This window comes from Pseudonocardia lutea (assembly GCF_042658055.1).
In the GTDB taxonomy this organism is placed as follows: Bacteria; Actinomycetota; Actinomycetes; order Mycobacteriales; family Pseudonocardiaceae; genus Pseudonocardia; species Pseudonocardia lutea.
Window position 1 is genome coordinate 171,077 of sequence record NZ_JBHSQK010000005.1, and the last position, 55,274, is coordinate 226,350.

Below are 55,274 nucleotides of genomic sequence, written 5' to 3' on the forward strand. Positions count from 1 at the left end.
CCAGCAGGCGGTGCCACGGAACGAGGTAGAGGTGCCATTCCATCCCACCCTTTTGGAACAGCTCGAAGTCCCTCAGCAGCAGGCCACCGGCGTTCGCCTCTACGACCGTGCCAGCGCCAGGCGTGTAGCCATGCCCATCGTGGTCCAGAACTTCGAGATGGACCCTCTTCCCCGCCAGCTCGCTCATCACGCACCAGCCTTCTGCGCGAAGGTGTCGGCAGCCGCCACCCACTCGGCGAGGTCGGCCTCCTCGAAGTACAGGTGGCCCTTGGGGCCGGACGGGCGGAAGGCTCGCAGCTCGCCTCGGTTGACGGCCAGCTTGATGACGCGGCGGGGGAGCCGGGTGTACTCCTCGGCCTGCGCGATAGTCAGGCGGAGCTTCTCGCTCACGGGTTCCTCCTGGGGAGCGGAGGGGAGGGGCCGCATACGACAAAGCGCCGAACACAGACCTCTCCCGGACTTCGGGTTTGGTGTGCTCGGCGCTCCCGGCGCTCCTGTGAGCTGTCAGGGCTTCTCCGGCCTGACACAAGTAACTCTACCGGTCTAAGTGACCCAAGTAAAACCTACGGCCCTAGCGCCGAAATCCGTCGCCTCTGATGTTGCATATGGAGCCCTATTGGCCGGGGTATCCCGCCGGGATTCGTGCTGACTGCTGCTGCGGCTGTTGGAGAAGGAGTCGCAGCTGAAGGCCGGGGTAGGGTAGGTTCGGTCGTTTCTATGGGTGAGAGGTAGGACCCAGGTAGGACCCAGGTAGGACGGCCAAATGGGTGGTCCTACCTCTCACAGACCCCTGTCTACCTGCGGATTTAGCTTAAAGAGGTAGGACCGGTAGGACCGGTAGGACTTCCCGGGACCCCTATACGTAAGACCCATGTATTTCCTGAGAAGTACCCCTCTCTGGAACGGCGACGTAGGGTCCCCCTCCTACCTGCTCCTACCTGTCCTACCCGTAGGGCCTGTTTCCGCAGGTAGATGTGCGGGTAGGACCGGGTAGGAGGTCCTACCTGTGAGCCGGTTCGGGGGTAGACGGGCCGATTGCAGTGCAGAGGAAGGCTTGGCCGTAGAGGAATCGGTAGATCGGAGTCGGCTAAGTTGGTTTGGTGACGCTCCCCGTTGCTGTCATCCCTGTCCCCGCACCTCCGGCGGAACAGCACTGGTACGATCTCTCGCAGGCTGTTGTGGACTGGGCGCAGGTGATCGGAGCCTTCCTGGGCCTGGTGGCGATCATGGTTGCGCTCTACGCGCTGTGGGCGCAGGGACGAGACGCCATCCGCGAGCGGCGGGCTCAACATGAGCTGGAGGTGCTGCGGGATCTCGTCCCTCTCGTGGTGGAGAAGCCGGACGGGTATCGCGAGGCTAATGCGCTCGTGCGCATGCTCCCTCCGGATGAGGTCCGCCTGGTCCGCATCACTGCAGATCGCTGCATGAAGCTCCTGGACTACCTCATCGAGACTCAGACACATAGGGACGAGACGTGGCTCGCGGCTAACACTTGGGTTGAGCAGCGAGAGCGAATGGAGCGAGAAGTCATCGCAGCCATTGAGTCTCGCGTGAGACGGAAGAAGCGTCGTCCATTCCAGAAGCCCGAGGCTCCGCAAAAGGCCGAAGATAGAGTTACTACCTCCGCTGCGGAAAACGGCGTACCCTTCCCGGACGAGATCAACTGGCAATCGGGGAGCGACAATGCCACGGCCCAAGAGCGCGGCAGCAATTCGGAAGACGGAGAACCCCGCGCTCGCAACTGAGCTGGCGGAAGAGTTCTTCAATCTGCACGCCCAGAACATCAGTCAGCGCGAGATCGCAAAGCAGTTTGGCGTCTCACAGGCGACGGTTCAGCGGCGGATCGCGGAATGGTGCGCGAAGGTCATCGTGCCGAAGGTCGAGGAGTACCGCGCCATCGAGAACGCGAAGCTGGACGAGATCTGCAACGTGGCGGGCGCGATCGCTCGCAACCCAGAGGCGGACCCCGAGCTTCGGCTCAAGGCACTGGACCGGCTGACCCGCGCCGCGGACCGGCGGGCGAAGCTCAACGGCCTCGACGCCCCGGTCAAGGCTGACGTCACCGTGCACGAGGTCACGCAGCAGGACCTTGAGCTGCAGGAGATGCTCCGCGAGGCAGAGGCCGCGAACGCCGCCCAGGAAGCCGCGCTCAAGGCGCAGTAGCGCCTGGCCCGTTCGCACGTAGCCGATGCCGAACCGGGTCGCCCAGCCCCGGGGAGGGTCAGCCCGGCAACGGGGCCGTAGAGGGGCCCGACTGTCCATTGTAGAGGAGGCGTGATGCGCACAGTGCAAGACCTCGTAAACGAGCGCTGGCTTGCGGCTGAGCGTGAGGTCGCGCGCCTCCGTGCCGCCACACCAGTGGAGAGGGGGCCCGAGCCCAAGCCGAAGGTGTGCAAGGAGCTGCCCCGCGCCCGGAAGGGCGGGCCGGCCAAGAGCAATGCAGGTCGGAAGGTCAAAGGAGCTACACGCGTGAAGGGCGGCTCGCTGTGAGCGGCTGCTTGTGCTTCGAGCTGCAGTTCGCCACGTACTACTGCACTGACGCCTGTCAGCCCACGGGCCAGCGGTACTACGTGCGCGGCGCGAACGGCCGCCCCGTCACCAGCCAGGGCCAGCTGATCATCGGCTCGTATGGCGCGCTCCGGGCTGTTGGCCCGCGCGGAGACCTGCTGCCTTACGTGCCCGAGGAGTGGGCAGATCGCCCCAAGGTCTCCGTCCACCACTGGACGGAACAGGAAGGCGTGGACTGAGTCCGCGCAGAACAGGGAGAACAGCAATGAGTGAGATGTCTGCCATGCCGCGCCCCGTACCCGTCGAGCAGGACATGAAGTACACCTACCGGCTGCACCTGAGCACGGGCGACGCCATCGTTGTCCGAGGCGACGAGTACCTGCGAGCTGACATCAGAACCGCCGCGAACCTTGGCGGTTGGCTGGAGACTGTCGACGGTGACGTGGTCAACCCGGCACACGTCGTCCGGATGGAGCTGCTGTCCAAGCCGGAGCCGGTGATGACTGTCGAGCTCACGCACGGCGCTGGCGCTTCTGTTGAGCAGCTCGCGGCCAAGGGCATCGTCGAGCACAAGCGCGGGTAGCCGTGACGCTCGCACCCGAGGCACCCTCTGCCCCTGCGCTGGACTGGCGGACGTACCTGGCTCGTGCTGAGGCGCGATGGCCGGGCCTGCTGCTGTCGCCGGAGGGGCGGAGGGTCCTCACCCGCCTGGACCCGCTGCTGTTCGCGCTGGTCTACATGCGGCACCACCTCAAGGACGCCGACGGCAACATCAGCCTGTCCGAGTTTCATATCGACATCTGCGAGATGGCGAAGGGCTGGGTGGTGCCGAGCGAGGTGCCCGAGGCCGACCGGGACGCCATCATCTCGCCGCGTGAGTCCGGCAAGAGCACCTGGTTCTTCCTGATCCTGCCGACGTGGGCCGCTGCTCACGGGCACCGCATGTTCGCAGCCGCCTTCGCTGACGCCTCGGAGCAGGCAGAACGGCACCTCAAGACCTTCAAGGCCGAGCTCGACCAGAACGAGCTCCTGCGCCGGGACTACCCGGACCTGTGCTCCCCACTGAAACGGCGGAGCGGCCAGACCGCCGCCGACACGCAGAACATGTACCAGTCCAAGAGCGGGTTCGTGTTCGGCGCGAAGGGGTGTGACGCCTCTGCGCTGGGCATGAAGGTCGGTCCGCGACGCCCGGACCTGATCATCCTGGATGACATTGAGCCGGGCGGGGGCAGCTACAGCGCCGGCCAGAAGGAGAAGCGGCTCAAGACCGTCGTTGACGACATCTTCCCGATGAACATCCGGGCGCAGGTGGTTATCGTCGGCACTGTCACCATGCCCGGCAGCATCATTCACGACCTCGTGAAGCACGGCGCTGGCGAGGACGACGCCCCGGAGTGGCCGCGCGATGAGAACATCCGCGTTCACCACTACAAGGCGCTGATCGAGGACCCCGAGCCACGATCGCTGTGGCCGGAGAAGTGGTCGCTGGAGTACCTGCTCAAGCGCCGTCACACCCGCAGCTTCCGCAAGAACCTGCAGAACGACCCGATGGCGGCTGACGGGCAGTACTGGACCGATGACGACTTCATCATTGGACAGGTGCCGGGCCTGACTGCGCAGATGATCAGCATTGACCCGGCTGTCACGAGTACTGCCAAGAGCGACTACACAGGAATTGCCGTTATCGGCTACAACAAGTCGCTCGGCCGCTGCGTTGTCCGAGGTGCCTGGCAGGTCAAGGTGCAACCTGGGCGGGAACTCCGGGACAAGGTTCAGGAGATTGCAGCTCGATTCCCGGGAACGGCTGGCATTCTCGTTGAGACTAACCAGGGTGGTGCAGCCTGGCGTAGTATTCTCGGGGGCCTCGGAATGCGCGTCCGCGAGGTGCATAACAGCCAGAATAAGACCACACGGGCAACAAACCTTCTGGAGCACTACCAGAACGGACGCGTGTTTCACGAGACTCGAATGGCCGTCCTGGAGGAGCAGATGATCGCTTTCCCGCGCGGGTCGAATGACGATGTCATTGACGCGGTCGGGAATGGGGTTCAGCACTTCCTTCGCCCCGGCATCAAGCGGCACAAGCCCAGCACGATCCAGAGGTACATGTGATGGATGACCTGACGGCAGGCCTCAGCGCGCTGGCGGAGTCGCAGGAGAGCTACGAGACCGCCCACCGCTACTACAAGGGCTCTGTGGCGGAGGTGTTCGCCTCGCCCCGCATGCGGCGCGCCATCCGCAACAGCGGCGTGGACGTGCGCTTCAACTTCGCCAAGAAGCCCGTTGACGCCGTGGCGGACCGGCTGGAGCTTGCCGCTATCACCGGTCCGGACGAGGCCAGCACACAGGCGCTCCAGGAGATCTGGGAGACCAACGCCCTCGGGCTGGAGGCGCCCAACATCATGCGGCGTGCCTGCGAGTACGGCGACGCCTACGTGCTGGTCTGGCCGGCAGACCCCGAGGTGAGTCGGGTCAACGTCTTCTACAACTCCCCTGAGACCTGCCGGGTCATCTACGACCAGGAGAACCCGCTGGAGAAGTCCTTCGCGATCAAGCGCTGGGCCGACCGCTGCGACCTGTACTACCCGGACCGCATCGAGAAGTACGTCCTGCGGAAGGGCGCGAAGCCCAACGAGGCGTCGAGCTGGGAGCAGTACACCGACGACGAGGGCGACGAGTGGCCGTACGAGAACCCGTACGGCGAGGTGCCGGTGTTCCACTTCCGCACGGACCGGCCGTACGGCGAGCCACTGCACTTCGGCTTCTACGGCCCGCAGGACGCCATCAACAAGCTGATCATCAGCCACCTGTCGTCGGTCGACTACCAGGCTGGCCCACAGCGGTACGCGATGCTGGAGGCCGACGCCGACACTGCCGAGGCAGAGGACGACGACTTCGAGTTCGGTGCGGATGACGACGAGGGTGCCGGGTCGCCAGAGGCCACCTCGAACCTCAGCTCAGCGCCCGGCTCTGTGTGGTGGCTGCGCGACGTCAAGGGCGTCGGGCAATTCGAGTCGGCGAAGCCCGAGGTCTTCACCGATCCGATGCTCACCTACCTGCGCATGGGCGCCGACATCACAAGCACGCCCCTCCACCGCATTGACCCCACGACCGTCGTCCCGTCCGGCGAAGCGTTCCGCGCCTGCGAGGGGCCGTTTGTCAAGAAGGTCAACGGCCTGCAGCGCAGCTTCGGCGCGACCTGGGAGGAGGCGTTCACCTTCGCCCTGCGCGTGTACCAGGGCGCCGAGGTCAAGACGCAGGTCGACGTCCGGTGGGCCCCGGCGCAGACCGTCGAGGACAAGGACTTCTGGGACACCGCCAAGCTCAAGATCGAGGCTGGCGTCCCGCCGTATCAGGTCCTGCTGGAGGCGGGATACACGGCCGAGCAGATGGCCGCCTGGGGCGTCGAGCCCAACGAGAGCGTCCCTGCGTCGCAGGGCGAGTAACACCAACAGGGAGAAGCAATGCAGAGCACGACCCTGCCCCTCGGCTACACGGTCATGGGGGAGCCGTTCTGGACGATCAAGGGCTCTGAGCCGGACTCCATGCTCCAGGGCGAGCACGAGGACGGCACCGAGGAGCTCGACGAGGACGACGACACCGACGAGAGCGACGAGGACGAGGGGGAGTGGACCCCGCCCACGCGTGAGGAGTGGGAGAAGGTCCAGCGACAGCTCCGGCGGGCCAACAACGAGGCCAAGAAGCGCCGTCTGCGCGACAAGGAGAAGCCCGCCGAGAGCGAGGACGCGGCAGCCCGGTACAAGCCGCTCGTCATCCGCGCCGAGGCCAAGGCTGCGCTGGTCGCCGCCGGGCTGAACGACACGTCCGAGGGCCGGGTCAAGAAGCTGCTGCGCATGATCGACGTCGAGGACATCGAGATCGGCGACGACGGCGAGCTCGACGGTCTGGAGGACCAGATCGAGAGCATCAAGGAGGACTGGCCCGAGCTGTTCAAGGCTCAGGAGGCGGAGAAGCCCCGTCGGCGCGCGCCCCGAGTGGACGCCAGCGACCGCAGGCCGGCCAGCTCCCCGAAGAAGTCCACGGCGGAGCTGATCGCTTCCCGGGTGCACGGCCGCTGAGCTGACCGATGCAGGGCAGGAGCGCAGCTAGCGCCAGCCTGGTTGGTCGTCCTAGTCTCCCGGACGTGGAGCAGTACGAGCCGGACCTACAGGACATCCTCACCGGCGAGGCCCTGGCCTTGGGCGGGACGGCATTCCTTGAGCAGGTTGCCCACGAGGCCACCGCCTACTGCGACGGCGAGTACCCATGGGACGGCATTGGCGACGAGCCGCCCGAGCGCGTCTCTGCCTGGCTGGCGTACATGTGGCAGGCCGTTGAGGTCCGGCGCTTCGAGAAGGCCGCTCCCTAGGACAACAGGTCCTTCGCGACATCCTTGGCGTGTTGCAGGAGCCGTTCCGTTGTTTGCAGGATGTCCTCTGCTTCCCCAGTCGTCGGATTGATGAAGCCGAGCGCGAATGTGAAGGTGTACTTGCTGCGGAAGGCATCGCCTCCCGATTCACGCGCCTCCTTCATCACCCGAAAGACGACATCGCCGTCCTTCAGGCCGTGCATCTTGTCTTCAGGGATGATTGCTAGCGGCGGGAATTCAACGATCTCGCCCTGGAAGAGCATTGCAGAGTGCATGTTCAACGAGCTGTAGGACATCCCGACAGCGATCAGTAGCTTGTGCTTGTCGTCGATGTCGAGCTGGTGCAGCAGCCACAGGTCGTCGTCCCCGCTGGGGTACACCTCTAGCGCCCGCACCCGCTCCTTCGTCGGCTCGGCGGTGCCTCGCAGCTTGTCCTTGACGGCCTTGCTGAACTCGCTCTTGGACTTCCCTGTGGGGAAGTAGGTGCCCTTGTCCGGCGTGCCGCCGTCCCGCTCCACCAGGTAGCAGGCCAGGTGGTCGAGGGCGCTGCGGGCGTTGTGGAAGACGTCGCCGAGGATCGCCGCCAGCTCGACCGGCGGGTCAGCCACGACGCGGACCCTGGTCACCAGCGCACCCGTCTCGGGCTCCTCCTCCTCGTACACCTGGTACGGGTCCGTCTCCAGGTACGCGCGCACTGCGTCCCGGAGCTCCTTGAAGTGCCGGTCGGCCCGGGCGAACTTGACCCAGACGCCCTGCGCCGCATCTGCCATTCACCCATTGTTGCAGACGGCGAATGCACCTCGAACGCGGCCCCTACTTCCACGGAACGCGATGGCAGAACGGTTACTAGCGCGTCCGTCAACGGGCAGGTTACTATTCCCGGCAAGCAGTACTAGCCAATGTGGCGGCCCCGCGATGGGGAGCACACCGGTCCCGCGATGGGAATCGAAAAGCCGCCACAGTCCGTAGGGCGGCATCAGTTCAACCGCTCACGGAAGGCAAAAAGAATGGCTCGCAAGAACTACGACGAGTGGGTGCCGGAGGAGTTCGACTCCGCGGTCATCCACAAGGTCAACGCCGTTTCTGCCGTCGAGGCGTACGGCAAGCCGCACCCGATGTCCACCCAGACCAAGTCGGTCCCGCGCTCGGCGGGTATGTCGGTCGGCATGATCGCCAAGGGTGGTGCCTACGGCGAGGACACCTCCGCCGCTGACGAGGTCGTCCTGCACGCGCAGAAGTTCGGCCAGGCCATCCGCATCGCGGAGGAGGACCTCGACGACTCGCTCGCCGACGTCATCGCGGCCGGCCAGATCGACTGGGCCACGGCCTACGCGAAGACCTTCGACAACGCCTGCCTGGCGGTCACCGCCGCCAAGGGCACCTCGGGCTGCGCCTTCGACTCGCTGTACTACCTGCTCACGCAGAACAACAGCGACACCGGCTACGTCGCCAACTCGAACCTGACCAAGACCGGCACCGGCGGAGTCACCTACGACGCCCTGTCCGAGGCGCTGGGCCTGGTGGAGACGGGCGACTACTTCGACGAGGCGCAGATGATCGTCATCGCGCACCCGTCGTTCCGCCAGATCCTCCGGGAGATCCGGAACGACAACGGCGACCCGATCTTCAACGAGTCGACCAACGGCACGGCCGGTGGCGGGCAGGGCGCGACCTCGGCGACGCTGTTCGGCCACCCGGTGCACTGGTCGCTGGGCGCCAAGACCTCGGCCGCGCCGACTGACAAGCCGACCGGCAACCCGCTGCTGGTGTTCGCGAACCGCGACTACCTGCTCCGGGGCGACCGCAGCGGCGTCGAGTCGGTGTTCATCGACGGGCGGAGCGGTCTCGCGGCGCTGACCGACGAGGCGATCCTGAAGATGCGCGCTCGGAAGGCGTTCGCGCCTGGTGTCGAGCAGGCCTTCGCGATCCTCGAGGACGACACCCCGGCGGCCTGACCCACCTGAGCCGGTCCCGCCCTGTGCGGCTCCCTGTCGCAGGGCGGGACCACCCCACCGGAGGAGGTGGAAATGAGCGAGCACGAGCAGCACCCGGCTCTCGACGGCGACCCCGAGGCTGAGGTCGAGCAGCGGTCTGTTGACGGCGCTGAGGACGGCTACTTCTACAAGACCTTCCTCATGCAGGGCACCGGCTACAACACGCCGGAGCACCCGGCGCACCCGGCCAACAAGGCGGTCGTGGTCGAGGAGGCCATTCAGCGCGGTCTGCACCCGGTCGGCGAGCCCGAGGGCGCCAGTGCCGAGGTTGTCCGGCGGGGTCGCCGGGCGCACCTCAACACGGAGCTGACGTACCGCGTCGCGGTCGTCCCGGCCGTGGTTCACGAGGAGCCCCAGGAGACCGTCACGCCGTCGGACGTCGTGGCCGAGGAGGCTGCCGACGAGGAGCCGCCTGCTAAGCCGAAGCGCAAGACCCGCAAGACGGCTGAGGGCTGATCACGATGCCGCTGCCGGACGGACAGACCACCTGGGCCACCACCGCTGAGGTGGCGACCTACACGGGCGCAGAGGTTGACGCGTCGGACCTGGCGCGAGCGCAGGCCACCATCGACCTCCACTCGGCTCGGACCGTCCTTTCGGCAGCGGCACTCGGCGACAAGGACCTCCACTGGCTCAAGCTCGCCACGGCCTACCAGGCGGCCTGGATGAAGGGCCAGCCTGACCTGTTCTCCCGCCTCGACTTCACCGAGGCGACCCAGGAGCAGGGCGCGGTGGCCAAGCTGACCGACACGGGCCTCACACTGTCGCCGCTCGCCCGGCGTGCTCTGCGGCGGTGCACGTGGCTGCGGTCGCGCAGCCTGCGCGTGAAGGCGCCGAACGAGACAGGGGCTGTTCTCGACCCGCTGAGCGACGAGTCCGACGCCTACCAGGACTGGCGGGCCGTGTGATGTACGCGCTCGCCAACACCACCGTTTCCGTTCTCCGAGGGTCCACTGTCGACGAGTTCGGCGACGAGACCGACAACGAGACCGTGGCGGCGAGCGGCATCATCGCGAACATCCGGGAGACGAGCAGCACTTTCTCCGACCCGGGCTCGACCACTCCGCGAGTGGTTCGGAATGTCACCTGCAAGCTGCCGTCCACTACTGATGTGACGGAAACGGATCGGATCAAGGACGAGACGAGTGGCGTGATCTACACGATCAACACCGTCACGCAGGAGGGCGGACCCGGCCGAACGCCGGATCTCGCGCTTCTTCTCGAACGCACAACTTAATGCAGTTCCGGCTCGGGGAGACCGAGCCCTTGTCAGTACCCAGCCCGACGGAGAGGAGGGCGGACATGGCGAACCAGTATGTGCCCGACCCTCGGGCCGAGGCGCACATTGAGGCGGCCAAGCACAACTTCATGGAGCGTCTGATGGGCGACATCGCCCAGGACGCAAAGCGGTACGCGCCCGTCGACACGGGCGAGCTGCGCGAGAGCATCACCGCCGAGGTGCACGGCACGACCGGCACCGTGAAGGCCACGGCGGAACACGCCGCGTACGTCGAACTCGGCACCCGCTACCAGTCCGCGCAGCCCTATCTCCGCCCGGCGCTGTACCAGCAGAGGGGCGGTGCATGATGCCCACTGTTCTGCGGGCGACGAACGAGCTCGTGGCCGCTGGCTGGCTGGCCGGGCTCCCGGAGCTCGACGCCAACATGGTCGGGCCGAGCCTCCCGAACGACAACACCACCTGGGCCGCATCCGGCTTCGTACAGGTGACGACCGTCGGCGGGGGACCCAACATCTACGTCAAGGTCCGCAAGCCGGTCGTGCAGGTGGACTGCTGGGCTGTCAGTCCGAGCTCCAACAAGGCGCCCTGGGGCAAGGCGAACTACCTGGCCGAGGTGATCCGGTCCGGTGCCGATGACCACCCCTCGGTACCGCGCGACGTCGTACTGCCAGGCAACTACCCGACGGCTCGGGTGCTCACGGCGTACCTCCTGACGGAGCCCCGGAAGGTGCTGGGCGACTCGTCCTCGTACGCGCGCTATCAGTTCGATCTTCAGATGGATTGGGTCGAGCTGTGATGGCGACGCGCTATGCGATTGTCGGCGAGCAGTGCCGAGACCTGCTGACGTACGGCGGGAAGGTGCTCGTCCACAACAGCCGGGACGAGCTTGAGTTCCTGTTCCCGTACGCCCGGGTTGTGCGACTGAGTGACGGTGACCACGGGCCAACAATGCGGTTCCAGGATCACCCGCAGCTTCAACACATCACATTCCCGTTGAAGAGAGAGGAGTTCTGGTGAGCGGTCTCCGGAAGGTCCGGACGAAGATGCGCCCGAGCGAGACGCTGGAAGTCACCGAGGCGGAGTACACCGACCTCAAGCGGCAGGGCCTTCTGCTTCCCGAGAAGAAGCACGACGCCGAGCAGAAGCCGGCCAACAGCAACAAGAAGGAGAACTGACAGATGGCTGTCACCGTCTCGAACCTCATCATGGGTCCGGGCACGCTGTACCGGGCTGCGGTCGACGCCGTGGAGCCCGAGGACACCGCCGTCAACAGCACGCCCGCCGCGTCGGCCTACACGGACGTCGGCGGGACGATGGACGGGGTGACCCTGGCGATCAACCAGGAGTACACCGAGCTCGCCGTCGACCAGGTGATCGACGTTCCGGGTCGCCGCAAGACCAAGCGCGAGTTCACGATCCAGACCAACCTGGCGGAGCCGACGCTGGAGAACCTCGCCTTCGTGATGAACGAGGACGAGGCCACGGCGGTCACCACGGGCACCGGCTTCAAGAAGCTGGAGCCGTCGAATGACACGTCCGCGACGCAGCCGGTCTACAGCAAGCTGCTGTTCGACGGATTCGCCCCGGACAGCCTCGCCCGGCGGGTCATCGGCCGGAAGATGCTGTCGACCGACAACGTCGAGTTCGCCTACTCCAAGGAGAACCAGACGGTCTTCACGGCCACCTTTTCCGGCCACTACGTCTCGCCGTCGATCAAGCCCTTCGTGGTGATCGACGAGGACGCGGCCTAGTCCACGACAACCGCACCAACCAACAGGGAGCAGAACGATGGGTGCAGCAAGTCCGAAGAAGACCGCCACCCCGCGGACTTCCAGAAAGAAGGCGACGGCTCCGGTCGGGTTGAAGGACCTCCCGACCGAGCCGATCGTCCTGGGTGGGGAGAGCGACGAGCAGGAGGTCGAGATGGTCGACCTCTTCACCGTCAATGGCGTCACCTACAGCATTCCGAAGCGTCCGCCGGTCAACATCGCTCTCGGCTTCCTGCGGGATGTCCGCAAGGAGGGGCCGACCCTCGCCGAGGCGGCACTGATGGAGCGTCTGATCGGCGAGGAGGGCTATGACGCCCTCGTCAACTACCCGGGTCTGACCACCGAGCAGATGGAGCAGATCTCCGACCGGGTCATGACGGTCACCCTCGGCGCAATGGAGGCGTCCAAGGGGAAATGACAGAGCGGGTGGAGCAGATCGGATGGGTAATTGACCACCTGGACGATATCGCGTCCGATCTCTCCGTGTTCCACCGCATTGACGACATGTATGCGATGGACGGCCCGCAATTCTTCAGCAAGGTCTGGCGGCTGGTCGCATATCAGGGGGTGATGAAGATGAGGTACGAGATGGAGTTCACGGAGGAGCAGCAGCCTTCTGCTCCGCAGCCTGTCGCGCCTCTGACTCGGAACACCGCCAGTGACCGGCCGGTCGTCGGGAAGCTCAAGGACGGCGACAAGGTCGTGCCCCTGGCTCAGATGATGGACCTGGTCGAGAGGAAGAGGGTGTGACTAGTCCCGGTAGCGGTTTCAAGATCGCCGAGGCGTTTGTCGAGGTCACGACCAAGGACAACACACGCTCGGGCCAGGACCGCATCAAAGCCGCGCTCTCTCGCATCCGGGGCACGGCCACCGTCGACGCCGACACCTCGCGCGCCTCGCGCAAGATCGCAGCGCTGACAGGGGAGACCCGTCGCTTCACTGGTGGCCGGCACCGCGCCAAGGTCGAGGTCGACACCAGTGCTGCCGAGCAGCGTCTCCGCCGACTGATCCAGCTCGGAGGCGGGCTCGGCGCCATCGGTGGTGGGGCGCTCAAGAGCGTGGCCGGGCTGGCTGCGCTTGCCTCGGCAGCTGGTACCGCTGGCGCGGCCCTGGCAGCCTTGCCCGCGCTCGGCGCGGCCGTCGGCGGGATCGGCGGGGTGCTGGTCGGTGCCTTCTCCGGTGTCGGCGACGCGCTCAAGGGCTACAAGGCAGACCAGGAGGCTGCGACCGCTGCGGCTGGGAAGGGTGCCTCCGCTGCAGCCGACAACAGCCGGGCCATCCAGGCTGCCGCCTCTGCCATCGACGACGCCCGGCGGAACCAGGCCCGCGTCGCGCAGACGACGGCCAACCAGATCACCGACGCGCAGGAGCGCGTGCAGGACGCACTGGATGACGTCCGGGACGCCGAAGAGGCTGTCGCAGACGCTCGCCGCGATGCCGCCCGAGTGGCGGAGCAGGCGGCCGAGAGCGTCGCTCAAGCCTCCGAGCGAGTCCAGGATGCGCAGCGCGACGAGACCAGGGCGCAAGCCGACCTGAACGACGAGCGCGCTCGCGCCCTCCGGCAGATGGAGGAGCTGGCGGAGCGCGTCTCCGATCTGGCCCTCGACCAGGAGGGCGCGGCTATCCGCCTGATCGAGGCGCAGGCCGAGCTTGACGAGGTAATGGGCGACAGCTCGTCCACTGACCTCGACAAGCGCAAGGCTCTGCTGGCCCTGGCGCAGGCTCAGGATCGGGTCTCAGACCTGGAGCGCGAGGCTGCTGAGGCGGCGAAGGAGAACGCCAAGGCCCAGGAGGTTGGGGTCGAGGGCGCGCAGAACGTCATCGACGCCCGTGAGCGCCTGGAAGAGGCCAACCGGCGGACCAACGAGGCCGAGGCAGAGCTCGCCAAGACCCAGCGCCGCGCTGCCGAGGACCAGGCTGAAGCGTCCCGCCGAGTGCAGGACGCGCTTGAGGGTGTGTCCGAAGCGCAGGCGGGCGTTGCGCGCGCCGAGCGCGAACTAGCCCGAACCCGCCAGGAGGCAGCCTGGGCGCAGGAGGACGCCGCTGAGGCCGTCTCTGACGCAATGCAGAGTCTCGCCGACGCGCAGGCTTCCACGGCTGAGTCTGCCACCGGCGGAGCTGCGGCCGCGTCCAAGTACGCCGACGCCATGGCGAAGCTGACGCCAGAGGCTCGTGCCTTCGTCGGCCAGCTCCTGCGGATGGAGCCCCTGGTCAAGGGGCTGCGGAACACCGCGCAGCGCACCTTCCTGCCCGGGCTTACGCAGATGCTCCGGGACTCCGAGGGGCTCTTCCCGATCTTCAACGGCCACATCGAGCGGACCGGCCAGATCATGGCCAACACCGCCCGGAGCATGGGCCAGCTCTTCAAGAGCGACGAGTTCAAGAGCAACCTCGACACCCTGTTCAAGGCGTCTCAGCCGATCACGCAGGCGATCGGTGATGGACTGGTCACGCTGACCGGTCGGCTCGTGAAGTTCGGGGCCGAGATGGCTCCTGCCGCGCAGGGGTTCGCCGGGTTCATCGACAAGACCGTCAACGGGCTGTCCGGGTTCATGGACGCCCTCGCGCCGCACGCCGACTCCTTCAAGCGCATCTGGGAGTCGCTCGGCCGAATCATGGAGACGCTGCTCCCGGTCATCGGCGACGTGATCGGGCAGCTCGCTGACCACCTCGCTCCTGCCCTGGAGAACCTGGCCGGCTTCCTGGAGCGCAACAAGGACAGCCTCGACGAGTGGATGCTCGCGCTGGGCGGGTTCCTCGCGGTGCTCAAGGGCGCCAAGGTCGTCGGAGAGGTCGCCAGCTGGACTAGCAGGGTCATCAGCCTCGTTGACGGGATCGGCAGGTCCGCCGACAAGAACCGCAGCAAGTTCTCGAAGCTCAAGGACTTGCTCAAGGGTGGCCTGGTCATCGGCGCCATCACCGGAGGCGCCGAGCTGATCTCCGGGCTGACGCAGAACCCGAACGACCCGAACGCCGCCTGGCGCGGGCTCGACCAGGACAAGAGCAGCGACCTCTCCGGCGGAGAGCGCTGGAACGCGGTCAAGAGCTTCGACCTCCAGGGCATTGGCTCCGGGATGCGGAAGGACCTGGAAGACCAGAACTTCAACCCCTTGGCAGGGTTCGACGGTGATTCGGTCATCGGCAAGTTCGTCGGTGATCTGACCGCCGGGTGGGACGCGGCGATCGGCCGGTTCTTCACCGAGACGGTGCCGGGGTGGTTCTCCTCGCTGTGGGAGACGGTCTCCGCCGGGTGGTCGGGCTTCACCGGGCAGATCTCCGGCCTGTGGACTGGCACCAAGGACGCTTTCGGCGCTGCCTGGGACTGGATCGGCCAGAAGTTCCAGTGGGTCAACGACAACATCATCCAGCCAGTCGGGCTCGGCATTCAGACTGCTGGTCAGTGGATCGCCGACAAGTACACCTGGGTCAAGGACACCCTCGGTGCAGCGTGGGACTGGGTCGGTGCGAAGTTCACCTGGCTCAACGTCAACGTGGTACAGCCGGTCGGCCTGGCGATCCAGACGGCGGGACAGTGGATCGCGGACAAGTTCGTCTGGGTCCGGAACATGCTCGGGTCGGCCTGGGACTGGGTGGCCGGCAAGTTCCAGTGGTTGAACGCCTCTGTCATCCAGCCTGTGGGCGGGGCCATTCGGAACGCCGCCCAGTGGATCGGCGACAAGTTCGAGTGGCTTCGGGGCCTGGCCGGTAACGCCTGGGACTGGATCGGCAACCGGATCAACTGGGTCAAGGACAACATCGTCGGCCCGATCTTCGGCGGCCTGCGAGCTGGCATCGACGGCATCGGCCGGGCCTTCGAGAACGTCAAGGACTGGATTGGGCGGGCATGGGGCCAGATTCAGGAGCTTGCCCGCCGTCCGGTGCAGTTCGTCGTTGACACGGTCTACAACAACGGCATTCGGCGCGTCTGGAACGGCATCGCCTCGACCTTCGGCATGGGCCAGCTCGGCGAGGTGCGCTTCGCCTCCGGCGGCATCATGCCGGGCTACACGCCCGGCCGGGACGTGCACCTGGCGGCGCTGTCGGGCGGCGAGGCGGTCATGCGGCCCGAGTGGACGCGGGCTGCCGGCGAGAGCTACATCAACGGCGCCAACCGCGCGGCGCGCATCGGCGGCGTACAGGGCGCAGCCGGGTTCATCGAGAAGAACGGGCTCCCGGGCTACGCGGACGGCGGGATCGTCGGCGGGCTCAAGTCCTTCTGGGATGGCCTCTGGTCCTCGCCCGTCAACGCCATCAAGAGCCTGTTCTCCTCCGTCCTCGGCGACGGCGGGAACACCCCGGGCACGGGCGCTCTGCGCGAGGCGCTGACCCGCCTTCCCGGCAAGGCGATCGACGGCATCATCACCAAGGTCAAGAACTGGCTGACCTCCGGAGGCGGCGGCAAGGGCATCGGCGCGGCGATCTCCTTCGCCAAGGCGCAGGCAGGCAAGCCCTACATCTGGGCTGGTGTCGGGCCGAACGGTTACGACTGCTCCGGCTTCATGTCCGCCCTGACCAACGTCATCCGGGGGCGCAACCCCTACAGCCGGGTGGGCGCCACGAGCTCCTTCCCCTGGGCAGGCTTCCGGCCGGGCGTTGCCTCGGCGTTCACCATCGGCTCCTCGCCGAACACCGGCGACGGCATCGGCCACATGGCCGGGACGCTGGCCGGCATGAACGTCGAGTCGCGTGGCGGCGACGGCGTGGTGGTCGGTGGGCGCGCCCGAGGCGCCAGCGACCGGCTGTTCAACACCCGGGCCGGGCTGGCCTTCGACCAGGGCGGGATCGCCCGGGGCTACGGCTACCTGCCGAAGTCCACGCCGAAGCCCGAGCGGGTGCTCTCGCCCGAACAGACGGGCCTGTTCGAGCGGATGGTGACCGCTCTCGAGAGCGGCTCGCGTGGCGAGGTGCACGTGCACGTCACGCAGAACTCTGGCTCCCCCGCCGAGACCGGGCGGGCCGTCGCGCTGGCACTGAGGACGGTGGGCTGACATGGCACTCAGCGACTTGCAGTACTCGTACCGGGGGCTCGTCTTCGGCGAGGGCTGCGACGTCATGGTCAACAACGCAGAGGGCTTCGAGGGGTACGAGGTCCGCTCCGCCGACAGCGACCAGCCCCGAGGCGACGGCGGGCTCCGGGGCCTGGACTACGTGGCGCCGCGCTCACTCTCGTTCGAGCTCTCGATCTTCGAGCCTGACGGCAACACCTACGGCTCCCTGTACGAGGAGCTGTGGGCTCGCGTTCGCAGCACCTTCCGCCCCTCGCGCGACACGGACTACCCATTGAACTTCAAGCGGCCGGGCCAGCCGGAGCGCATGATCATGTGCCGCCCGGTGCAGCTGATCCGGTCGGAGTCGTACCGGGCGTTCAACCGGGTCGGATCCCCGCCAGTCGCGCTGCGTGCCGTTGACCCGCGCATCTACTCGGCCACCCGAAAGTCCGGCAACGTGCCGATCTACGCAGCCACCGGCGGGACCGTCGACTTCGCACTCGACTACACCGTCGACTGGGACGCCGGGACGCGCACGGAGCTCGTCGTCGAGAACGCGGGCGACGCCAACGCCTATCCGCTCGTGCGGTTCTATGGGCCGGGTAGCGGCACCTGCACTGGCGTCAGGCTGACCAACAGCACGACGGGCCAGGTGCTCGACATCAGCGCCACCGTGACCGCCGGCCAGATCCTCACGGCGGACATGGAGGCGGCCGTCACCGGCGCCAACAGGCTCGTCATCTCGCTCGATGGCTCGTCGCGCTACGGCGACTGGGAGCTTCCTCGGCAGGCGTTCTACCTGGCGCCTGGCTCCAACACCTTGCGGTTCGAGGTGACCGGCACATCTACCGACGTCGTCTGCAACTTGCAGTGGCGTGACACCTGGCTCGGATAGGGAGGAGCGCCATGCCCACCACCACCTACACGGACTCGACCTTCAGCGTGAACGCGGTCGGGGCCCGGACTGACAGCTCGGGCAGCGCCGTCGGTGACCTGTCGGCGGAGGAGGCTCGCTTCCCACTGGAGGTCTTCACCGAGGGCTATCTCAAGCCGACCAGCGCCTTCAAGGTGCAGGCGCAGTCGGTCCCGGCGATGAGCGTGCGCGTCGGGTCGCTGACGGCCAAGGCCGACTACTACATCGTCTCTGGCGACAACCAGGGCCAAGGCAACTACCTCGTCCGCCTCGACGCCACCAGCCAGACGGTAACCATCTCCGCCGCTGATGCCTCGCAGGCCCGCACCGACGAGATCTACCTCGTAGTGCAGGACAACCCCTACGACTCGTCCGGGAGGGGCCTGCCGCGCCTCGGCTACCGGAAGGGCGATGTCGGCGGGGCGGCACCCGGCCCAGACTCCTCGTGGAAGGCCTCGGTGTTGCTCGCGCGCATCGCTGTGGCGGCCAACGCGACGGACATCGAGAGCGCCGACATCACCGACATGCGGTCGGCAGCGAACCTGGCGAGCAGTCTGACCGGCGAGCTCGTCCCGAAGTCGCTCGCGGACGCGAAGGGCGATTTGCTCGTCGGCACTGCAGACAACGCAGTCTCTCGCCTATCAGCGGGGACGGACGGAAAGGTTCTCCGCACGAACAGCGCTCAGTCGTCGGGCCTGGAATGGGGAGGCTGGGATCCGATTGTCCTCTACAAGAGCGCCGATGATGTCGGGACCAACGACGCGGCGATTTTCAGTGGCGCCATTGCCCAGGGCAAGTACATCCTTGAGTCAGCCATCGTTTGGAAGGGCGAAGGTCTAACCACTGCACTGATGTATGTGGACGCGACCTCGGAGCTGACCCTCTTCAACGATGCGATTTCTGTGCAGGGTGAGATTGGTAGCACCATCAATAGGGCAGTTGGAGAGGGCAGCCTCGACTCCGGAACCGGTCGGATGGCTGCACTTCTCGTTGTCTGCGGCAACGCTGCGAACTACACCGGGGCTTTCATCAAAGGATTCATTGACGTGCAATCAGCGTCGGCGGCCTGGGAGCTTCTCTTCGGCACCGCCGCTGTTACGGTCAAGAAGGGCTCTTGGGTCAAACTGACCCGGGTCTCCTAATGGCCGAGTTCGAATGCGTGCTGGCGGCCAGGGTGCCGCAGGAGGTCGGTCCGCCGAACCTGGTGGAGGTGGACCGGCTCGTCTTCGACACCCTCAAGTACACCGACGAGCTGAATCGGCCGGGCTCCGCCTCGGCAGGGTGTCCCATTCGGTCGCTCAGCGACGCCGTCAAGGAGCGCCTGTCCAACCTGCGCAACTTCCCGTCCGAGTTGTGGGTGTACGCGGACGACGGGCTGGCGTGGGCCGGTGAGATCCAGGTCGCGAGCGTGGCCGGCCAGGCGGTGCAGCTCAGCGCGGCGGGCCTGCTCGGCTACACGTTCCGAATGGGCGTGACTGCTGACCTGGTGTTCTCCGAGGACGACCAGTTCCTCATCGGCAAGGCGCTCGTCGACCACTGGCAGGACCTCCCGTTCGGCGACTACGGCCTGGACACCTCGGGCATCGGCACCTCTGGCGTCCTGCGAGACCGGACCTACCTGGCGTCCGAGCTGCACAACATCGGAACCCGCCTGGCGGAGTTGGGCGCCGTAGAGAACGGCTTCGACATCTGGGTCGACCCGGACACCCGAGAGTTGCGCTTTGCCTATCCGACGCGCGGTCTGGACCTCTCCGCCTCGGTGTTCCTGGACGAGCGCAACATCGACAGCGCCGATGTTGCTCTGTCGGTCGCCCCGGACGACCTCGTGTCGGACGGGCTGTTCAGCGGCACCACGGAGTACGACGACGGCGAGAGCCAGACGCTCTACGTGGCCCGGGCGAACGTCGCCGTGCGCGAGGCGTACGGGCGGACCTGGGGGTCGGAGAACTTCGACAAGGTGTCGGTGCTGACCACGCTGGAGGAGCACGGCGACGCCTACCTCGCGGCGCGTGCCCAGCAGTTCTTCCAGCCCGGCGTGACTGTGAAGTCGCGCATCGGCTGCGAGCCTGGCGACTTCGGTCCGGGCGACACCGTCTCCTACGCCTACGACGCTGGTCTCGGCCTGCAGGCGGGTGCGTACCGCGTGTCCAAGCTGTCGGTCTCCGTGGACCGCAGCAACGACCAGACCATGGAAGTGGAGTTCGTCTGATGGCCGACGTGCGGCGGATGGATGACCCGTGGCGGACCATCCGCGACCTCAAGCGAGAGCTCGCCGACCTGAAGGCGACGGTGCTGTCCCGCCTCGGCACCCACACCCACCCGGACCTTGGTGGTGGCGGAGGCGTCACCGACCACGGGGCGCTCACGGGCCTCGGGGACGATGACCACCCGCAGTACCTGACGCAGGCGCGAGGGGACGCCCGGTACTACACCGAGACCGAGATTGACGGCTTCTTCGCGGGGCTTGCGGACGTCGCGACCTCGGGCGCGTATGCCGACCTGACCGGCACCCCGACGATCCCCGACAGCCCGGACGATATCGGCGCTCAGCCGCTCGACTCCGACCTGACGACCATCGCAGGGCTCACGCCGACGAACGGCCAGCTCCTCCGCCGCGTGTCGGGAGCGTGGGCCGCGTACACCATGTCGGCCTCCGACATCACCACTGGAACACTGCCGTTCGCTCAGCTGCCCACGGGTACCGGGGCGTCGCAAGTCGCCGTCGGCAATCACAACCACGACGGTCGCTACTACACCGAGACCGAGACGGACTCGCTCCTCTCGGCGAAGGCCGACTCGGCGGACCTTGCGGCTGTCGCGACCTCCGGCGACTACGACGACCTCATCAATGCTCCCGCCGCCTACACCGACGAGCAGGTGCGGGACGTGATGGGCACGACCCTGGTGGCCGGCTCGAACGTCACCATCACGCCCGACGACGCCGGAGACACCATCACCATCTCCGCCACGCCGGGCGGGGGAGGCGTCACGGATCACGGCGCCCTGACGGGGCTGGGCGACGACGACCACACCCAGTACCTCAACAACACCCGTGGCGACGCGCGCTACTACACCAAGACGCAGAGCGACGCGGCCTACCAACCTCTCGACTCGGACCTGACCGCTATCGGCGGGCTGGTCCCGACGAACAACGACATCATCCAGCGCAAGTCCGGCGCCTGGACGAACCGCACCCCGGCTCAACTCAAGACTGACCTGGCGCTCGCGAAGGGCGATGTCGGCCTCGGCAACGTCACCAATGATGCACAGATCCCGAAGTCCCTCGTTGACGCTAAGGGTGACCTTCTCGTTGGCACCGCGAATGACACTCCCGCCAGGGTCGCGGTCGGAACGAACGGCCAGGTTCTGACGGCCGACTCGTCTCAGGCCAGCGGAGTCAAATGGGCAGATCTCCCCGGCGGATCTACCTACAAGTACAAGAATTCCTTGCAGTACGACGACAGCGGGTTTGTCGTCACAGACAACGATCTGCAGTTCAATGTGGTTGCAAACTCTGTCTACATCATCGAGGGCTTCCTGTCGCTGTATGGTGTCGGCAACATGATATTCTTCGTCAACTGTCCGTCGGGCGCCTCCATTAGTTGGTCGGTGCGAGCTCTGGACTTGACGAACGGTACGTTCGGAGATGTTACGGGTCCCATTGACACAGTCGTCCAGAGCGTATCCGGGACGGTAACAGTGAAGGTGTTGTCACTCGGTCCAACGTACGGAAGCGGCACCTTCAATGGCCTCCTTAGAACGGCTGGGACGGCCGGCACCTTTTCGATCGCGTATTCGCGCTCCTCGGGCAGCACCATTGCTGGCCTCTCATATGACTCTTGGATGAAACTGACGAAGGTGGCGTGATCGTCTCCTAGACGGAGAGCGCCCGCTCCCAGCGCCAGGCGTTGCCCTCAATGGTGTGGGCGCGGGCGAGCTCCTGGGCCGCCTTGCTCATCTGCCGGCGGGGACCGTCGGCCCGGGACAGCTCCCAGAGCGCAGCAGCCCAGCCCGCACGCTCGCGCACCAGCACGCCCGTCTCGCCGTCCTGCACAAACGCGGCGTACGGGCCGAAGTCGGAGGCGATGACAGGGATGCCCCGGGCTGCGTACTCCAGCGCCTTGATGGGGCTCTTGCTCAGATTGAAGACGTGCGGCTTGAGCGGCGCGAGGCCGATATGAAAGTCCAGCGCAGCGTGATAGTCGGGGATGCGCTGCACCCAAGGCGACCGGCGGATTCTCCCGCCGAGCTTGTCCCAGGGGCGGAAGTCGAACCAGTGTTCGTGCAAGTCGCCAATGAAGTGCATGTCGAGGTGCTTGGCGGCGCCCTTCACCATGAACTTCGCGATGGGCTCCGCGGCCTCTTCCCAGTCCATCCGGTGAGTCGCTGAACCCGCCCAGCCGACAGTGAGCCGTTCCGCCTCTGGCGGGGTGGGGAGGTCGAGCATGGCGGCCGGAATGTAGTTCGGCAGGATCGCGACGTTCGGGTTGAACGCCGACACCCGCTCGGCCAGGTGCTCATTGGTCACCGTCACCAGATCAGCGACGGTGATGTTGTCCGTGAGGTTCTGACGGATCTCCGGCTGCTTGAAGAAGGCGTGGCCGGCTCGGTTGGAGTGGTGAACGTTCAGCAGGTCGTCGTCAACCTCGAACACCAGCTTGGCGGAGCCCTCACGCGCGAGCTTCTGCCACCGGCTCGTCGGGCCGGGGTTGCACACCCTCTGGCCCACGATCACGTCCGCTGTCTCCTGCCACTCGTCGGGCATGACGGTGGCCGTCAGGGTCTCGTGCCCGAGGCTGCGCAGCGTGTCGAGGGGTAGCTTGACCCGGTAGTAGCCGCAGCCACCGTTGTCGGCCGCCCAGCCGAAGATCCTCACGCGAAGAGGCGCTTGAGCAGCCCCGGCTTCGCGTGGGCGGGGCGCTCAGTGCGCTGCGCCTTTTGGTCGGCCAGGATGGCGTCGTTGTAGAACGAGCGAGTTACCCGCTTCAACTCCTCCATCTGCTTCTGAAGCGGGGCGGAGTGGTCGAAGTTCTCAATCAGCTCGTTCGTGCTCATTGAATGGCTCCCTGTGAGGCGTTCTCCCGGACGCTTCATACGCTACTACGTACCCGCTCGGGCTCGGTAGTAATCGCCATTCATGAGCTGTTACTACGGCTTTGTTTGGCTTCCGGGATGGTGCCGGAACGGCGCGACCAGGACCCAGCCGGAGACGAATTCCGAGATCGGCTTTCCGGTGAGGCGCTCGAATCCATCAATGACAGGCTGGCTGGCGTGCGTCCGCCCTCGGGCGACATTCACGAGATGCTGATAGCCGACGCCCATCTCCTGTGCGGCAGCCTTGAGGTTGTATCCCGCCTTCTTCAGTTCGGCCGTGAGCGCCGAATCCTTGGCGACTGACTTGTTGTATCCCATGGCGCTCTCCTGCCCGTTCGTTACCTATAGCCTACTACCCGTTTCACCCGCTCGGAGCAACTTCAACAATGACGCTTGACAGGAAGGCTCCTTTGTATTATTGGACCGCCCGCAAAACGGAAGGAATAGCAATGGAGAGCGAGCACGAGCGGTTCGAGCGTCTGCGCGAGGAGCTGCAGGACATGGGGCTGGAGCTCCGCCGGGCGGAGGGCTACGAGGTCCGCACCGGGCCGATCGGCTGGCTGCGCTACGACAGCCTGGACCACATTGACGCCTTCCTCCCGTAGGTAGGCACGCAGGCCCGGTCGTCGGCTCCCTGGGCGGCCGGGCCTGCACCCGTTCTGACCTGCATCGACGCCCATTTGCGCGGCGCGTTTCAAGATCCACTTGGCGTACGGTTCGGCTCCGGAACCGTCCACTGTGGTCATCCGGAGGAGCACCATGCAGCACGAAATCGCCCGCCTCGCCGACCTGCGTCGAGGGGACCGGGTCTGGATCCGCACCCTGTCCGGGCCGCGCTGGCTGATGGTGGAGGAGGTGGTGCTCCTGGAGACCGACCTCTTCCGCATCAACTTCACGTCGGGGCACTCCCGCCGGTGCCTGGCGGGTGCCGTCTTCCCTCGGCGGCGCGGCTGATGGCGCACGTGCAGAAGGTCTTCCCGCGAAGCTGCTCGCGCTGCCTGCCCCGGGAAGGCCGCATCACCCACTACGAGGTGCGCTGGACCGAGCGCGCCTACGACACCTCCGGCGGGAAGAGGTTCCGGCAGGAGACTTTCCACACCAGGAAGGAGGCGCTCGCGCGCAAGGCCGAGGTGGAGTCCGAGCGGTCGCTCAGCGGCACCGTGCGAGACGCCTCCGTGGCAGAGGCACCCTTCGGCGAGGTCGCACAGGCCTGGCTCGACTCGATGGCGCCCAGGGTCAAGCACGGCAAGCTCAAGCAGCGCACCCTCGACGACTACGGGGCCGTTCTGCGCCGGTACGTCCTGCCGGTGTGGGGAGGGGTACCGGTAGGCGCGATCACCGGGCAGCGGGCCGAGACGTGGGCGGGCGAGCTCGCCGCGCGGGGTCTCGCGGCCGGGACCTACCGGCACGCCTGGGCCGCCTTCAACCGCGTGCTCAAGTACGCCGTCCGGCACGACATCCTCACCGCCAACCCGGCGGACAAGGTCGACGGTGTCGGCACGATCAACCTGGAGCACTTCGAGGGCACGGCCCTGACCGCCGAGCAGGTCGCGGCCGTGGCGGAGGAGGTCGGCCGGCAGTACCCGGTGTATGCGGTGACGGTGTTGTTCTTGGCCTACACCGGACTGCGGGCCGCCGAGCTGGCCGGCCTCGACGTCGGGGACCTGACACTCCACGGCGGGCAAGGCTCGGTCCGAGTCCGCCGCACGCGCTGGAAGAAGAAGGGCGTGTGGCACGTCGGCACCCCGAAGTCCCGCACCTCGCGCCGGACGGTGCCGCTCGACTCGTGGCTCGCGGAGATGATGGCGAGCTACCTGACCGATACGCACCCCAACGGCAGCGACCCGGACGCGCCGCTCTTCCCCAACAGGAAGGTCGGCGGCATCCGTCAGCGGCAGGGGAGCCGGGTCGATCTCAGCCGGAATTTGGACTGGACACAGCCCGTGGAGCCGGGCGCCTTCCACGAGACGATCTTCAAGCCTGCGTGCCGCCGGGCGGGCGTCCCGCCGGTGAGGTTGCACGACCTCAGACACACGTTCGCGACGATGCAGCTGCGGGCCGGGCCTCCGGACCACTACCTGCAGGTCAGCCGGTGGCTGGGCCACACCGACGCGATCATGCTGCTCAAGGTCTACGCCCACGTCATCCCGCAGCCGGGCACGGGCAAGGCGCATCAGCTCCCGCCTCCTCCGATCGGCAACAGCAACGTGGTGCAGTTCCGACCGCGGACCGCGTAGACGACGAGAGCCCCGCCCAGCGATCAGCCGGGCGGGGCTCTTCTCTGTGCGGGACGCCATCACCCCTCCAGGCGGCGTCCGCTGGTCACGCGCGGCCGGTGAAGACCGCGGAGTCGTGCATGAAGTCGGGCGTCACCTCGACCTGGAAGTCGCCGACCTCATCTCCGACCTCGAGCCCGACGGGGAAGGTGATGGACTTGCCCGGCAGGACGGTGCCCGACGGGGCGCCCACGAGGCCCTTGGCCGAGTCGAAGATCTGCGGCGCGGAGAACCCGCCGTGCGAGCCGGTGATCTGCACGATGGCGGAGTCGAAGGGCTGGGAGGACTCGTTGGTCACGGTGATGTCGACCTTGACGGCGCGGCCGGTCGTGGTGACGGCGTACCGGCTGGGCTTGTAGGCGACGGGCTCCGAGACGGTGACCGTGAGGCCGTCCCCGTAGCGGAAGGCCTGACCCCACGTGCCGACGTTCGAGCTGACGCTGCTGTCGCTCGCCGGGACGGCCGGGGTCGACAGGCTCGGCGCAGCGGGGATGTTGTTGAGGTCGTTCACCAGCTTGTCGGTGGCGCTGAAGACGATGGTGATGCCCCAGATGCCGAGGGCGAGCGCGGCGATCGAGAAGAACAGCCCAAAGTTCGTGGTCTTGCTATTGGTGGCGAGGCCCTTGCGGACCCGGCCCCAGCCGGCCAGACCCAGCGCGAGGGCGACGATGCCGCAGATGACCGCGACGAAGCCGGTCAACGGCACGATGCCGAAGAGGCACCCGACCAGGGCGATGATCAGGGCGGCCAGCCCGAGGCCGTTGCGCGGCTCGCGGGCGGCGTGCGTCGGGCCGGTGTAGTGGTGGGGCTGCTGCGGCGGGTAGGGGTACTGCGACATCGGGCTCTCCTCGGCGGTCCGCGCGGTCACTATCCGTGACCGACGCCGAGAACGTTACTACGTTATGTCACGAAGATAGTAACACAGGGTGATAGTCCCTGGTCAGGGCGCGCTGCTGTTGGAGGTCGACTCGGTCGTGGTCGGCTCGGTCGCAACGGCGGGGAGCTCGGCCGGGGGAGTGGGGGAGGCGCTGCGCACGGCCTTGATGATCTCGACGAGGCGCTTCGACCCGGCCTGGGCCACGAGGAACTTCGCGACCTCGGTCTTGGACACCCCGGCGAGGCGCATGACCAGCGCCATCAAGCCGAGGTAGAGGGGATAGCCCGCCAGGAGCGCCAGAGGGCTCCACGAGACATACGACGACCACGGCACAGCCGAGCCCTTTCTCTTTCGCCGGACCTGGTAGTGGTGTTCGTCGTCCCGATCACTGTAACAGGTGATCGACCTTGACGCGGCGAAGAGCGTGGGTCACTCGGTCGAGGCGGCCTTCTCCGCCGACGGCAGTTCGGCGGGCGGAGCCTCGGGGAGCGTGGCGGACGGCAGGCCCCTGGCGACGCGCAGCAGCTCGGTGACGCGCTGGCGGTCGGCGTGCTTGAGGGCCCAGGCCGCGACGTCGGCCTTCGGAACCCCGCAGAGGCGGAGGACGCCCGCCATCAGCAGGACGTACACGGGGTAGGCGAGCAGGAACGCGAGGTACCAGAGGTCCGGCACGGGGCAGTCTTCTCCTACGACGCAGGTGTAGTCACGTCGGAGGAGGCCTTCCCCGGACCTCTTCCTGACCCCCGAGTGCAATTGACCTGCCGCCGTTGGCCGGCCACGCCTCCCCTGGGCAAGAGGCATGCACCCGTTTGGGTTGTGACGATCATAGCAGGAGAGTGTGCCCAAGCCCGGGAGGACGCGGCGGTGACACGCCGTGACTGCCGCGTCACCCTGCGGACGGAGGGGGTCGAGGGGTTCGGGCGCGTACGCGGAGGGGCTCCGGAGGGGATGGAGTGGAGCGCAGACCTGCGCACGGACGACGTCCGCAGGTAGAAGGGGTGCCCCCGGTGAGACTCGAACTCACACTGGGCGGATTTTGAGTCCGCTGCCTCTGCCGATTGGGCTACGGGGGCCGGCCGGTCCCCGACTGTGTTCTCGCTCGCGTCGCACGGGATCACACGGGCAGGGCAACCTGGGCGCAACCCTATCGCCGCTACCCTGGGGCCTTGCGTTCGACCCGCATGCCTAAGGAGAACCCACCCGTGAGCCAGCCAGTGTCCGAGGACAAGCCGACCGACGACGGACCCGCCGTCGGCTGGCGGGTCCTCGTGGTGGAGGACGAGGCGCTGATCCGCCTCGACCTGACCGAGATGCTCGGGGAAGAGGGATACCAGATCGCGGGCGAGGCCCCCGACGGCGAGGCCGCCATCGAGATGGCCCGCGACCTCAAGCCCGACCTCGTGATCATGGACGTCAAGATGCCGAAGAAGGACGGCATCGAGGCGGCCGCGACGATCGTCGAGGAGAAGATCGCGCCGGTCGTCATGCTGACCGCCTTCAGCCAGCGCGACCTCATCGAGCGGGCGCGCGACGCCGGCGCCATGGCCTACCTGGTCAAGCCGTTCGCCCGGCACGAGCTGGTGCCCGCGATCGAGCTCGCCGTGTCGCGCTTCGCCGAGAAGCGCGCCCTCGAGGACGAGGTCGCCACGCTGCACGACCGCTTCGAGACCCGCAAGGTCGTCGACCGCGCCAAGGGTCTGCTGATGGCCAAGCAGAACATGACCGAGCCCGAGGCCTTCCGGTGGATCCAGCGCACCGCGATGGACCGCCGCACCACCATGAAGGCGGTCGCCGAGGCCGTCATCGAGGGGTTGGCTCCCGCGAAGGGCTGAGCGGAGCTCGCCGAGCGAGCCACCCCACGAGGCCGTCCCGGCCGAGCCGGGCCGGCCTCGTCGCGTTCTCCGGCCCATACGTATCGTTACTCTGCGGTAATGACCCCGGCGGAAGTGCGAGCTTCGCCACGTGCTAATGGCGTCTGCGCTGGTCAGCGCCTTGCCAGTTGATAACGATCTGATAACTCACCACCGCGGGTGAGTGGATCGTGACGCTGCGCGAAATCCGATTGCGGTCTGGTAAAGCTGCCGCCGCTCGGGATGACGCCGCCCCTCCCGGTGACCTAACGTCCGCGGCGCTTCCGGCGTCTGTCCGGGGGCCTGGCGGGGGCTCGGGGGACCGCCTACGACGTGGTTGGCACGGAAGGACAGAACATGAGTCGGACGCGGAAGGTCGCTGCGACCGCCGCCCTGCTCGCGGGCGCCCTCGCGCTCACCGCGTGCAGCACCAACCGGGAAGAGGCGACCGGCGGGGGCGGAGGGTCCTGCGACACCAGCAAGGGCACCCTCGTCGTCGGCTTCGTCGCGCCGCTCTCCGGCGGCCTCTCGGCCCTGGGCCTCGGCATGAAGAACTCCACCGACCTCGCGGTGAACCAGGCCAACCAGAACTGCACCGTGCCCGGCTACCGGCTCGCGCTGCAGGCCGAGGACGACCAGGCGACCGCCCAGGTGGCCGGCCAGGCCGCCACCAAGCTGGCCTCGGACCCGAACGTCGTCGGCGTGATCGGGACCCTGAACTCCTCCACCGCCCAGTCGGCGGCGCCGGTCCTGGCGAACAAGAAGATCGTCGAGATCTCGCCGGCCAACACCAACCCGGCGCTGACCCAGGGCGACAACTGGCAGACCGCCCCGGCGCGCCCGTTCCCGACGTACTTCCGCACCGCCACCACGGACGCCATCCAGGGCCCCTTCGCCGCCCAGTACCTGGTCCAGAAGGCCGGCAAGAAGAACATCGCGGTCATCGACGACGGCAAGACGTACGGCGCGGGCCTGGCGGCCCAGTTCGCGGCCGAGGCGCAGAAGCTGGGCGCCAACGTCGTCGCGCGCGAGAAGGTCGGCGAGAAGGACACCGACTTCTCCGGCGTGATCGCGAAGATCCGCCCGTCGAACCCGGACGCGGTCTACTACGGCGGTGAGTACCCGGTCGCCGGCCCGCTGTCGAAGCAGCTCGCGGACGCCGGCCTCAACATCCCGCTGATGGGCGGCGACGGCATCGTCGACAAGACCTACGTCTCGCTCGGGGGTCGCCAGGGCGACCTGGCCACCAACGTCGGCGCCCCGCCGGAGCAGCTGCCCAGCGCGAAGGCCTTCATCGACGCCTACCAGCAGGCCGGCTACTCCGAGCCGTTCAGCGCCTACGGCGCGCTGACCTACGACGCGGCCAACGTCCTCATCCAGGGCCTGGCGAAGGCGGTCGGCAACGGCACCTTCTCCGACGCCACCCGGGACGGCCTCATCCAGGCGGTCCAGGCCACCAACCTGCAGGGTGCGACGGGTGCCATCTCCTTCGACCAGTTCGGCGACACCACCAACAAGGTGCTGACCGTGTACTCGGTCCAGGGTGGCGAGTTCCAGCCGCTGGAGACGGGCACCTACCCGGCCGGCTGACGCGCATCCCCGACCCGGGGACACGCGACGAGGAAGCACGTGAGCGGGGACGGGACACCACCCGTCCCCGCTCCTGCACGCGGTGGAGGAGACCCCTCGGTTGTCCACGTTCCTTTCCCAAGTCGCGAACGGGCTGGTGCTCGGTTCGCTGATCGCGCTGATCGCGCTGGGCTACACGATGGTCTACGGGATCATCCAGCTGATCAACTTCGCGCACGGTGAGATCTTCATGGTCGGCGCCTACGGCGGCCTGGCCACCCTGACCTACGTCCTGCCCACCGCCATCGCCACGACCTGGTACTTCGCGCTGCCCATCGCCCTGGTGGCCGGCGCGCTCGTCGCGATGCTCATCGCCGTGGCCATGGAGCGCTTCGCCTACCGGCCGCTGCGCAACGCACCACGCCTCGCCCCGCTGATCACCGCCCTCGGCGTGTCGGTCGCGCTGCAGGAGGCGATGCGCGTGTTCTACCCGGGGGCCACGGCGGCCCTCCCGTTCCCGAACCTGTTCATCGAGGGCACCCTGGTGATCCCGATCGGGGACGGCGTGCCGATCCGGTACGTCGGCATCCTGCTGATCGTCATGTCGCTGGTGCTGGCCTTCGGCCTCGAGCGGTTCATCGAGCGGACCCGGCTGGGCCGGGCCATGCGCGCCACCTCCCAGGACCGGGACGTGGCACGGCTGATGGGCATCGACCCCGACCGGGTCATCGTGCTGACCTTCGCCATCGGCGGCGCCCTCGCCGGGGTGGCGGGCGTGCTGTACGGCAGCTACCTGAACAACATCAACATCGACATGGGCTTCCAGAACGGCATCTTCGCCTTCACCGCGGCGGTGCTCGGCGGGATCGGCAACATCCGCGGCGCGGTGGTCGGCGGGCTGGTGATCGGGCTGGTCAAGGCCCTGGCCGGGCAGTACCTTCCCGGTGGCACGGCCTACGACTACGTCTGGATCTTCGTGGTGCTGATCGCCGTCCTGGTGTTCCGGCCCCAGGGCTTCTTCGGCGAGTCCGAGCGGGTGCGCGCATGACCACCACCGCGACCCCCGTCCCGCCGGCCGCCGCCGCGGCGCCGCGGCACACCGGCCGGCTCGCCGGCCTGCTCAACGCCGCGGCCCCCCGCTCGAAGGCCCTCATGATCGTGGGCGGGGTGCTGACGATCGTCGGCGCGTACCTGCCGTGGGTCACCTTCGTGCTCAACGAGGGGCCCTACCCGGAGAAGGCGACCCTCAACTTCTTCGTCGACCCGTTCGGCGTCACCGGGTTCCGGCTCGACCTCGTGGTCCTGGGCCTCGCCGCCGTCGTCGTGGCGCTGCTCCGGATCCCGGCGCGGCACCGCATCGTCCGCGGACTGGGGTGGGGCGCCACCGTCGTCGCCCTGATCAACGGCCTGTGGATCACCGTCGAGGGCGGCGGGCTCGGCGCGATCACCGCCTCCGAGGGCACGGTCGCGTTCGGCGCGATCGTCGCCCTGGTGGGCGGCCTGGTCACGGTGCTCGGCGCGCGGGCCGGCGGGCTCGAGCCGAAGCCGGTGTGGACCTGGCGGCTGCCCTGGTGGGTGGAGTGGATCCTGCTCGTCGTCCTGTTCGTGATCGTGCTGCTGGTCGTCGCGGCGGTGCTCACGAGCGGCGGCCAGGGCGGGGTCGTGAACCCCTACGCCGGCGTCGTGTTCCTGTCCCTGCTGGCCGCCCTGGGCGGCGCGATCGCCGCCCTCAACGCCTCCGGCCTGCTCACCTGGGTCTCCGCGGTGTCGGAGCGGCACCGGACGTTCAGCGTGATCGTGCTGCTGATCGTGGCCCTGCTGCTGCCGCTGACCAGCGCCGGCACCGAGTACTGGATGACGGTGGCGTCGAACATCGGCGTCTACGCGGCCACCGCGATCGGGCTCAACATCGTGGTCGGCCTCGCCGGCCTGCTGGACCTCGGGTACGTCGCGTTCCTGGGCATCGGCGCCTTCGTGGCGGCGAACCTGTCCGGGGCGGCCGCCTCGCAGATCGGCATCCACCTGCCGTTCCTGCTGGTCATGGTCATCTCGGCCGTGGTGGCGGGGCTGTTCGGCGCGATCGTCGGTTCGCCGACCCTGCGGGTGCGCGGCGACTACCTGGCGATCGTCACGCTGGCCTTCGGTGAGATCTTCGTGCGCAGCGCGCAGAACAACATCGGCGGGCTGACCGGCGGCGCCAACGCCATCCCGAACATCCCGGCCGTCGCGGTCGGGGACTTCCAGTTCTCCGACTCGATCACGATCGGGAGCGTGCGGCTGCCGTCCGGCGTCCTGTACTACGTCCTGATCGTGCTGCTGGTCGCGGCCGTCATGCTGGTGTTCGCGCACCTCAAGAACTCCCGGCTCGGCCGGGCGTGGATCGCGATCCGCGAGGACGAGGACGCGGCCCGCGCCATGGGCATCCGGACCGGCCCGATCAAGATCCTGGCGTTCCTCATCGGCGCGATGCTCGCCGGCCTGGCCGGTGCGTTCTTCGCGCACAAGACGGCCGTCGTCGCCTACGACTCCTTCCGGTTCCTGGAGTCGGTCACGCTGCTCGCCGCGGTCATCCTCGGCGGCATGGGCACGATCCCCGGCGCCGTGCTCGGCGCCTCGATCCTGTTCGTGCTGCCGGAGAAGCTGCGCGAGTTCTCCGAGTACCGGCTGCTGCTGTTCGGCCTGGCGCTGGTGCTCATCATGCGGTTCCGGCCGCAGGGCATCGTGCCGGACCGGCACCGCAAGGCGGAGCTGACCGACCCCGACGTCGAGGACGTCGCCAAGGAGGGCCCCGGGCCCCTGCCGACGAGGGTGGAGCCGTGAGCGAGAACCCCCAGGCCGCCGACGGCACCGGCGGCCCCGACGGCACCGTGGCGCCCGAGCCCCCCGTGGAGGCGGAGGCCCCTCCCGAGGAGGTCACCGCCGAGCTCGCGGAGGACATGCACATCGCCACCGGCACCCGGGAGCCGATCCTGGTGACCTCCGGGGTGACGATGCAGTTCGGCGGCCTGCGGGCCCTGAGCGACGTGAACCTCGCGCTGCACGAGGGCGAGATCATCGGGCTGATCGGGCCCAACGGGGCCGGGAAGACGACCTTCTTCAACTGCCTCACCGGGCTCTACACGCCGACGTCGGGCCAGGTCACCTTGCGCGGCAAGCCGATGCCGCAGGACCCGGCGCGGGTCACCGAGGCGGGCGTGGCCCGGACGTTCCAGAACATCCGGCTCTTCCCGTCCATGACGGCCACGGAGAACGTCCTGGTGGGCCGGCACGTGCGGATGAAGCAGGGGCCGGTCTCGTCGCTGCTGCACGGGCCGCGGTTCCGGCGCAGCGAGGCGGAGGCGGCCGAGCGGGCGGAGAAGCTGCTCGCGTTCGTCGGGCTGACCCGCTTCGCCGACGAGCTGGCCCGCAACCTGCCCTACGGCGACCAGCGCCGGCTCGAGATCGCCCGCGCGCTCGCGACGGACCCGTCGGTGCTGCTGCTCGACGAGCCCACCGCGGGCATGAACGCGCAGGAGACCGAGGCGACCCGCCAGCTGATCTTCGCGATCCGCGACCTGGGCGTGTCGGTGGTGGTGATCGAGCACGACACCAAGTTCATCTTCACGCTGTGCGACCGGGTGCTGGTGCTGGTGCAGGGCGAGCTGCTGGTCGAGGGCTCGCCGGACGAGGTGCGCGGCGACCCGCGGGTCGTGGAGGCCTACCTGGGCGCGCCGCCCGAGGAGGTCGAGGCACAGCTGGCCACCGGCGCCCCCACGAACGGGGCGGGCACGGCGGGCACGACACCGGCCACCGGACCGGGAACGGCAGAGGGGAAGTCCGAGTAATGGCGTTCCTGTCCGTCCGCGACCTGGTGGTCGCCTACGGCGCCATCCAGGCCGTCCGCGGCGTGACGTTCGACGTCGAGCAGGGCCAGATCGTGTCCCTGATCGGTTCGAACGGCGCCGGCAAGACCACCACGCTGCGCACCCTGTCCGGGCTGCTCCGGCCCGTCTCCGGGACGATCGAGTTCGACGGCACGCCCATCCAGAGGATGCCGGCGCACGAGATCCTGTCCCGGGGCGTGGCGCACAGCCCCGAGGGCCGGCGGCTCTTCGCCCGCATGACGGTCGAGGAGAACCTGCGCCTCGGCGCCTACACCCGTAAGGACGAGGCCGGCATCGCGCAGGACATGCAGCGCGTGTACGACCTGTTCCCGGTGCTGGGGGAGCGGCGCACCAACAAGGCCGGGCTGTTCTCCGGCGGTGAGCAGCAGATGCTGGCGATCGGCCGGGCGCTGATGTCCCGCCCCAAGCTGCTCATGCTCGACGAGCCGTCCATGGGGCTCTCGCCGATCATGACCCAGCGGATCTTCGACACCGTCCGGGAGCTGCGCGACGAGGGCACCACCGTGCTCCTGGTCGAGCAGAACGCGCTGGCCGCGCTCGCGTTGTCGGACAGGGCCTACGTGATCGACCTGGGGCGCACCACGCTGTCCGGCACGGGGGCCGAGCTCCTCGCCGACCCGCGGGTGCAGGAGGCCTACCTCGGCGAGAACGTCGGCACCTGAGCGCCTTCCGCCGAACGGCGCTCTCGCTCACCTACACGTGAGCGGGAGTGCCGTTCGTGCTTCCGGACGGGGCGGGACCGGGGCTCAGACCGTGGGCTCGGTGTCCCGGTGCAGGCAGGTGAGCTTGGCGGTGCAGGTGCGCCGGCCCTGCTCGTCCGTCAGGACGATCTCGTGGGTCGAGGTGCTGCGGCCGACGTGCAGGGGCCGGGCCACGCCCGTCACGTACCCCTCGGTGGCCGCCCGGTGGTGGGTGCACGCCAGCTCGAGCCCGACCGGGAAGCGTTCCGGAAGGGCGTGCATCGCGGCGAGCACCGAGCCGAGCGTCTCGGCCAGCACCCCGCTCGCCCCGCCGTGCAGCAGGCCGTACGGCTGCCGGTTGCCCTCCACCGGCATCCGGCCGCGCACCTCCTCCAGCGAGGCGGAGAGGAGCTCGATGCCCATCCGGTCGTTCAGCTGGCCCGCCGTCGTGGGGCCGTGCAGGGAGCGGAGCTGGGAGGCGTCGATCGGCACCTGGAGGACCCTATCCCGCGGGTTCAGGCCCAGACGAGCTCGGTGCCGGCGCGCTCGGCCACGGCCCGGCGCGTCGCCGCCGGGAGCGGGGCGAAGAGGCGCACCGTGATCGTCGCCTCGCCGGAGCGCTCCCACACCCCGGCCACCCGCCCGTCGACGACGAGCACCGGGGAGATCCACCCGGCCGTCCGGCTGACCTCGCGCTCCCGTCCCTCCGGGATCGCCCGGCGGCGGTGGCTCAACGGCGCGATCACCCACGGGTCGAAGCCGGGCAGCAGGAAGGGGCCGTCGCCGGGATGCACGCCGTCGGCCGGCACGGCGGCGAGCCCGTCGGCGTCCTCGGACCGGACCACGAACCCGGGTTCGGCCTCGACCTCGACCGGCACCACCGGGGCCCGCCTGATCCAGCGCTTCGCCGGCGCGGGCTGCTCGCCCCACCAGCGGGCCACGTCGCCCGCGGTGGCCGGGCCGTTGGCCGCGAGGAACCGGAGCAGGACCGTCTCGTTCGCCTCGTCCGCCGGCCACTCGTCGAGCGGGCGGCCGAGCCAGCCGGCGGGGGAGACGAAGGTGCCGTCGGGGCCCGAGCAGAGCAGCCCGCGGGCGGCGGCCGGCTTCAGCAGTGCCCCCCAGCCGGTCGCCATGGGCCCGGCGACCTCCGGCCGGCCGAGGTCGGCGCACACCCGTTCGACGAGCTCGGCGCGGCCGACCGGCTCCGCGCCCAGCACCCGCCCGATCGCCGCGGTGATCGCGTGCAGCGTCTCGCCGGACACCCCGTGCTCGCGCTCCCACGAGGGCGGGAAGCGGCGCCGCGACTCGCGGTCGGTCAGCGCGGCGGTCCAGAGCCCGAGCTCGTCCGCCGGCAGCAGGTGCAGCGTGCCGCGCATGGCCCAGGTCCGGACGAGGCTCCGGTCGGTCCACAGGGGCCCGTCGACGCCGGTCCCGCCGCGCACGGCCGCGATGGCCGCGCTGCTGGAGGCGACCTGGGCGTGGATGCCGGTCAGCCGCCGGGCGAGCTCGACGGGATCGGGCTCGGGCACGGTGAGCCGCTGCCGCTCCGCGCGCCAGCGCGTGACCTGGCGCCACGTGACCCGCAGGGCCGTCATGCCGGCCGGTGGGTCACGAAGATCGCGGTGCCGGGGAAGAGCTCGCCCCGCAGCGGCGACCACTGCCCCCAGACCCGGTCCAGCCCGTCGGGCCACTCCGGCTCGACGAGGTCGTCGAGCACCAGCCCGGCCGCGACGACGTCGCGCACCCGGTCCCCGAGCGTCCGGTGGTGCTCGACGTAGGTGGCCCGGCCCTCGCCGTCGACCTCCACGTAGGGGGTCCGGTCGAAGTACGACTGGGTGACGGTCAGCCCGTCCGGCCCGGGGTCGTCGGAGAACATCCAGCGCATCGGGTGGTTGACCGCGAACACCCAGCGGCCGCCCGGCCGCAGCACCCGGTGCACCTCGCGCATCACCTGCACCGGCTCGGCCACGAACGGCACGGCGCCGAAGGCCGAGCAGGCGAGGTCGAACGCGCCGTCGGCGAAGGGCAGGTGCTCGGCCCCGGCCTGGACCAGGGGCACGTCGATCCTGGTGCGCGCGTTCAGCTCGGCGGCGGCCCGGAGCATTCCGCGGGACAGGTCCAGCGCCACCGGGTGCGCCCCCTGCCTCCTCAACCAGCGCGAACAGGGCGCGGAGCCGCACCCGACCTCCAGCACGCGGCGCCCGGCGACCTCGCCGAGCAGGCCGGCCTCCGCCTCGTGCAGGCCCTCCGGGCACCACACGAACTCGGCCTCGCCGATGTCCGCGCCGTGCTCCGCCAGATAGTCGGCGGCGTCGGCGTCCCACCACGCCCGGCTGGCCCGTTCGGACTCCGCCGGCCCCACCGTCCGGCGGGCGATCCCGGCCGTCCCGAGCGCCTCCTCGGCGCTCATCGCGGGACCCGGCGCGGCGTCCGCGGGTTCATGATCGATCCACCCGACACGTGCAGCTCACGCCCCGGATCGTCCCAGTTCCGCACCGGGGACCCGCATTGCCCCGCTGATCGGGTGCCGCGTAGCATTGCCCGTACCCGTGGTCAACGTGCGCGGTGCCGGCTCGGGCTGGTGCGCGAGGGGCTGCCGGCGCGAGGGCGACCGCGGGGAATCGACGATCGAAGGTGACTGTTACACGCATCATCCAGTCACGGCTACACCACGACCGGCCGCCCGTGACGCGGCCACAACCGAAGACATCCACCGGAGCACCCCACTACATGTCCACCGACACCACCGCCGCCCCGACCACGCCGCAGGTCGCCGTCAACGACATCGGGTCGGAGGAGGACTTCCTCGCCGCCATCGACCAGACGATCAAGTACTTCAACGATGGCGACATCGTCGAGGGCACCATCGTCAAGGTCGACCGTGACGAGGTCCTGCTCGACATCGGCTACAAGACCGAGGGCGTCATCCCCTCGCGGGAGCTGTCGATCAAGCACGACGTCGACCCCGCCGAGGTCGTCGAGGTCGGCGAGTTCGTCGAGGCCCTCGTCCTCCAGAAGGAGGACAAGGAGGGCCGGCTGATCCTGTCCAAGAAGCGCGCCCAGTACGAGCGCGCCTGGGGCACGATCGAGGCCCTCAAGGAGGCCGACGAGCCGGTCGAGGGCACCGTCATCGAGGTCGTCAAGGGCGGCCTGATCCTGGACATCGGGCTCCGCGGCTTCCTGCCGGCCTCGCTGGTCGAGATGCGCCGCGTCCGCGACCTCCAGCCGTACGTCGGCCGCAAGATCGAGGCCAAGATCATCGAGCTGGACAAGAACCGCAACAACGTGGTCCTGTCCCGCCGCGCCTGGCTGGAGCAGACCCAGTCCGAGGTCCGCAGCGAGTTCCTCAACCAGCTGGCCCGCGGCCAGGTGCGCAAGGGCGTCGTGTCCTCGGTGGTCAACTTCGGTGCGTTCGTCGACCTCGGCGGCGTCGACGGCCTGGTGCACGTCTCCGAGCTGTCCTGGAAGCACATCGACCACCCGTCCGAGGTCGTCGAGGTGGGCCAGGAGGTCACGGTCGAGGTCCTCGACGTCGACCTGGACCGCGAGCGGGTCTCGCTGTCGCTCAAGGCGACGCAGGAGGACCCGTGGCGCCTGTACGCCCGGACCCACGCGATCGGCCAGATCGTCCCGGGCAAGGTCACCAAGCTGGTGCCGTTCGGCGCGTTCGTGCGCGTCGAGGAGGGCATCGAGGGCCTGGTCCACATCTCCGAGCTGGCCGAGCGCCACGTGGAGATCCCGGAGCAGGTCGTCCAGGTGGGCGACGACGCGATGGTCAAGGTTATCGACATCGACCTCGACCGGCGCCGCATCTCGCTCTCGCTGAAGCAGGCCAACGAGGGCATGACGGTCGACACCGAGTTCGACCCCACCCGCTACGGCATGGCGGCGGAGTACGACGACCAGGGGAACTACATCTACCCCGAGGGCTTCGACGTCGACACCGGCGAGTGGAAGGAAGGCTACGAGGAGGCCCGGGCGGCCTGGGAGAAGCAGTACGCCGAGGCCCACGAGCGCTACGAGCAGCACATGACGCAGATCCGCAAGGCCGCCGAGGCCGAGGAGGAGGCGGGTGCCGACACCGGCGCCGCCAACTACTCGTCCGGTGGCGGCGCCTCGCAGGAGGCGCAGAGCGGCGGGTCGCTGGCCAGCGACGAGCAGCTCGCGGCGCTGCGGGAGAAGCTCTCCGGCGGGGCGTGATCCCGGCCTGAGCCTGACGCGCGGCTGACGAACGGCCCCGGTCCCTGGCGGACCGGGGCCGTTCGGCGTCTCCGGGTACTCCCCCGGGTGACGCGGGGATCACGATCGGGCTGCGTTCCGTGACGACCCGGGCGCGCCACGTGTAACGATCATGCATCTCGACCTACGGTTGATCCATGCGTTTCGGGGGACGTGTGGTGGCGATGCTTGCCGTGGGGCTGGGCGTGCTGACCGCCTGTTCCACCGCCACCGGGGAGGAGGCGTTGCCCGTCCCCACCTTTCCCGCGTCCGCCGCCGCGGGGTCGGGCGCGGGCCCCACGAAGATCGCCCTCGCGGAGGACTGCGGCACCCTCCTCGCGCCGGACGATCTCGGCGCACTGTTCGCCCGTCCCATCGGGTCCACGGCGTTGCGGACCATCCGGGGCGTGCCGGAACCGTCCGTGAACCGCACCGAGCGGATCGGCTGCCGGTACTCGGCCAGCGGCCCCGGCGGCGGGAACACGTTGCTGGACATCAACATCGGGCGCTACACCGACGCCGCGGCGGCCAAGCGGCAGTGGCAGCTGAACACCAACGCCGAGCGGTCCGACGGGCGGTCGCGCGACCTGGCGATCGGGGCCGCGCCGGCGGTGGCGGTCGAGCGGGGCACCGAGACGGTGCTGGCGGTCGTCTACGGGGTGGACACGCTGACCTTCGTGCTGCCGGCCGCCGCACGGGCCCCGGGGGCCCCGGTCGACCGGCTCGTCGACCTCGCGCTGCGTGTCCTGCCGAAGGACGGCGCCACCCAACCGGCCCCGCCCGAGACGAGCACGCCGCCGGCCCCGGCCGTCGCGCCCTCGACCACCACCGCGCCGGCCTCGGTGGCCCCGGTCGCCGCCGCCGGATGATCCACCCGCCGGTACGGTCGACGCCGTGCTGCAGATCGGGCTGACGGGCGGGATCGGCGCGGGCAAGTCCACCGTGTCGCGGCGGCTGGTGGAGCTGGGCGCGGTCCTGGTCGACGCCGACCTGATCGCCCGCGAGGTGGTCGCCAAGGGGTCGGAGGGGCTCGCGCGGATCGCCGAGGCGTTCGGCCCCGAGGTCGTGCGGCCGGACGGCGAGATGGACCGCCCGCGGGTCGCCTCGCTCGTCTTCGGGGACGACGCCAAGCTCGCCGTGCTGAACGGCATCACCCACCCCTTGATCGCCCGCAGGCAGGCCGAGATGGTCGCGGCGGCCGGCCCCGGCGCCGTCGTGGTGCACGACGCCGCGCTCCTGGTCGAGATGGGCAACGCGGCCCGCTTCCCGCTGGTCGTCGTCGTGCACACGGACGCGGAGCTGCGCGTGCGCCGGCTCGTGGAGAGCCGCGGGATGAGCGAGGAGGACGCCCGGGCACGGATCGCCACGCAGTCCTCGGACGCCGAGCGGCTGGCCGTCGCCGACGCGGTGCTGGACAACGACGGCTCCGAGGAGGAGCTGCGCGCCCGGGTCGACCGGCTCTGGCACGAGCGGCTGGTGCCCTTCGAGGAGAACGTGCGGCTCGGGCGGGCGGTCCGCGGGGGCGCCCCGGTCCTCGTCGAGCCGCGGCCGGGGTGGGCCGAGCGGGGAGCCCGGCTCGCCGCCCGGGTGGCCCGGGCGGCGGGGGAGCGCGGCCTCGGCGTGGCGCACATCGGGTCGACGGCCGTGCCGGGACTGCCCGCGAAGGACGTCACGGACCTGCAGCTCGCGGTCGCCTCGCTGGCCGACGCCGACGCGCTCGACGAGCCGCTGCGCGGGATCGGGCGCGTCCGGCTCCCCGGGATCACCCGGGACGATCCGAAGCCGGCCGACCCCGACCCCGAGCACTGGCGCAAGCGGTACTACTCGGGCGCCGACCCGGAGCAGCGCGTGCACCTGCACGTGCGGGTGCGCGACTCGCCCGGGTGGCGCTACGCCCTGCTGGTGCGGGACTGGCTGCGGGCCGACGAGGCGGCGCGCGAGGAGTACCTGCAGGTCAAGCGGGCGGCCGCGGCCGAGTGCGCGGGCGACGCGGACGCCTCGCGCTACGTCGAGCGCAAGGAACCGTGGTTCGACGCCGCCCTCCCGAGGGCGGAGCGATGGGCCGCGGGAGCCGGATGGGTGCCCTCGTACTAGGCTGATCGGGCGTAAATCGGGCGGGGGTTCGCTGTAACGGGGGACGGGCCCCGCGCGATACGCGATCAGGACCGCGGGCGGGCGCCGCCCTCGGCGGGCACGTGATGTGAGGCAGCAGGGCGCGACGAAGGGGCGGAGGGTGAGCGCACAGGTCGAGCAGGAGCCCGCTCCGGCCGGTCCGGAGGAGGGCGCCGGGGAGGGCTCCTCCGCCGACGGCTCCCTCGTCGAGCGCGACCTCGCGGAGGTCCCCGCCGCGCCGGGCGGACTTCGGGCGGACTTCGGGGCGCACCTCGAGGCCCACTACCCGCGGCTCGTCGGCCAGCTGTTCGCCATCACCCTGGACGCCGGGACCGCCCACGATCTCGTGCAGGACGCGTACTCGCGGGCCTGGCGGCGCTGGTCGGAGGTCCGCGAGGGGGACGCGGAGGCGTGGGTGCGCCGGGTCGCGGTGCGGTCCTCGGCGAGCACCTGGCGCCGCCTGGCCGCGCGGCTGGGGCTGCGCGGCGCCCCGGTGCAGGAGCAGGCGGGCCTCGACCCGCGCACCGTGGCCGTGCTGCGCACCCTCGCCCGGGTCCCGGTCGACGAGCGCCGTACCGCGGTGCTGGTGCACATGGCCGGGATGAGCGTGCGGGAGGTCGCGGCGCTGGAGCGGGTCGCGCCGGGCACGGTGCACGCGCGGCTCAACCGGGTCGGCGGCCTGCTCGAGGAGGGCCTGGCCGTGCTGGGGAGCGGCCCGCTGCTGCCGCCGGAGCCGGAACCGGCCGCGTCGCCGGAGTGGGCGACCGTGGTCCCCGAGCCGGCCGCCGAGGAGGCCGCCCCCCGGGGGGTGGGGTCGGACCTCCTCGGCGAGCCCGAGCCGTCGCAGGGCGGCTCGGGGGAGACCGCTACGGGCACGGCACCGGCGACGCCGACGGCGCCGGACACGGACGGCGGCACGGACGACGGCACGCACGACGGCACGCACGACGGCACGCACGACGGCACGGACCACGGCACGGACGAGGAGGAGGCCCGGTGACCAACCCGGTGCAGTACGCCAGCCGGTCGGAGGGGCGCGGCGCGGAGGAGCTCCGCCGCCTGGACGACGAGCTGGCCGCGGGGGTCACCCTGCCCGCCGTCGAGGACGTGATCCGGCGGGCCGGTGCGGCCAACCGGGCGAGCGGTGCCGCCGCGGCCGCCGTGCTGACCGTCGGCGCCCTCGGCGGGGTCACCGCCATCGGGACCGCGGCCGCCCAGCCCGCGCCCGTCGTCGTCGCGCCGGTCGCGCAGGTGCCCACCACGATGCCGCCGGTCACCACCACGCTCGCCCCGCCGCCCGCGGTCGCGCCGCCCGCCGTCGCGGAGCCCGCCCCGACCACGAGGAAGCGCACCGTCACCCAGCGCACCCGCACCACCACACCGACGCCGGTCGCGCCCGCCCCGGCCCCCGTCGTCGAGGACCGGCCGCCGGTCACCACCACGACGACCGCGCCGAAGCCGACCACCACCACGACCACTCCGAGGACGACGACCACCAGGCCCACGCCCGAGGGCGATCCGGATCCGACGGAGACGGCCACGGCCGCCCCGACGACGACGCGCGCGACCACCACACGCACGACCACCACGACGCCCACGTCGACGACGACCGCCGAGCAGCAGAGCCTGCTGGCCTCGCTGATCGCCTGAGCCCGGCCCCGGTGCGGCGGTCCGGCCCGCGGCCCCGGGGTCCTCAGCCCGCGGGCCGGACCGCCTCGTCCGGACCCTGCCAGGTCAGGGCGATGCCGTGCTCGGCGAGCCAGGCGTCCAGGTCGTGGCCGTGCGCGGCCAGCGCGGCCACCGTCTCGTGGCAGCGGTGCAGGGCCCACTCCGCCGTCGGCGGGTCGAGGAGCCCGGCGGCCACGGCCTCGACGAACTCGTCGACGTCGAGCACCTCGGTCGACCGGCCCCGCCGGACCACCAGGTCGAGGTAGAGGTCGGTGGTCCGCCACGTGGTCTCGCCCGGTTCGATCCGGGCGACGTCGAGGTAGAAGTCCTGGTCGCGCTCGTGCCCCGGGTTCCACCGCCAGTCGCTGACCACGAGCCCGAGGTCGGGCAGCAGCCAGGACTCGATCCAGTACGCCGACGCCCGGCCGACGACCTCGCGGCTCATGTAGAGGCCGAAGGGGGTGCGGCGGTACTCCGCCACCGCCCGGCGGAAGCCCTTGTTGTCGACGTTGACGGCGGCGGGCACGTCGAAGGTCTGGATCTTCGGCGGGTGCACGCCGCCGATCCTGCCCGACGAACGGTCGGCGCGGGGGGTTCGGCGGGCGGAAACTGTCGGGGGTCGCTCGTACCCTGGGGTCGTGGCATTCGCGACTGAGGTTCCGGGCAGCGCCCGCGAGGGCGGCGAGGCGGAGGTCCCCCTCGCCCACTCGGAGTACCGCCCCGTCGGCGAGATCGAGCGCACCGGCGGGCGCTTCGAGGTCGTCAGCGAGTACGAGCCCGCGGGCGACCAGCCCGCCGCGATCGACGAGCTGGAGAAGCGGCTCAAGCGCGGCGAGCAGGACGTGGTGCTGCTCGGTGCCACCGGCACCGGCAAGTCCGCCACCACGGCGTGGCTGATCGAGCGGCTGCAGCGGCCCACCCTGGTGATGGCCCCGAACAAGACGCTCGCGGCGCAGCTGGCCAACGAGCTGCGGGAGATGCTCCCGAACAACGCGGTCGAGTACTTCGTCTCGTACTACGACTACTACCAGCCCGAGGCGTACATCGCGCAGACGGACACCTACATCGAGAAGGACTCCTCGATCAACGACGACGTGGAGCGCCTGCGGCACTCCGCGACGCAGAACCTGTTGTCGCGCAGGGACGTCGTGGTCGTCGCGTCCGTGTCGTGCATCTACGGCCTGGGTACGCCGCAGTCGTACCTCGACCGGTCGGTGAAGCTCGACGTCGGCGGCGAGATCGACCGGGACGCGTTCCTGCGGCTCCTGGTGGACGTGCAGTACACGCGCAACGACGTGGCCTTCGCCCGCGGCACCTTCCGCGTCCGCGGCGACACCGTGGAGATCATCCCGGCGTACGAGGAGCTCGCCGTCCGGATCGAGTTCTTCGGCGACGAGATCGAGGCGCTCTACTACCTGCACCCGCTGACCGGGGAGGTGATCCGGCAGGTCGACTCGGTCCGGATCTTCCCGGCCACGCACTACGTCGCCGGCCCGGAGCGGATGGAGCGGGCGGTCCGGGACATCGAGAAGGAGCTGGAGGAGCGGCTCGCCGAGCTGGAGAACCAGGGCAAGCTGCTCGAGGCCCAGCGGCTGCGCATGCGCACCCAGTACGACCTGGAGATGATCCGCCAGGTCGGGTTCTGCTCCGGCATCGAGAACTACTCCCGGCACATCGACGGGCGCGGCCCCGGCACCGCGCCGGCCACCCTGATCGACTACTTCCCGGACGACTTCCTGCTGGTCATCGACGAGTCGCACGTCACCGTGCCACAGATCGGCGGGATGTACGAGGGCGACATGTCCCGCAAGCGGAACCTGGTGGAGTTCGGCTTCCGGCTGCCGTCGGCCGTCGACAACCGCCCGCTGACCTGGGAGGAGTTCGCCGACCGGATCGGGCAGACGGTGTACCTGTCGGCGACCCCGGGCCCGTACGAGCTCTCGCGCACCGGCGGCGAGTTCGTGGAGCAGGTCATCCGCCCGACCGGCCTGGTCGACCCGGAGATCGTCGTCAAGCCCACCAAGGGCCAGATCGACGACCTGGTGGGCGAGATCCGGGAGCGCGCCGAGCGGGACGAGCGGGTCCTGGTCACCACGCTGACCAAGAAGATGGCCGAGGACCTCACCGACTACCTGCTCGAGCTGGGCATCCGGGTGCGGTACCTGCACTCCGAGGTCGACACGCTGCGCCGGGTCGAGCTGCTCCGCCAGCTCCGGCTCGGGGAGTACGACGTGCTCGTGGGCATCAACCTGCTCCGTGAGGGTCTGGACCTGCCCGAGGTGTCGCTCGTCGCGATCCTCGACGCGGACAAGGAGGGCTTCCTCCGGTCGGGCACCTCGCTGATCCAGACGATCGGCCGCGCGGCGCGCAACGTGTCCGGGCAGGTGCACATGTACGCGGACACGGTCACCGAGTCCATGCAGCACGCGATCGACGAGACCGAGCGCCGGCGGGCCAAGCAGATCGCCTACAACAAGGAGAAGGGGATCGACCCGCAGCCGCTGCGGAAGAAGATCGCCGACATCCTGGACCAGGTCTACCGGGAGGCGGAGGACTCCGAGGTGCCGGTCGGCGGGTCGGGCCGCAACGCCTCCCGCGGCAAGCGGGCCGCGGGCGAGCCGGGCCGCACCTCCGGGGGGAGCTCCGGGATCGTCGCGGGCCGAGACACGACGACGATGCCGCGGGCCGAGCTGGCGGACCTCATCCAGCAGATGAACGACCAGATGCTGGCGGCGGCCCGGGACCTGCAGTTCGAGCTGGCCGCCCGGCTCCGGGACGAGATCCAGGACCTGAAGAAGGAGCTGCGGGGGATGGACGCGGCGGGGATCAGCTGATCCGCGGCGCGGTGCCGCGGACCCCCGGCGCGGCACCGCCGGGGTCCGGCGCGTTGCCGGGGAGATCGGGCGCGTTGCTACGGTGGGCGCCGTTTCCACGGACGAGCCGGAGGACCGCGTGACCCTCTCCCGCACCCACCCTGGCGGCGCCGGGAGGTTGGGCGAGATGGTCCGGCGGATCCGGCCGCGGGTGGCGTCGCCCCGCACCCTGAAGCTCAGCCTGCCGCTGCTCGCGATCTCGGTCGCGGGCATGCTGGTGCACACGCACGGCTACCACATCGACCTCGAGGTCTACCGGCTCGGCGTGCGGACCTGGCTGCAGGGCGGCGACATGTACGGCCCCCTGCCGCCGACGATCTCCGGGCTGGCACTGCCGTTCATCTACCCGGTGTTCGCGGCGATGGTGCTCACCCCGCTGGCCCTGCTGCCGTGGACGCCGGCGTGGGTGCTGCTCTTCGTGCTCTCGCTGGCCTCGCTGGCGATCACGCTCTACCTCGCCGCGTTGCGGGCGTGGCCCGCCGGGGGACGCAGCGGGGCGGTGTCGATCGCGTTCCTGGCGCTGCCGGTGCTGCTGTGGATCGAGCCGGTGCTCGAGACGTTCGAGTTCGGGCAGGTCAACCTGGTCCTCATGGCGCTGGTGGCGATCGACTGCCTGGCGCCGCGCACCCGCTGGCCCCGCGGCCTGCTCGTCGGGCTGGCCGCGGCGATCAAGCTGACGCCGGCGGCGTTCGTGCTGTTCTTCCTGCTGCGCCGGGACATGCGGGCTGCGGTGGTCACGGTCGTCACCGCGGTGGCCGCGACCGCGCTGGGCTTCCTGGTCGACGCCCACTCGTCCTCCGCCTACTGGTTCGGCGGCCCGGCGGCCGGCGTCAGCGGCTCGGTGTTCTACACCAACGAGACCGTCCAGGCCGTGGTCGCGCGGTGGGGGATCGACGGGCCGCTGCTGACCGGGACCTGGGTCGTCGTGTCGGTGGTCCTGCTGGTCCTGCTGGTCCCGACCGTCCGCCGGGCGGACCCGGCGATCGCGATGTCCGCCATGGCCGCGTTCATGCTCCTGGTGTCGCCGACCTCGTGGTCGCACCACTGGGTGTGGATCGCGCCGGCCCTCGTCGCGGTCGGCGCGCACGCCGTGCGGAGGCGGAGCGCCGGCTGGATCGCCGTGGAGCTGGTGCTGCTGGTCGCCTTCTTCGTCGCGCCCTTCCGCTGGCTGCCCGGCAACAACCAGGTCGAGCTGGGGTGGAACGCCGCCCAGCAGGCCGTCGGGGCCACGTACGTGATCGTCGCGGTCGCGCTGCTGGCCGTCGCCCGGCGCCACTACTCGCGGCGCCCCGCCGAGGTCGGCCCCGCGTGACCCACGACGAGGTCGTCGCCTACGCCCTGGGCAAGCCCGGCGCGGAGTCCGACGAGCCGTGGGAGGGCGATCTCGTGGCGAAGGTCGGCGGCAAGATCTTCGCGTTCCTGGGCGGCGAGGTTGTCGGGCTGAAGTGCGGGCGGGACGCGGACGAGGCAGCCGAGCTCCGCGAGCGCTACCCGGGCGCGGTCACGGCGTCGCCGTACATCGGCCGGTACGGCTGGAACGTCGTCCCCCTCGACGGCACGGTGCCGGACGAGGAGCTCCGCGAGCTGGTCGACGAGTCGTACGAGGCCGTCGTCGCCCGGCTGCCCAGGAGCAGGCGCCCGGTCTAACCGCCGTGGGTCCCGGTGGCCTCGGCGATGGTGGCCTGCAGCGCCTCCACCACGGTCCGCACCGCCGGCCGCTCGGCCGCGCTCTCCCGCATCACCACCTCGATCAGCCGGGCCGCCCGGACCCCGGCGAGCGGGCGGCGCAGGAACCGCCGGCCGCCCCGGTCGTCGGTCGACCAGCGGGGGAGCAGGGCGACCCCGACCCCGGCGGCGACCAGCTCTTCGGTCACCGCGAAGTCGTTGATCCGCTGCACGACCCGCGGGCGGGTGCCGGTGTGGCTGGTGAGCGAGCGCAGGACGTCGTCGACCGGCCAGCCGACGGCGACGCTGATCCACGGCTCCCCGGCCAGCTGGTCGAGACGGAGCCGGCGGTGCCGGCCGAGCGGGTGCCCGGGCGGCAGCACGACGTCGAGGGGTTCCCGGACCAGGGGCACGACCCGGTGCCGCGCGCTGGTGAACGGATCGGCGTGCTCGTCCCGGTGCCCGACGACGAGGTCGTGGTCCGCGGCGAGAACGGGCACCTCGGCCGGGGTCATGTCCAGGTCGCGGACCTGCAGGTCGATACCCGTGCCCGCGACCCGGCGGAGCAGCCCGGCCAGCAGCATCCGGGCGCCGGAGGGGAACATCGCCAGCCGGACCACGCCGTGGGGTGTGCTGCGCAGCGCCTCGACTGCGGCCTCGGCCCGGGCGAGCGCGGCGAGGACGTGTTCCGCCTCGGCGACCAGCGCCTGCCCTGCCGCGGTGAGCCGCAGGCCCCGGCCCGCGGGCTCGGTCAGCGGGACGCCGACCTCGTCGGCCAGCGCCTTGAGCTGCTGCGAGATGGCCGACGGGGTGAAACGGAGGGCCTGGGCCACGGCGGTGACGGATCCCCGGTCGGCGAGCTCGCGGAGCACCCGTAGGCGCTGCACGTCCATGAAGCCACGCTACACAGTCGTTTCAGAACATTTCGCTGGTCTTCCGGGTAGGAGGGGCGCAGGCTCGGACCCGTGACCGCCCGCCACCGCCTGCTCGCCGTCCTCGTCGCCGCCCTGTGGGGCGGCAACTTCCTGGCCATCCGCATCGGTCTCGACCACTTCCCGCCGCTGTTCCTCGCGGGGCTGCGCATGCTGGTCATCGCGGTCCCGGCGCTGCTGTTCGTGCCGCGCCCGGAGGTGCCGCTGAAGTGGCTGCTCGGGTACGGGCTCGGCTTCGGCACGGTGCAGTTCCTGTTCCTGTTCGTGGCGATGGACGTCGGCATGCCCACCGGGCTGGCGTCGCTGGTCCTGCAGGCCTCGGCGCCGTTCACGGTGCTGCTCGGGGCGCTGTTCCTGCGGGAACGGCTCTCGGTGCGGCAGGGGATCGGGATCGGGCTGGCGGTGCTGGGACTGGCGGCGATCGCCGTGTCACGGGCCCAGGCGGCGGCGCTGGTCCCGGTCCTGCTGACCCTGTGCGGGGCGCTCGGCTGGGCGTTCGGCAACCTCTGCAGCCGGCTCGCGGCGCCGCCGAAGCCGATGCACCTGACCCTGTGGATGTGCGTGATCCCCCCGATCCCGCTCTTCGCCGCGTCGATGCTGACCGAGGGACCGGGTGCGGGGTGGTCGGCGGTGGGTGCGGCCTTCTCGGTCGAGGGTCTGCCGGGCCTCGCCGCCGTCGTCTACCTGTCGGTGATGGCGACGGTCGTGGGCTCCGGGATCTGGACCTGGCTGATGCGGCGGTACCCGGCGGGCGTGGTCGCGCCGTACTCCCTGTTGGTGCCGGTCGTCGGGATCGCGCTGGCCGCCGCGGTGCTGGGGGAGCGGCCGAGCGTGACCGAGCTGGTCGCGGCCGTCGTCATCGTCGGCGGGGTGCTGCTGGGCACTCCGCGGCCCGCCCGGACCACGCCGGAGGAGGTCGTGGGCACGGAGGAGCAGACACCGGCACGGCGCGCGGCGGCCTGACCTCTCGGACGGCGCGGCGCCCCCGGCGCCCGACTATGGTGTGGAGCACGTCCCGCCGTCCGTGACGACCGCCGCAGCGCGCACGGGGAGCCGGAGCGGGGCGGGGCGGAGGTGACGTGGCCGGCGCGGAGCGCAGCGGGACGCAGCACGGGGAGCCGGGCGGCCGCGGGGTGTGCGCGGTACGCCCGGGCACGGACGTCGGACGGCACGCGAAGGTCCTCGCGCACCTGCACGACGCCGTCCTGGCCGGGGCGAGCCCGTCGCCCGAGATCCGGTCCCTGGTCGTCCGGTCCTGGCAGCGTGTGCGCGCCCAGGGGGTCGATCCCGAGCACGGTGAGCCCGTCGGGCCGCTCGCGGCCGACGAGGTCGAGCGGCGGCGCGCCGGCTCGCCGCTGCAGCGCGTCCTCCCGGAGCTGCGGGCGGCGCTGACCTCGGTGGCCGAGGACGCGCGACACGTCATGGTCGTCACGGACGCGGACGGGATCCTGCTGTGGCGGGAGGGGGCGAACCGGGTCCGGCACCGGGCGGACGCGCTCGGGTTCACCGAGGGTGCGGACTGGTCCGAGGCCTCCGTCGGCACCAACGCGATCGGGACCGCCCTGGCCGAGGGGGCCCCCGTCCAGCTCTTCGCGGCCGAGCACTTCGTGCGGTCGCACCACGTGTGGACCTGCACCGCCTGCCCCGTGCACGACCCGCGGACCGGCGAGCTGCTCGGCGTCGTCGACGTCAGCGGGCCCGCCGAGACGATCCACCCGACGACGGTGGCCCTGGTCGGCACGGCCGTGAAGCTGGCCGAGGCCAGCCTGTGGCGCCAGCACGAGCTCCGGCTGGACGCCCTGCGCGGGGTCGCGGCGCCGCTGCTGTCCGCGGTGCCCGGGGCCGGGCAGGTCGTCGACGACCACGGCTGGGTCGCCGCCGTGACCGGGATGCCGAGCATCGAGCGCGTCGCGGCGCCGCGGGCCGACCGGCCGCTGGCCGTGCACGGGGTGGGGTTGTGCCTCCCGGAGCCGGTGCCCGGCGGGTGGTTGCTGCGCTCGGCCGACGCGGGTTGCGCCCCGTCCGGCGGGCTCACCCTGACCCTGGAGCTGGCGGGCCGGCCGCGCGCGGTCGTCGACGGCGCGGCGCGCTGGGTGCACCCGCTGTCGACCCGGCACGCCGAGCTGCTGGTGCTGCTCGCGCGGGCCGGGGCCGCGGGCCTCGACGCCGGCGCGCTGTCCGCCGCCCTCTACGGCGACCGGGACCATCTCGTCACCGTGCGGGCCGAGATGAGCAGGCTGCGGCGCGGGTTGGGCGGGCTGCTCCTCGCCCGGCCCTACCGCATCGCCGACGAGGTGACGGTGCACCTGCCGCCGCTGGCCGGGACGGTGCTCGCGGGGTCGACGGCGCCCGGTGTCCGCGCCCTGGTGGAGACCGGGCGCTGAGTCAGCTGGTCACGTCCTTGCGGTGGAAGCGCCAGGCCGCCAGCGCGAACAGCACCGCGGCCCAGGTGATGCTGCCGAAGGCGCCGCGGGTCATGTCGCCCCAGTCGATCCGGCTCGCGAGGAGGTCGGACCAGGCGTTGGCGTAGTGCGTCGGCAGGTAGTTCCGCAGGTCCTCGAGCGCCGTGATCTGGTCGAGGATCTGCGAGACGATCGAGGTCATGACCGCGCCGCCGACCGCGCCGAGCGGGGCGTCCGTGCTCACCGACAGCAACAGCGCCAGGCCGGCGACCCACAGCAGGTTCACCGCCACGTACACCCCGCCGAGCAGGGCGCGTCCGGTGGCGGCCCAGTAGCCCAGGGACTCGCCGGTGGGGCTGACGAGGTCAGCGGTCCCGTAGGCGAGCGTGCCGACCAGCAGCGCCACCACCGGGAGCAGCAGCAGCGCCGCGAAGGACAGCACCCCGGCCACGATCGCCTTCTGCCGCAGCAGCCGCGCGCGGGGCACCGGGGCGGCGAGCAGGTACCGCAGCGAGGACCAGGACGCCTCCGACGCCACGGTGTCGCCGAAGAACAGCGCCACCACCACGACGAGCAGGAACCCGGCGGTCGCGAACAGGGCGAACACGGCGAAGTTGGTGCCGCTGCCCTTGGCCAGGTCGACGAGGTTGACCGAGGTCCCCACGCCCCCGTCGCTCGTCAGCGAGAAGGCGATCCAGAGGATCACCGGCAGCAGCGCGACCAGCGCGAACGTCACCTGCGTGCGACGCCGCCTGAGCTGGCGGAGCAGCTCGACCCGCAGCGGGAGCGTCCGGCCCGCCCGGTACGACGACGCCGGCGAGCCGTCCGCCCGCAACAGGCCGACGTGCCCCTTGCGCGTGGACGGGTCGGCGTACCTCGCGTCCCGGTGCAGCCAGTCGCCCCGCGTCTCGTGCTCGTTCGGCTGCTTCGTCATGGCGCGGTGTCCTCTCCGACGAGCTGCAGGAACGCGTCCTCCAGGCGGCGGCGCGGCCCGGCGGACTCCACCGAGATCCCGGCCGCGACCAGGGCCTGCACCGCCGACGCGCGCGGGGTGCCGTTGAGCTCCGCGTGCACCAGGCGGCCCTCGGTGGCGACGTCCCGGACGCCGTCGAGCGCCGCGAGGACCTCGACCGCGCGGTCCGGGGCGTCGACGCCGAAGCTGGCCGCCCCGCCGCCGGCGATGATGTCGTCGACCGTGCCGTCGGCGACGACCCGGCCGTGGTGCATGACGACGACGTGCGTGCACGTCTGCTCGACCTCCGCCAGCAGGTGGCTGGAGACGAGCACGGTCCGCCCGCCCTCGGCGTAGCGGCGCAGCAGCTCGCGCATCGCGTGGATCTGGGGCGGGTCGAGCCCGTTGGTCGGTTCGTCGAGCACGAGCAGCTCCGGCAGGCCCAGCATGGCCTGGGCGATGGCGAGCCGCTGCCGCATGCCCTGCGAGTAGGTGCCGACGCGGCGGTGCACCGACTCGCCGAGCCCGGCCACCTCGAGGGCCTCCTCGAGATGGGCCTCCTCGGTCGGCCGTCCCGTCGCCGCCCAGTAGAGCCGCAGGTTCTCGGCGCCGGAGAGGTGCGGCAGGAACCCGGGGCCCTCGACGAACGCCCCGATGCGGGCCAGCACCGGCGCACCGGGCCCGACGGGTTCGCCGAACGCCCGGATCGAGCCCGCGGTCGGCGAGATCAGGCCCATCAGCATGCGCAGCACGGTCGTCTTGCCGGCGCCGTTCGGCCCGAGCAGGCCCAGCACCATGCCCGGGCGCACGGTGAACGACACCTCCTTCACCGCGCTGAAGCCGCCATTGTAGGTCTTGGCGAGGCCGTTGATCTCCAGCGGCGGGGCGTCCGCGGCGCCGGCCGGGGGGACCTCGCGGCGGCGGCGCAGCGCCTTCGCGACCAGCCACGCCGCGAGGGACAGCAGCAGGACGACGCCGATCCCGACCAGCGGCCACACCGGCACCGTGCTCGTGGTGAGGGCCCGGCCGGGCACCACGGGCACGTCGAGCGTCGCGCCCTCGGCGAGCCCGATCCGCCACACCGCCGGCTGGGCGGGGGAGGCGAAGCCCTGCTCGGTGGTGCTGACCGAGACGACGAGCCGGTTGCCGACCTCGATCGGCGCGACGACGCCGGGCAGCGTGAGCGACACCCGCGCCGGGCGGCCGTCGGCGGGGACGGCGACGCGGACCGGGGCCACGGCGTTGCCGAGCAGTTGGCGCAGCCCGTCGCGGCCCACCTCGTAGGTCTTGGCGAACAGCACCGCCTCGTCGGCGGCGGGCTGGCCGGGCACCCGGGAGACCGTGACGTCGAGGCGCGGCGCGCCCGCGACGTCCGTCTGCGCGGTCAGGGCGGGGCCGCTGAACAGCGCCGACTGACCCGGGAGGTCGGCGGTGAACGCCGAGAGCCGGCTGCCCAGCGAGCCGAGCGCCCCGCCGAGGCCGGGCAGCGAGGTGATCGCCGCCGGGTTCCCGCCGGCCGGGTTGGCGACGACCTGTGGCCCGCCCTCGAGCGGGAGTGCCCGGGTGGTGACGGGCGCGGCGCCCGACAGACCGGGGTAGGTGTCGGCGACGACGGTCCGGCTCGTCGCGGTGGTCCGGCCGGCGCGGATGCCGCTCTCCACCTCGTAGGAGAAGGAGGTGCCGGGATCCTCGCCGGTGCCGCGCAGGTGGAAGTCGAACCATCCGCCGATCTGGTCGCGGACGGTCTGACCGGGGGAGCCCCCGTCGTGCCCGCCGGCGTACCAGGCGAGCTTCACCGGCGTGCCGTGCGCGGCGATCTGGCGGGCGTTGGCGTCGGCCTGGTCGAGGCCGAAGAGGGTGTCCTGCTCGCCCTGCACGATGAGGGTGGGCGCGGCGATGCGGTCGGTGACCGACACCGGGGAGGAGCGGCGCAGCAGGGCCTCGGTGGCGGGGGAGAGACGGCCGGTGGTGGCGGCCTCGGTGTAGGCGGCGCAGACCTCGGCGGTGAAACGTCCGCAGGTCACCGGTGGGGCGTTCGGCGGGACCGCCGAGGCGGGCACGCCGCCGCCCGTGCGGGCGCCCAGGGCGGAGGCGAGGGAGCCGGCGGAGGAGGTGCTGCTGCCGGCGGTGCTGCTGCCGGCGCCGTCGCCGGTCGCGCTGCCGCCGGTGCCGCCGTTGCTGCCGGTTCCGGTGGAGCTGCCGGTGCCGTCGTCGGTGCTGTCGTCCCCGGTGCCGTCGTCGGTGCCGTCGTCCCCGGTGCTGTCGTCGGTGCTGCCGGTGCCGCCGGTGCCCGCGGCGCCACCGGCCCCGCCCGTGCCGCTCGAGCCCGAGGAGAAGAACACGCCGGCCCAGCCGCGCTTGAACACGCCGTCGCCGCCGAAGGTGCCGCGCGCCGGCGTGTCCTCCGGCAGGTCGGCCGGACCGCCGGCGTTGGGGAAGAGCGCCTGGGACAGGTCGTTCCAGGTGATCACGGGTGCGAGGGCGTCGATCCGGCGGTCGTACCCGGCGAGCAGCAGCGACAGCGCCCCGCCGTACGACCCGCCCGTGACGCCGACCCGCGGGTCGCCCGGCCCGTCCTGCTGCACCTCGGGCCGCTGCGCGAGCCAGTCGACGAGCTGCTGGGCGTCGGCGACCTCGTGGTCGGGGGAGTCGAGCGCGATCTGGCCGCCGCTGGCGCCGAACCCGCGCGCCGACCACGTCAGGACGACGTACCCGCGGTCGGCGAGCTGCCGGGCGTCGGTGTCGACCGACTGCTTGCTCCCGCCGAACCCGTGCGCGACCAGCACCGCGGGTGCCGGCGTGGTCTCGGGCAGGTAGAGCGTGGTGTCGAGGGAGACGGTGCCGGGCACGCCCGGCCCGCCCCGGACGTCGATGCGCTGGTCGCTGGTCCGGATGTCCGCCGCGGTGGGCGTGGGGGTCGGCGTGGTGCCGGCCGCAGCGGCGCCCGGTGTGAGGAGGAGCAGCGCAACCGCGACCACGGCGGTGCCGAGGGCGGTGCCGAGGGCGGGGCCGCGGCGGACCTGCCGCCCCCCGGGGACCGAGCGCTTCCGGGGGTGCTCGGAGCTGCGCTCGTCGCGGCGAGCGGCCCGGCGCACGACGGCACGCGCGCCGACGGCGCGGAACAGGCGGGACACCCCGGAACCGTATCCGCGTGGCCCCCCGCCCCGCGCGCGGTGCCTCAGGACGCTCTCAGCCGAGATGTCCGGGTACCCCGACCGACGGTCACCCGGTCGTCGGCCTTTCCCGACGCGCCGGGCCCGCCGGCCACCGCGCCGGTGATCTCGGGGCGACCCTCGGGGCGTGCCCGTGAACCCGGAGGGTGAGACGCCCGATCTCGGCATCCCGCGCCGGCTGGCCCGCGACATGACGGTCGCGGACCAGCACGAGTGGATCCGCGCCGAGCTCGCGCGGCGCCCGGTGACCCGGCGCGCGGCGCTGCGGGGCGGGATCGGGGCGCTCGCCGCGCTCGCACTCGCGAACGGACCGTGGACCGGCGTCGCGCGCGCGGCCGGGGCGGGGATCGTCGGCCGGCACCTGGCCTTCGGCGACGACCCGCGGACCTCCATGGCGATCGCCGGTGAGCTGACCGGCAGGCCCCGCGGCGAGGGCCTGCTCGACCTCGGCCTCGACACCGGCTACGGCGCGACCGTGCCCGTCGAGCTGCGCGAGCTGGTCAGCCAGGTGCCGCGGGGGGAGGACGTGCGCGGCGGGCAGCAGCTGTTCGCGCACGCCCGGGCCGAGGGGCTGACCGCGGGCACCACCTACCACTACCGCTTCCGCCTGCCCGACGGCTCGANCGCGGCGAGGGCCTGCTCGACCTCGGCCTCGACACCGGCTACGGCGCGACCGTGCCCGTCGAGCTGCGCGAGCTGGTCAGCCAGGTGCCGCGGGGGGAGGACGTGCGCGGCGGGCAGCAGCTGTTCGCGCACGCCCGGGCCGAGGGGCTGACCGCGGGCACCACCTACCACTACCGCTTCCGCCTGCCCGACGGCTCGACCACGCCCGACGCCACCTTCCGCACCGCCCCCGTCGCGGGCGACCGCACGCCGTTCACCTTCACCGCGTTCGCGGACCAGGGCGTCGCGTCCGACGACGGCAGGGGCCGCGTCGCGCCGTCGGACGCCCTGACCGCACTCGTCGCGAAGGACGCCCCGGCCTTCCACCTGCTGGCCGGCGACATCTGCTACGCCGACCGCGCCGGCCGCGGCGAGCGGGACGACTCCTTCGACCCGGGCCTGTGGACGACGTACTTCGCGGCGATCGAGAGGAGCGCCGCGACCACGCCCTGGATGTTCGCCACGGGCAACCACGACATGGAGGCCGTGTACGACGACGGCGACTCCGGGCACGGCTACGGGGGCCACGCCGCCCGGCTGGACCTGCCGCGGACCGGGCCGTCGGGTTGCCCGTCGGTCTACGCGTTCACGCACGGCTGCGTCGG

General features: G+C 70.4%; 59 protein-coding genes and 1 tRNA gene (2 of these 60 running past the window's edge). 43 read left to right on the plus strand and 17 right to left on the minus strand.

Annotated features, from left to right (window positions below; all coding sequences use genetic code 11):
- Window positions 1–187: the 5' portion of a hypothetical protein gene (locus ACFQH9_RS02050; RefSeq protein WP_379563552.1), read on the minus strand. 26 nt of this gene lie to the left of the window's left edge; only the first 187 of its 213 coding nucleotides appear in the window; the start codon lies at window positions 185–187; the stop codon falls past the left edge of the window.
- A complete protein-coding gene (locus tag ACFQH9_RS02055) occupies window positions 187–390 on the minus strand; it encodes a helix-turn-helix domain-containing protein (protein WP_379563553.1) in 204 nt (67 codons plus the stop codon). The genes ACFQH9_RS02050 and ACFQH9_RS02055 overlap by 1 nt, the downstream gene beginning before the upstream one ends.
- A 710-nt stretch (window positions 391–1,100) precedes the next feature.
- Between ACFQH9_RS02055 and ACFQH9_RS02060 the strand changes: the two genes are divergently transcribed.
- From ACFQH9_RS02060 to ACFQH9_RS02095, 8 genes are all read left to right on the plus strand, one after another.
- A complete protein-coding gene (locus ACFQH9_RS02060) occupies window positions 1,101–1,745 on the plus strand; it encodes a hypothetical protein (protein ID WP_379563554.1) in 645 nt (214 codons plus the stop codon).
- Window positions 1,684–2,163, plus strand: coding sequence for a sugar-binding transcriptional regulator (locus tag ACFQH9_RS02065; protein WP_379563555.1), 480 nt, complete (start codon window positions 1,684–1,686; stop codon window positions 2,161–2,163). The genes ACFQH9_RS02060 and ACFQH9_RS02065 overlap by 62 nt, the downstream gene beginning before the upstream one ends.
- Window positions 2,164–2,498: 335 nt before the next feature.
- Entirely contained in the window at window positions 2,499–2,747 is a 249-nt protein-coding gene (locus tag ACFQH9_RS02070; protein WP_379563556.1) for a hypothetical protein, read from the plus strand.
- A 26-nt stretch (window positions 2,748–2,773) separates the two neighbouring features.
- A complete protein-coding gene (locus ACFQH9_RS02075; protein ID WP_379563557.1) occupies window positions 2,774–3,091 on the plus strand; it encodes a hypothetical protein in 318 nt (105 codons plus the stop codon).
- Window positions 3,092–3,093: 2 nt separating this feature from the next.
- Window positions 3,094–4,620, plus strand: a complete 1,527-nt coding sequence (locus ACFQH9_RS02080; RefSeq protein WP_379563558.1) for a hypothetical protein — start codon at window positions 3,094–3,096, stop codon at window positions 4,618–4,620.
- On the plus strand, window positions 4,620–5,954 hold the full coding sequence (locus ACFQH9_RS02085; protein WP_379563559.1) for a phage portal protein: 1,335 nt from the start codon (window positions 4,620–4,622) through the stop codon (window positions 5,952–5,954). Before ACFQH9_RS02080 ends, ACFQH9_RS02085 begins: the two co-directional genes overlap by 1 nt.
- A gap of 18 nt (window positions 5,955–5,972) precedes the next feature.
- Window positions 5,973–6,587: a phage scaffolding protein gene (locus tag ACFQH9_RS02090; RefSeq protein ID WP_379563561.1), complete on the plus strand. Its 615-nt coding sequence runs from the start codon at window positions 5,973–5,975 to the stop codon at window positions 6,585–6,587.
- A gap of 65 nt (window positions 6,588–6,652) precedes the next feature.
- The gene (locus ACFQH9_RS02095) at window positions 6,653–6,877 is read left to right on the plus strand and encodes a hypothetical protein (protein WP_379563563.1); all 225 of its coding nucleotides are present in this window, start codon (window positions 6,653–6,655) and stop codon (window positions 6,875–6,877) included.
- Here the strand turns inward: ACFQH9_RS02095 and ACFQH9_RS02100 are convergent.
- Window positions 6,874–7,647: a hypothetical protein gene (locus ACFQH9_RS02100; RefSeq protein WP_379563565.1), complete on the minus strand. Its 774-nt coding sequence runs from the start codon at window positions 7,645–7,647 to the stop codon at window positions 6,874–6,876. The two genes, ACFQH9_RS02095 and ACFQH9_RS02100, sit on opposite strands and share 4 nt — an antisense overlap.
- Window positions 7,648–7,884: 237 nt before the next feature.
- Here ACFQH9_RS02100 and ACFQH9_RS02105 point away from each other — a divergent pair, with 237 nt between their 5' ends.
- The 15 genes from ACFQH9_RS02105 (at window position 7,885) to ACFQH9_RS02175 (ending at window position 21,648) form a co-directional block, all read left to right on the plus strand.
- Window positions 7,885–8,832 (plus strand): phage major capsid protein, encoded by a 948-nt coding sequence (locus ACFQH9_RS02105; protein ID WP_379563567.1) that lies wholly within the window; start codon window positions 7,885–7,887, stop codon window positions 8,830–8,832.
- Between the two features lie 72 nt (window positions 8,833–8,904).
- On the plus strand, window positions 8,905–9,327 hold the full coding sequence (locus ACFQH9_RS02110) for a hypothetical protein (protein ID WP_379563569.1): 423 nt from the start codon (window positions 8,905–8,907) through the stop codon (window positions 9,325–9,327).
- A gap of 5 nt (window positions 9,328–9,332) precedes the next feature.
- Window positions 9,333–9,779 (plus strand): hypothetical protein, encoded by a 447-nt coding sequence (locus ACFQH9_RS02115; RefSeq protein ID WP_379563570.1) that lies wholly within the window; start codon window positions 9,333–9,335, stop codon window positions 9,777–9,779.
- Window positions 9,779–10,108, plus strand: coding sequence for a hypothetical protein (locus tag ACFQH9_RS02120; protein WP_379563572.1), 330 nt, complete (start codon window positions 9,779–9,781; stop codon window positions 10,106–10,108). Before ACFQH9_RS02115 ends, ACFQH9_RS02120 begins: the two co-directional genes overlap by 1 nt.
- A gap of 65 nt (window positions 10,109–10,173) precedes the next feature.
- Window positions 10,174–10,458 carry an HK97-gp10 family putative phage morphogenesis protein gene (locus ACFQH9_RS02125; RefSeq protein ID WP_379563574.1) on the plus strand — a complete coding sequence of 95 codons (285 nt, stop codon included), beginning with the start codon at window positions 10,174–10,176 and terminating at the stop codon, window positions 10,456–10,458.
- Window positions 10,455–10,907, plus strand: coding sequence for a hypothetical protein (locus ACFQH9_RS02130; RefSeq protein WP_379563576.1), 453 nt, complete (start codon window positions 10,455–10,457; stop codon window positions 10,905–10,907). Before ACFQH9_RS02125 ends, ACFQH9_RS02130 begins: the two co-directional genes overlap by 4 nt.
- Window positions 10,908–11,124: 217 nt before the next feature.
- Window positions 11,125–11,286, plus strand: a complete 162-nt coding sequence (locus ACFQH9_RS02135; protein ID WP_379563578.1) for a hypothetical protein — start codon at window positions 11,125–11,127, stop codon at window positions 11,284–11,286.
- A 3-nt stretch (window positions 11,287–11,289) separates the two neighbouring features.
- Entirely contained in the window at window positions 11,290–11,862 is a 573-nt protein-coding gene (locus tag ACFQH9_RS02140; protein WP_379563580.1) for a hypothetical protein, read from the plus strand.
- A 37-nt stretch (window positions 11,863–11,899) separates the two neighbouring features.
- Window positions 11,900–12,298 (plus strand): hypothetical protein, encoded by a 399-nt coding sequence (locus tag ACFQH9_RS02145; protein ID WP_379563582.1) that lies wholly within the window; start codon window positions 11,900–11,902, stop codon window positions 12,296–12,298.
- 8 nt (window positions 12,299–12,306) lie between these two features.
- Window positions 12,307–12,630, plus strand: a complete 324-nt coding sequence (locus ACFQH9_RS02150) for a hypothetical protein (protein WP_379563584.1) — start codon at window positions 12,307–12,309, stop codon at window positions 12,628–12,630.
- Window positions 12,627–16,868, plus strand: coding sequence for a hypothetical protein (locus ACFQH9_RS02155; protein ID WP_379563586.1), 4,242 nt, complete (start codon window positions 12,627–12,629; stop codon window positions 16,866–16,868). The genes ACFQH9_RS02150 and ACFQH9_RS02155 overlap by 4 nt, the downstream gene beginning before the upstream one ends.
- A gap of 1 nt (window position 16,869) precedes the next feature.
- Complete coding sequence (locus ACFQH9_RS02160) at window positions 16,870–17,763, plus strand: phage tail family protein (protein ID WP_379563588.1); 894 nt, start codon at window positions 16,870–16,872, stop codon at window positions 17,761–17,763.
- An 11-nt stretch (window positions 17,764–17,774) separates the two neighbouring features.
- On the plus strand, window positions 17,775–18,923 hold the full coding sequence (locus ACFQH9_RS02165; protein WP_379563590.1) for a hypothetical protein: 1,149 nt from the start codon (window positions 17,775–17,777) through the stop codon (window positions 18,921–18,923).
- Entirely contained in the window at window positions 18,923–19,990 is a 1,068-nt protein-coding gene (locus ACFQH9_RS02170; RefSeq protein WP_379563592.1) for a hypothetical protein, read from the plus strand. The genes ACFQH9_RS02165 and ACFQH9_RS02170 overlap by 1 nt, the downstream gene beginning before the upstream one ends.
- Window positions 19,990–21,648, plus strand: coding sequence for a hypothetical protein (locus ACFQH9_RS02175; protein ID WP_379563594.1), 1,659 nt, complete (start codon window positions 19,990–19,992; stop codon window positions 21,646–21,648). Before ACFQH9_RS02170 ends, ACFQH9_RS02175 begins: the two co-directional genes overlap by 1 nt.
- Window positions 21,649–21,655: 7 nt before the next feature.
- Here the strand turns inward: ACFQH9_RS02175 and ACFQH9_RS02180 are convergent, their stop codons facing one another.
- The 3 genes from ACFQH9_RS02180 to ACFQH9_RS02190 all read right to left on the minus strand — a co-directional run bounded on the left by ACFQH9_RS02180 (window position 21,656) and on the right by ACFQH9_RS02190 (window position 23,193).
- Window positions 21,656–22,657, minus strand: coding sequence for a glycosyltransferase (locus tag ACFQH9_RS02180; RefSeq protein ID WP_379563596.1), 1,002 nt, complete (start codon window positions 22,655–22,657; stop codon window positions 21,656–21,658).
- Complete coding sequence (locus ACFQH9_RS02185) at window positions 22,654–22,836, minus strand: hypothetical protein (protein WP_379563598.1); 183 nt, start codon at window positions 22,834–22,836, stop codon at window positions 22,654–22,656. The genes ACFQH9_RS02180 and ACFQH9_RS02185 overlap by 4 nt, the downstream gene beginning before the upstream one ends.
- Before the next feature lie 93 nt (window positions 22,837–22,929).
- A complete protein-coding gene (locus ACFQH9_RS02190; RefSeq protein ID WP_379563600.1) occupies window positions 22,930–23,193 on the minus strand; it encodes a helix-turn-helix domain-containing protein in 264 nt (87 codons plus the stop codon).
- Between the two features lie 131 nt (window positions 23,194–23,324).
- Here ACFQH9_RS02190 and ACFQH9_RS02195 point away from each other — a divergent pair, with 131 nt between their 5' ends.
- The 3 genes from ACFQH9_RS02195 to ACFQH9_RS02205 all read left to right on the plus strand — a co-directional run bounded on the left by ACFQH9_RS02195 (window position 23,325) and on the right by ACFQH9_RS02205 (window position 25,112).
- Complete coding sequence (locus ACFQH9_RS02195) at window positions 23,325–23,480, plus strand: hypothetical protein (protein WP_379563602.1); 156 nt, start codon at window positions 23,325–23,327, stop codon at window positions 23,478–23,480.
- A 154-nt stretch (window positions 23,481–23,634) separates the two neighbouring features.
- The gene (locus tag ACFQH9_RS02200) at window positions 23,635–23,829 is read left to right on the plus strand and encodes a hypothetical protein (RefSeq protein WP_379563604.1); all 195 of its coding nucleotides are present in this window, start codon (window positions 23,635–23,637) and stop codon (window positions 23,827–23,829) included.
- Entirely contained in the window at window positions 23,829–25,112 is a 1,284-nt protein-coding gene (locus tag ACFQH9_RS02205) for a tyrosine-type recombinase/integrase (protein ID WP_379563606.1), read from the plus strand. Before ACFQH9_RS02200 ends, ACFQH9_RS02205 begins: the two co-directional genes overlap by 1 nt.
- A gap of 85 nt (window positions 25,113–25,197) precedes the next feature.
- Here the strand turns inward: ACFQH9_RS02205 and ACFQH9_RS02210 are convergent, their stop codons facing one another.
- The 4 genes from ACFQH9_RS02210 to ACFQH9_RS02225 all read right to left on the minus strand — a co-directional run bounded on the left by ACFQH9_RS02210 (window position 25,198) and on the right by ACFQH9_RS02225 (window position 27,101).
- The gene (locus ACFQH9_RS02210; protein WP_379563608.1) at window positions 25,198–25,989 is read right to left on the minus strand and encodes a phage holin family protein; all 792 of its coding nucleotides are present in this window, start codon (window positions 25,987–25,989) and stop codon (window positions 25,198–25,200) included.
- A gap of 102 nt (window positions 25,990–26,091) precedes the next feature.
- Window positions 26,092–26,289, minus strand: a complete 198-nt coding sequence (locus tag ACFQH9_RS02215; protein WP_379563610.1) for a hypothetical protein — start codon at window positions 26,287–26,289, stop codon at window positions 26,092–26,094.
- 168 nt (window positions 26,290–26,457) lie between these two features.
- Complete coding sequence (locus ACFQH9_RS02220) at window positions 26,458–26,700, minus strand: hypothetical protein (RefSeq protein ID WP_379563612.1); 243 nt, start codon at window positions 26,698–26,700, stop codon at window positions 26,458–26,460.
- Window positions 26,701–27,027: 327 nt separating this feature from the next.
- Window positions 27,028–27,101: transfer RNA gene (locus ACFQH9_RS02225), tRNA-Leu, on the minus strand.
- Between the two features lie 129 nt (window positions 27,102–27,230).
- Here ACFQH9_RS02225 and ACFQH9_RS02230 point away from each other — a divergent pair.
- From ACFQH9_RS02230 to ACFQH9_RS02255, 6 genes are all read left to right on the plus strand, one after another.
- The gene (locus tag ACFQH9_RS02230; protein ID WP_379563614.1) at window positions 27,231–27,860 is read left to right on the plus strand and encodes an ANTAR domain-containing response regulator; all 630 of its coding nucleotides are present in this window, start codon (window positions 27,231–27,233) and stop codon (window positions 27,858–27,860) included.
- Window positions 27,861–28,235: 375 nt separating this feature from the next.
- Window positions 28,236–29,468, plus strand: a complete 1,233-nt coding sequence (locus tag ACFQH9_RS02235; protein ID WP_379563616.1) for a branched-chain amino acid ABC transporter substrate-binding protein — start codon at window positions 28,236–28,238, stop codon at window positions 29,466–29,468.
- A gap of 100 nt (window positions 29,469–29,568) precedes the next feature.
- Window positions 29,569–30,495: a branched-chain amino acid ABC transporter permease gene (locus ACFQH9_RS02240; RefSeq protein WP_379563618.1), complete on the plus strand. Its 927-nt coding sequence runs from the start codon at window positions 29,569–29,571 to the stop codon at window positions 30,493–30,495.
- The gene (locus ACFQH9_RS02245) at window positions 30,492–32,267 is read left to right on the plus strand and encodes a branched-chain amino acid ABC transporter permease (protein ID WP_379563620.1); all 1,776 of its coding nucleotides are present in this window, start codon (window positions 30,492–30,494) and stop codon (window positions 32,265–32,267) included. The genes ACFQH9_RS02240 and ACFQH9_RS02245 overlap by 4 nt, the downstream gene beginning before the upstream one ends.
- On the plus strand, window positions 32,264–33,271 hold the full coding sequence (locus ACFQH9_RS02250; protein ID WP_379563622.1) for an ABC transporter ATP-binding protein: 1,008 nt from the start codon (window positions 32,264–32,266) through the stop codon (window positions 33,269–33,271). The genes ACFQH9_RS02245 and ACFQH9_RS02250 overlap by 4 nt, the downstream gene beginning before the upstream one ends.
- On the plus strand, window positions 33,271–33,993 hold the full coding sequence (locus ACFQH9_RS02255) for an ABC transporter ATP-binding protein (protein ID WP_379563624.1): 723 nt from the start codon (window positions 33,271–33,273) through the stop codon (window positions 33,991–33,993). Before ACFQH9_RS02250 ends, ACFQH9_RS02255 begins: the two co-directional genes overlap by 1 nt.
- A gap of 84 nt (window positions 33,994–34,077) precedes the next feature.
- Here ACFQH9_RS02255 and ACFQH9_RS02260 read toward each other — a convergent pair whose 3' ends face one another.
- Genes ACFQH9_RS02260 through ACFQH9_RS02270 form a run of 3 tightly spaced genes read right to left on the minus strand, consistent with a single transcriptional unit; the run spans window position 34,078 to window position 36,421 of the window.
- Window positions 34,078–34,503: a hotdog fold thioesterase gene (locus ACFQH9_RS02260; RefSeq protein WP_379563626.1), complete on the minus strand. Its 426-nt coding sequence runs from the start codon at window positions 34,501–34,503 to the stop codon at window positions 34,078–34,080.
- Window positions 34,504–34,526: 23 nt separating this feature from the next.
- Window positions 34,527–35,606 carry a DNA glycosylase AlkZ-like family protein gene (locus tag ACFQH9_RS02265; protein WP_379563628.1) on the minus strand — a complete coding sequence of 360 codons (1,080 nt, stop codon included), beginning with the start codon at window positions 35,604–35,606 and terminating at the stop codon, window positions 34,527–34,529.
- Window positions 35,603–36,421 (minus strand): class I SAM-dependent methyltransferase, encoded by an 819-nt coding sequence (locus ACFQH9_RS02270; protein WP_379563630.1) that lies wholly within the window; start codon window positions 36,419–36,421, stop codon window positions 35,603–35,605. The genes ACFQH9_RS02265 and ACFQH9_RS02270 overlap by 4 nt, the downstream gene beginning before the upstream one ends.
- 320 nt (window positions 36,422–36,741) lie before the next feature.
- Here ACFQH9_RS02270 and rpsA point away from each other — a divergent pair, with 320 nt between their 5' ends.
- The 5 genes from rpsA (at window position 36,742) to ACFQH9_RS02295 (ending at window position 41,991) form a co-directional block, all read left to right on the plus strand.
- A complete protein-coding gene (rpsA, locus tag ACFQH9_RS02275; RefSeq protein ID WP_379563632.1) occupies window positions 36,742–38,211 on the plus strand; it encodes a 30S ribosomal protein S1 in 1,470 nt (489 codons plus the stop codon).
- A gap of 176 nt (window positions 38,212–38,387) precedes the next feature.
- Window positions 38,388–39,098, plus strand: a complete 711-nt coding sequence (locus ACFQH9_RS02280; RefSeq protein ID WP_379563634.1) for a hypothetical protein — start codon at window positions 38,388–38,390, stop codon at window positions 39,096–39,098.
- A gap of 25 nt (window positions 39,099–39,123) precedes the next feature.
- Window positions 39,124–40,323, plus strand: a complete 1,200-nt coding sequence (gene coaE, locus ACFQH9_RS02285; RefSeq protein ID WP_379563636.1) for a dephospho-CoA kinase — start codon at window positions 39,124–39,126, stop codon at window positions 40,321–40,323.
- Window positions 40,324–40,462: 139 nt separating this feature from the next.
- Window positions 40,463–41,341, plus strand: a complete 879-nt coding sequence (locus ACFQH9_RS02290) for an RNA polymerase sigma factor (protein WP_379563638.1) — start codon at window positions 40,463–40,465, stop codon at window positions 41,339–41,341.
- On the plus strand, window positions 41,338–41,991 hold the full coding sequence (locus tag ACFQH9_RS02295) for a hypothetical protein (protein WP_379563640.1): 654 nt from the start codon (window positions 41,338–41,340) through the stop codon (window positions 41,989–41,991). Before ACFQH9_RS02290 ends, ACFQH9_RS02295 begins: the two co-directional genes overlap by 4 nt.
- Before the next feature lie 43 nt (window positions 41,992–42,034).
- Here the strand turns inward: ACFQH9_RS02295 and ACFQH9_RS02300 are convergent, their stop codons facing one another.
- A complete protein-coding gene (locus ACFQH9_RS02300) occupies window positions 42,035–42,565 on the minus strand; it encodes a ribonuclease FAU-1 family protein (protein WP_379563642.1) in 531 nt (176 codons plus the stop codon).
- Window positions 42,566–42,647: 82 nt separating this feature from the next.
- Between ACFQH9_RS02300 and uvrB the strand changes: the two genes are divergently transcribed.
- The 3 genes from uvrB to ACFQH9_RS02315 all read left to right on the plus strand — a co-directional run bounded on the left by uvrB (window position 42,648) and on the right by ACFQH9_RS02315 (window position 46,529).
- The gene (gene uvrB / locus ACFQH9_RS02305) at window positions 42,648–44,843 is read left to right on the plus strand and encodes an excinuclease ABC subunit UvrB (RefSeq protein ID WP_379563644.1); all 2,196 of its coding nucleotides are present in this window, start codon (window positions 42,648–42,650) and stop codon (window positions 44,841–44,843) included.
- A gap of 118 nt (window positions 44,844–44,961) precedes the next feature.
- Window positions 44,962–46,194: a glycosyltransferase 87 family protein gene (locus ACFQH9_RS02310; RefSeq protein ID WP_379563646.1), complete on the plus strand. Its 1,233-nt coding sequence runs from the start codon at window positions 44,962–44,964 to the stop codon at window positions 46,192–46,194.
- Window positions 46,191–46,529, plus strand: coding sequence for an MmcQ/YjbR family DNA-binding protein (locus ACFQH9_RS02315; RefSeq protein ID WP_379563648.1), 339 nt, complete (start codon window positions 46,191–46,193; stop codon window positions 46,527–46,529). Before ACFQH9_RS02310 ends, ACFQH9_RS02315 begins: the two co-directional genes overlap by 4 nt.
- On the opposite strand, the gene ACFQH9_RS02320 is transcribed toward ACFQH9_RS02315, so the two are convergent.
- A complete protein-coding gene (locus ACFQH9_RS02320) occupies window positions 46,526–47,440 on the minus strand; it encodes a LysR family transcriptional regulator (RefSeq protein WP_379563650.1) in 915 nt (304 codons plus the stop codon). The two genes, ACFQH9_RS02315 and ACFQH9_RS02320, sit on opposite strands and share 4 nt — an antisense overlap.
- A 72-nt stretch (window positions 47,441–47,512) precedes the next feature.
- On the opposite strand from ACFQH9_RS02320, the gene ACFQH9_RS02325 reads away from it, so the two are divergent.
- Window positions 47,513–48,442, plus strand: coding sequence for an EamA family transporter (locus tag ACFQH9_RS02325; protein WP_379563652.1), 930 nt, complete (start codon window positions 47,513–47,515; stop codon window positions 48,440–48,442).
- A gap of 116 nt (window positions 48,443–48,558) precedes the next feature.
- The gene (locus tag ACFQH9_RS02330) at window positions 48,559–49,863 is read left to right on the plus strand and encodes a GAF domain-containing protein (RefSeq protein WP_379563654.1); all 1,305 of its coding nucleotides are present in this window, start codon (window positions 48,559–48,561) and stop codon (window positions 49,861–49,863) included.
- A gap of 1 nt (window position 49,864) precedes the next feature.
- On the opposite strand, the gene ACFQH9_RS02335 is transcribed toward ACFQH9_RS02330, so the two are convergent.
- Together ACFQH9_RS02335 and ACFQH9_RS02340 are read right to left on the minus strand one after the other, a co-directional pair.
- A complete protein-coding gene (locus tag ACFQH9_RS02335) occupies window positions 49,865–50,815 on the minus strand; it encodes an ABC transporter permease subunit (RefSeq protein ID WP_379563656.1) in 951 nt (316 codons plus the stop codon).
- Window positions 50,812–53,811 carry an alpha/beta fold hydrolase gene (locus ACFQH9_RS02340; RefSeq protein ID WP_379563715.1) on the minus strand — a complete coding sequence of 1,000 codons (3,000 nt, stop codon included), beginning with the start codon at window positions 53,809–53,811 and terminating at the stop codon, window positions 50,812–50,814. Before ACFQH9_RS02340 ends, ACFQH9_RS02335 begins: the two co-directional genes overlap by 4 nt.
- An 870-nt stretch (window positions 53,812–54,681) precedes the next feature.
- On the opposite strand from ACFQH9_RS02340, the gene ACFQH9_RS02345 reads away from it, so the two are divergent.
- Window positions 54,682–55,274, plus strand: the start of a protein-coding gene (locus tag ACFQH9_RS02345) for a purple acid phosphatase family protein (RefSeq protein ID WP_379563657.1). The gene runs 799 nt beyond the window's last position; the window shows 593 of its 1,392 coding nt (coding positions 1–593); it begins with the start codon at window positions 54,682–54,684; its stop codon lies beyond the right edge, outside the window.

Bases quoted from the DNA above. Each gene is read 5' to 3' on its own strand.
- ACFQH9_RS02065 (WP_379563555.1), top strand. From the start codon at position 1,684: ATGCCACGGCCCAAGAGCGCGGCAGCAATTCGGAAGACGGAGAACCCC.
- ACFQH9_RS02075 (WP_379563557.1), top strand. From the start codon at position 2,774: ATGAGTGAGATGTCTGCCATGCCGCGCCCCGTACCCGTCGAGCAGGAC.
- ACFQH9_RS02085 (WP_379563559.1), top strand. From the start codon at position 4,620: ATGGATGACCTGACGGCAGGCCTCAGCGCGCTGGCGGAGTCGCAGGAG.
- ACFQH9_RS02090 (WP_379563561.1), top strand. From the start codon at position 5,973: ATGCAGAGCACGACCCTGCCCCTCGGCTACACGGTCATGGGGGAGCCG.
- ACFQH9_RS02100 (WP_379563565.1), bottom strand. From the start codon at position 7,647: ATGGCAGATGCGGCGCAGGGCGTCTGGGTCAAGTTCGCCCGGGCCGAC.
- ACFQH9_RS02105 (WP_379563567.1), top strand. From the start codon at position 7,885: ATGGCTCGCAAGAACTACGACGAGTGGGTGCCGGAGGAGTTCGACTCC.
- ACFQH9_RS02110 (WP_379563569.1), top strand. From the start codon at position 8,905: ATGAGCGAGCACGAGCAGCACCCGGCTCTCGACGGCGACCCCGAGGCT.
- ACFQH9_RS02115 (WP_379563570.1), top strand. From the start codon at position 9,333: ATGCCGCTGCCGGACGGACAGACCACCTGGGCCACCACCGCTGAGGTG.
- ACFQH9_RS02120 (WP_379563572.1), top strand. From the start codon at position 9,779: ATGTACGCGCTCGCCAACACCACCGTTTCCGTTCTCCGAGGGTCCACT.
- ACFQH9_RS02125 (WP_379563574.1), top strand. From the start codon at position 10,174: ATGGCGAACCAGTATGTGCCCGACCCTCGGGCCGAGGCGCACATTGAG.
- ACFQH9_RS02130 (WP_379563576.1), top strand. From the start codon at position 10,455: ATGATGCCCACTGTTCTGCGGGCGACGAACGAGCTCGTGGCCGCTGGC.
- ACFQH9_RS02140 (WP_379563580.1), top strand. From the start codon at position 11,290: ATGGCTGTCACCGTCTCGAACCTCATCATGGGTCCGGGCACGCTGTAC.
- ACFQH9_RS02145 (WP_379563582.1), top strand. From the start codon at position 11,900: ATGGGTGCAGCAAGTCCGAAGAAGACCGCCACCCCGCGGACTTCCAGA.
- ACFQH9_RS02160 (WP_379563588.1), top strand. From the start codon at position 16,870: ATGGCACTCAGCGACTTGCAGTACTCGTACCGGGGGCTCGTCTTCGGC.
- ACFQH9_RS02165 (WP_379563590.1), top strand. From the start codon at position 17,775: ATGCCCACCACCACCTACACGGACTCGACCTTCAGCGTGAACGCGGTC.
- ACFQH9_RS02170 (WP_379563592.1), top strand. From the start codon at position 18,923: ATGGCCGAGTTCGAATGCGTGCTGGCGGCCAGGGTGCCGCAGGAGGTC.
- ACFQH9_RS02175 (WP_379563594.1), top strand. From the start codon at position 19,990: ATGGCCGACGTGCGGCGGATGGATGACCCGTGGCGGACCATCCGCGAC.
- ACFQH9_RS02185 (WP_379563598.1), bottom strand. From the start codon at position 22,836: ATGAGCACGAACGAGCTGATTGAGAACTTCGACCACTCCGCCCCGCTT.
- ACFQH9_RS02190 (WP_379563600.1), bottom strand. From the start codon at position 23,193: ATGGGATACAACAAGTCAGTCGCCAAGGATTCGGCGCTCACGGCCGAA.
- ACFQH9_RS02195 (WP_379563602.1), top strand. From the start codon at position 23,325: ATGGAGAGCGAGCACGAGCGGTTCGAGCGTCTGCGCGAGGAGCTGCAG.
- ACFQH9_RS02200 (WP_379563604.1), top strand. From the start codon at position 23,635: ATGCAGCACGAAATCGCCCGCCTCGCCGACCTGCGTCGAGGGGACCGG.
- ACFQH9_RS02205 (WP_379563606.1), top strand. From the start codon at position 23,829: ATGGCGCACGTGCAGAAGGTCTTCCCGCGAAGCTGCTCGCGCTGCCTG.
- ACFQH9_RS02210 (WP_379563608.1), bottom strand. From the start codon at position 25,989: ATGTCGCAGTACCCCTACCCGCCGCAGCAGCCCCACCACTACACCGGC.
- ACFQH9_RS02215 (WP_379563610.1), bottom strand. From the start codon at position 26,289: ATGGCGCTGGTCATGCGCCTCGCCGGGGTGTCCAAGACCGAGGTCGCG.
- ACFQH9_RS02235 (WP_379563616.1), top strand. From the start codon at position 28,236: ATGAGTCGGACGCGGAAGGTCGCTGCGACCGCCGCCCTGCTCGCGGGC.
- ACFQH9_RS02245 (WP_379563620.1), top strand. From the start codon at position 30,492: ATGACCACCACCGCGACCCCCGTCCCGCCGGCCGCCGCCGCGGCGCCG.
- ACFQH9_RS02255 (WP_379563624.1), top strand. From the start codon at position 33,271: ATGGCGTTCCTGTCCGTCCGCGACCTGGTGGTCGCCTACGGCGCCATC.
- ACFQH9_RS02265 (WP_379563628.1), bottom strand. From the start codon at position 35,606: ATGACGGCCCTGCGGGTCACGTGGCGCCAGGTCACGCGCTGGCGCGCG.
- ACFQH9_RS02270 (WP_379563630.1), bottom strand. From the start codon at position 36,421: ATGAGCGCCGAGGAGGCGCTCGGGACGGCCGGGATCGCCCGCCGGACG.
- rpsA (WP_379563632.1), top strand. From the start codon at position 36,742: ATGTCCACCGACACCACCGCCGCCCCGACCACGCCGCAGGTCGCCGTC.
- ACFQH9_RS02280 (WP_379563634.1), top strand. From the start codon at position 38,388: ATGCGTTTCGGGGGACGTGTGGTGGCGATGCTTGCCGTGGGGCTGGGC.
- ACFQH9_RS02320 (WP_379563650.1), bottom strand. From the start codon at position 47,440: ATGGACGTGCAGCGCCTACGGGTGCTCCGCGAGCTCGCCGACCGGGGA.
- ACFQH9_RS02335 (WP_379563656.1), bottom strand. From the start codon at position 50,815: ATGACGAAGCAGCCGAACGAGCACGAGACGCGGGGCGACTGGCTGCAC.